This is a genomic window from Eggerthella sinensis (assembly GCF_003339815.1).
GTDB lineage: Bacteria > Actinomycetota > Coriobacteriia > Coriobacteriales > Eggerthellaceae > Eggerthella > Eggerthella sinensis.
The window spans coordinates 171,341-223,581 of sequence record NZ_PPTT01000002.1; the positions used below are offsets into that span (position 1 = coordinate 171,341).

General features: G+C 65.4%; 41 protein-coding genes. 14 read left to right on the forward strand and 27 right to left on the reverse strand.

The features are described from left to right. Nucleotides 1–101 precede the first annotated feature (101 nt). From C1876_RS01735 to C1876_RS01755, 5 genes are read right to left on the reverse strand one after another with little or no spacing between them, the layout of a single operon-like run. The gene (locus C1876_RS01735; RefSeq protein ID WP_114545004.1) at nucleotides 102–878 is read right to left on the reverse strand and encodes an ABC transporter ATP-binding protein; all 777 of its coding nucleotides are present in this window, start codon (nucleotides 876–878) and stop codon (nucleotides 102–104) included. Next, nucleotides 868–1,860 (reverse strand): FecCD family ABC transporter permease, encoded by a 993-nt coding sequence (locus C1876_RS01740; RefSeq protein ID WP_114545005.1) that lies wholly within the window; start codon nucleotides 1,858–1,860, stop codon nucleotides 868–870. Before C1876_RS01740 ends, C1876_RS01735 begins: the two co-directional genes overlap by 11 nt. After that, nucleotides 1,854–2,801 carry a heme ABC transporter substrate-binding protein IsdE gene (isdE, locus tag C1876_RS01745; RefSeq protein WP_211309482.1) on the reverse strand — a complete coding sequence of 316 codons (948 nt, stop codon included), beginning with the start codon at nucleotides 2,799–2,801 and terminating at the stop codon, nucleotides 1,854–1,856. Before isdE ends, C1876_RS01740 begins: the two co-directional genes overlap by 7 nt. Then, nucleotides 2,794–3,735: a heme-binding Shp domain-containing protein gene (locus C1876_RS01750; protein ID WP_114545006.1), complete on the reverse strand. Its 942-nt coding sequence runs from the start codon at nucleotides 3,733–3,735 to the stop codon at nucleotides 2,794–2,796. Before C1876_RS01750 ends, isdE begins: the two co-directional genes overlap by 8 nt. Before the next feature lie 21 nt (nucleotides 3,736–3,756). Next, the gene (locus tag C1876_RS01755) at nucleotides 3,757–6,498 is read right to left on the reverse strand and encodes an LPXTG cell wall anchor domain-containing protein (RefSeq protein WP_148044532.1); all 2,742 of its coding nucleotides are present in this window, start codon (nucleotides 6,496–6,498) and stop codon (nucleotides 3,757–3,759) included. 381 nt (nucleotides 6,499–6,879) lie between these two features. On the opposite strand from C1876_RS01755, the gene C1876_RS01770 reads away from it, so the two are divergent. Further along, nucleotides 6,880–7,833: a LysR family transcriptional regulator gene (locus C1876_RS01770; RefSeq protein WP_158544540.1), complete on the forward strand. Its 954-nt coding sequence runs from the start codon at nucleotides 6,880–6,882 to the stop codon at nucleotides 7,831–7,833. 6 nt (nucleotides 7,834–7,839) lie between these two features. Here the strand turns inward: C1876_RS01770 and C1876_RS01775 are convergent, their stop codons facing one another. The 6 genes from C1876_RS01775 to argF all read right to left on the reverse strand — a co-directional run bounded on the left by C1876_RS01775 (nucleotide 7,840) and on the right by argF (nucleotide 13,921). Then, nucleotides 7,840–8,025 (reverse strand): hypothetical protein, encoded by a 186-nt coding sequence (locus C1876_RS01775; protein ID WP_114545011.1) that lies wholly within the window; start codon nucleotides 8,023–8,025, stop codon nucleotides 7,840–7,842. A 110-nt stretch (nucleotides 8,026–8,135) separates the two neighbouring features. Continuing rightward, nucleotides 8,136–9,311, reverse strand: a complete 1,176-nt coding sequence (locus C1876_RS01780) for a PucR family transcriptional regulator (RefSeq protein ID WP_114545012.1) — start codon at nucleotides 9,309–9,311, stop codon at nucleotides 8,136–8,138. A 112-nt stretch (nucleotides 9,312–9,423) separates the two neighbouring features. Continuing rightward, nucleotides 9,424–10,413: a hydroxyacid dehydrogenase gene (locus C1876_RS01785; protein WP_114545013.1), complete on the reverse strand. Its 990-nt coding sequence runs from the start codon at nucleotides 10,411–10,413 to the stop codon at nucleotides 9,424–9,426. A 30-nt stretch (nucleotides 10,414–10,443) separates the two neighbouring features. Further along, nucleotides 10,444–11,307, reverse strand: coding sequence for a dimethylarginine dimethylaminohydrolase family protein (locus C1876_RS01790; RefSeq protein WP_114545014.1), 864 nt, complete (start codon nucleotides 11,305–11,307; stop codon nucleotides 10,444–10,446). Between the two features lie 51 nt (nucleotides 11,308–11,358). Then, nucleotides 11,359–12,873 (reverse strand): YfcC family protein, encoded by a 1,515-nt coding sequence (locus C1876_RS01795; protein ID WP_114545015.1) that lies wholly within the window; start codon nucleotides 12,871–12,873, stop codon nucleotides 11,359–11,361. A gap of 31 nt (nucleotides 12,874–12,904) precedes the next feature. Then, complete coding sequence (gene argF / locus C1876_RS01800) at nucleotides 12,905–13,921, reverse strand: ornithine carbamoyltransferase (RefSeq protein ID WP_114545016.1); 1,017 nt, start codon at nucleotides 13,919–13,921, stop codon at nucleotides 12,905–12,907. Between the two features lie 244 nt (nucleotides 13,922–14,165). Here argF and C1876_RS01805 point away from each other — a divergent pair, with 244 nt between their 5' ends. Then, a complete protein-coding gene (locus C1876_RS01805) occupies nucleotides 14,166–15,632 on the forward strand; it encodes a sodium:solute symporter family protein (protein WP_114545017.1) in 1,467 nt (488 codons plus the stop codon). Here the strand turns inward: C1876_RS01805 and C1876_RS01810 are convergent. Next, a complete protein-coding gene (locus tag C1876_RS01810; protein WP_170139505.1) occupies nucleotides 15,580–16,749 on the reverse strand; it encodes a helix-turn-helix domain-containing protein in 1,170 nt (389 codons plus the stop codon). The two genes, C1876_RS01805 and C1876_RS01810, sit on opposite strands and share 53 nt — an antisense overlap. A gap of 116 nt (nucleotides 16,750–16,865) precedes the next feature. Then, nucleotides 16,866–17,366 (reverse strand): hypothetical protein, encoded by a 501-nt coding sequence (locus tag C1876_RS17550; RefSeq protein ID WP_158544542.1) that lies wholly within the window; start codon nucleotides 17,364–17,366, stop codon nucleotides 16,866–16,868. Between the two features lie 342 nt (nucleotides 17,367–17,708). On the opposite strand from C1876_RS17550, the gene C1876_RS01820 reads away from it, so the two are divergent. Both C1876_RS01820 and C1876_RS01825 read left to right on the forward strand, forming a co-directional pair. Beyond that, complete coding sequence (locus tag C1876_RS01820) at nucleotides 17,709–19,391, forward strand: MFS transporter (protein ID WP_114545020.1); 1,683 nt, start codon at nucleotides 17,709–17,711, stop codon at nucleotides 19,389–19,391. 139 nt (nucleotides 19,392–19,530) lie between these two features. After that, the gene (locus tag C1876_RS01825; RefSeq protein ID WP_114545021.1) at nucleotides 19,531–21,150 is read left to right on the forward strand and encodes an amidohydrolase; all 1,620 of its coding nucleotides are present in this window, start codon (nucleotides 19,531–19,533) and stop codon (nucleotides 21,148–21,150) included. Nucleotides 21,151–21,380: 230 nt separating this feature from the next. Here C1876_RS01825 and C1876_RS01830 read toward each other — a convergent pair whose 3' ends face one another. Next, on the reverse strand, nucleotides 21,381–23,258 hold the full coding sequence (locus C1876_RS01830) for a BglG family transcription antiterminator (RefSeq protein ID WP_114545022.1): 1,878 nt from the start codon (nucleotides 23,256–23,258) through the stop codon (nucleotides 21,381–21,383). A 248-nt stretch (nucleotides 23,259–23,506) separates the two neighbouring features. Between C1876_RS01830 and C1876_RS01835 the strand changes: the two genes are divergently transcribed. Beyond that, nucleotides 23,507–25,135 (forward strand): MFS transporter, encoded by a 1,629-nt coding sequence (locus C1876_RS01835; RefSeq protein ID WP_114545023.1) that lies wholly within the window; start codon nucleotides 23,507–23,509, stop codon nucleotides 25,133–25,135. A gap of 37 nt (nucleotides 25,136–25,172) precedes the next feature. Here the strand turns inward: C1876_RS01835 and C1876_RS01840 are convergent, their stop codons facing one another. Beyond that, entirely contained in the window at nucleotides 25,173–26,840 is a 1,668-nt protein-coding gene (locus C1876_RS01840) for an FAD-dependent oxidoreductase (protein ID WP_114545024.1), read from the reverse strand. Nucleotides 26,841–27,092: 252 nt separating this feature from the next. On the opposite strand from C1876_RS01840, the gene C1876_RS01845 reads away from it, so the two are divergent. Beyond that, the gene (locus C1876_RS01845) at nucleotides 27,093–28,022 is read left to right on the forward strand and encodes a LysR family transcriptional regulator (protein ID WP_158544544.1); all 930 of its coding nucleotides are present in this window, start codon (nucleotides 27,093–27,095) and stop codon (nucleotides 28,020–28,022) included. A 10-nt stretch (nucleotides 28,023–28,032) separates the two neighbouring features. Here the strand turns inward: C1876_RS01845 and C1876_RS01850 are convergent, their stop codons facing one another. Continuing rightward, a complete protein-coding gene (locus C1876_RS01850; protein ID WP_114545026.1) occupies nucleotides 28,033–28,365 on the reverse strand; it encodes a hypothetical protein in 333 nt (110 codons plus the stop codon). 133 nt (nucleotides 28,366–28,498) lie between these two features. After that, a complete protein-coding gene (locus C1876_RS01855) occupies nucleotides 28,499–29,725 on the reverse strand; it encodes an MFS transporter (protein WP_114545027.1) in 1,227 nt (408 codons plus the stop codon). A gap of 144 nt (nucleotides 29,726–29,869) precedes the next feature. On the opposite strand from C1876_RS01855, the gene C1876_RS01860 reads away from it, so the two are divergent. Next, nucleotides 29,870–30,853, forward strand: a complete 984-nt coding sequence (locus tag C1876_RS01860) for a zinc dependent phospholipase C family protein (RefSeq protein WP_114545028.1) — start codon at nucleotides 29,870–29,872, stop codon at nucleotides 30,851–30,853. Between the two features lie 6 nt (nucleotides 30,854–30,859). After that, nucleotides 30,860–31,807, forward strand: coding sequence for a trimeric intracellular cation channel family protein (locus tag C1876_RS01865; protein ID WP_114545029.1), 948 nt, complete (start codon nucleotides 30,860–30,862; stop codon nucleotides 31,805–31,807). 50 nt (nucleotides 31,808–31,857) lie between these two features. On the opposite strand, the gene C1876_RS01870 is transcribed toward C1876_RS01865, so the two are convergent. The 3 genes from C1876_RS01870 to C1876_RS01880 are packed head-to-tail and all read right to left on the reverse strand — an operon-like array spanning nucleotide 31,858 to nucleotide 34,198. After that, nucleotides 31,858–32,487, reverse strand: coding sequence for a DUF47 domain-containing protein (locus C1876_RS01870; RefSeq protein WP_114545030.1), 630 nt, complete (start codon nucleotides 32,485–32,487; stop codon nucleotides 31,858–31,860). Nucleotides 32,488–32,505: 18 nt separating this feature from the next. Further along, the gene (locus C1876_RS01875; RefSeq protein WP_114545031.1) at nucleotides 32,506–33,135 is read right to left on the reverse strand and encodes a DUF47 domain-containing protein; all 630 of its coding nucleotides are present in this window, start codon (nucleotides 33,133–33,135) and stop codon (nucleotides 32,506–32,508) included. Between the two features lie 10 nt (nucleotides 33,136–33,145). Next, a complete protein-coding gene (locus C1876_RS01880; protein ID WP_114545032.1) occupies nucleotides 33,146–34,198 on the reverse strand; it encodes an inorganic phosphate transporter in 1,053 nt (350 codons plus the stop codon). A gap of 254 nt (nucleotides 34,199–34,452) precedes the next feature. On the opposite strand from C1876_RS01880, the gene C1876_RS01885 reads away from it, so the two are divergent. Further along, nucleotides 34,453–35,604 (forward strand): nitrate/nitrite transporter, encoded by a 1,152-nt coding sequence (locus C1876_RS01885; protein ID WP_114545033.1) that lies wholly within the window; start codon nucleotides 34,453–34,455, stop codon nucleotides 35,602–35,604. A 188-nt stretch (nucleotides 35,605–35,792) separates the two neighbouring features. Here the strand turns inward: C1876_RS01885 and C1876_RS01890 are convergent, their stop codons facing one another. From C1876_RS01890 to recJ, 3 genes are read right to left on the reverse strand one after another with little or no spacing between them, the layout of a single operon-like run. Continuing rightward, nucleotides 35,793–36,452, reverse strand: coding sequence for an MBL fold metallo-hydrolase (locus tag C1876_RS01890; RefSeq protein WP_114545034.1), 660 nt, complete (start codon nucleotides 36,450–36,452; stop codon nucleotides 35,793–35,795). After that, on the reverse strand, nucleotides 36,449–38,857 hold the full coding sequence (locus C1876_RS01895; RefSeq protein WP_114545035.1) for a RelA/SpoT family protein: 2,409 nt from the start codon (nucleotides 38,855–38,857) through the stop codon (nucleotides 36,449–36,451). The genes C1876_RS01890 and C1876_RS01895 overlap by 4 nt, the downstream gene beginning before the upstream one ends. A gap of 27 nt (nucleotides 38,858–38,884) precedes the next feature. Next, on the reverse strand, nucleotides 38,885–42,250 hold the full coding sequence (recJ, locus tag C1876_RS01900; protein ID WP_114545036.1) for a single-stranded-DNA-specific exonuclease RecJ: 3,366 nt from the start codon (nucleotides 42,248–42,250) through the stop codon (nucleotides 38,885–38,887). A gap of 392 nt (nucleotides 42,251–42,642) precedes the next feature. Between recJ and C1876_RS01905 the strand changes: the two genes are divergently transcribed. Further along, on the forward strand, nucleotides 42,643–44,220 hold the full coding sequence (locus tag C1876_RS01905) for an FAD-dependent oxidoreductase (RefSeq protein ID WP_114545037.1): 1,578 nt from the start codon (nucleotides 42,643–42,645) through the stop codon (nucleotides 44,218–44,220). Between the two features lie 55 nt (nucleotides 44,221–44,275). Here C1876_RS01905 and C1876_RS01910 read toward each other — a convergent pair whose 3' ends face one another. The 3 genes from C1876_RS01910 to C1876_RS01920 all read right to left on the reverse strand — a co-directional run bounded on the left by C1876_RS01910 (nucleotide 44,276) and on the right by C1876_RS01920 (nucleotide 47,499). After that, a complete protein-coding gene (locus tag C1876_RS01910; protein ID WP_114545038.1) occupies nucleotides 44,276–45,721 on the reverse strand; it encodes a response regulator transcription factor in 1,446 nt (481 codons plus the stop codon). 319 nt (nucleotides 45,722–46,040) lie between these two features. Then, the gene (locus C1876_RS01915) at nucleotides 46,041–46,994 is read right to left on the reverse strand and encodes a helix-turn-helix transcriptional regulator (RefSeq protein WP_114545039.1); all 954 of its coding nucleotides are present in this window, start codon (nucleotides 46,992–46,994) and stop codon (nucleotides 46,041–46,043) included. Between the two features lie 16 nt (nucleotides 46,995–47,010). Further along, nucleotides 47,011–47,499: an NYN domain-containing protein gene (locus C1876_RS01920; RefSeq protein WP_114545040.1), complete on the reverse strand. Its 489-nt coding sequence runs from the start codon at nucleotides 47,497–47,499 to the stop codon at nucleotides 47,011–47,013. A gap of 214 nt (nucleotides 47,500–47,713) precedes the next feature. Between C1876_RS01920 and C1876_RS01925 the strand changes: the two genes are divergently transcribed. Beyond that, nucleotides 47,714–48,139, forward strand: a complete 426-nt coding sequence (locus tag C1876_RS01925) for a TOBE domain-containing protein (RefSeq protein ID WP_114545041.1) — start codon at nucleotides 47,714–47,716, stop codon at nucleotides 48,137–48,139. Between the two features lie 108 nt (nucleotides 48,140–48,247). Here C1876_RS01925 and C1876_RS01930 read toward each other — a convergent pair whose 3' ends face one another. Then, nucleotides 48,248–48,880, reverse strand: coding sequence for a TetR/AcrR family transcriptional regulator (locus C1876_RS01930; protein ID WP_244909990.1), 633 nt, complete (start codon nucleotides 48,878–48,880; stop codon nucleotides 48,248–48,250). 66 nt (nucleotides 48,881–48,946) lie between these two features. Here C1876_RS01930 and C1876_RS01935 point away from each other — a divergent pair, with 66 nt between their 5' ends. From C1876_RS01935 to C1876_RS01945, 3 genes are all read left to right on the forward strand, one after another. Next, nucleotides 48,947–49,747: an EFR1 family ferrodoxin gene (locus C1876_RS01935; protein ID WP_148707935.1), complete on the forward strand. Its 801-nt coding sequence runs from the start codon at nucleotides 48,947–48,949 to the stop codon at nucleotides 49,745–49,747. 123 nt (nucleotides 49,748–49,870) lie between these two features. After that, nucleotides 49,871–50,461, forward strand: a complete 591-nt coding sequence (locus C1876_RS01940; RefSeq protein WP_114545043.1) for an RNA polymerase sigma factor — start codon at nucleotides 49,871–49,873, stop codon at nucleotides 50,459–50,461. Beyond that, a complete protein-coding gene (locus C1876_RS01945) occupies nucleotides 50,454–52,241 on the forward strand; it encodes a hypothetical protein (RefSeq protein WP_123269633.1) in 1,788 nt (595 codons plus the stop codon). Before C1876_RS01940 ends, C1876_RS01945 begins: the two co-directional genes overlap by 8 nt.

Consider the following 52,241-nt stretch of genomic DNA (forward strand, 5'->3'; position numbering starts at 1 on the left):
CGGCTGTCCACTATACCAAACGGCCGCGCACCGAACCAGAGCGACCCCCGCCACCTGCCGTTTTTTCACGGGGAAACAACAAGCACGAGCCTCAGCGACGCCTACACCTGCAACACGAACGGCCTGCCGCGCACCGTGGTCACCTCGAGCGCCACGTCGTACACCTGCTCGAGCAGCGCCGGCGTCACCACGTCGCACGGGTCGCCCTGCGCCACGACGCGCCCTCCCGCAAGTGCCACCAGGTGGTCGCTGTAGTGCAGCGCCTGGTTCACGTCGTGCAGCACCATGACCACCGTCATGCCGAACTCCCGGTTCAGCCGTTGCACGAGATGCAGGATGTCCAGCTGGTAGCGCACATCGAGGAAGGTGGTGGGCTCGTCGAGCAGCAGCACCTGCGAGCCCTGCGCCAACGCCATGGCAATCCACGCGCGCTGCGCCTGGCCGCCCGACAGCGACGAGACGGGAAGCTTGGCGAAATCCGTGAGGCCCGTGGTTTCCAGCGCCCACGCCACCATGCGCTCGTCCTCGTCGGTGTCCGCCGCGCGCCCGATGCCGCGATGCGGGAAGCGCCCGTACGCCACGAGCTTCTCCACGGCCAGGTCAACCGGCACCGTATTGCGCTGATGCACGATGGCGACGAGCTTCGCGAAATCCTTGAGGCGCAGCTGCCCCACGTCGCCGCCGCGCAAGAAGATGCTGCCCGCCTGGGCTTTCAGGTTCTTCGTCATGAGGTTGAACAGCGTGGACTTTCCCGAGCCGTTCGCGCCGATGAGCGTGGTGACCACGCCCTCGCGCAGCTCGAGGTCGAGGCCTTCGAAGATGCGCTGATCGCCGTACGCGAACGACAGCCCCTGTATCGTGAACACGTTATTCGCCATAGTTGTTGCGCGCCTTCCTCAACAGCAGGATGAACACCGGACCGCCCACAATCGACATGATGACGGCGGCGCTGATTTCGTACGGAGCCGCCACCGTGCGGCCGATGGTGTCGGCCAACAGCAGGCAGAACGCCCCCAGCACGATGGAGTACGGGATGAGCACCCGATGCGCCGTGCCCACCAGCAACCGCGCGATATGCGGCACGATAAGTCCGAGGAAGCTGATCGGCCCGATGACGGCCGTGCTGATGGACGCCAGCAGCACGGCGATGGCCGAGATGGCCAGGCGATTCTTGTTCACATCGACGCCCAGCGAACGCGCCGTCTTGTCCTCGAGCGCCAGCAGGTCGCACCGCTTCGCCGTGAACAGCGCCAACAGCAGCCCCACGGCCGCATAGCTTGCGAGCGTCCACAGGTCGTCCCAGGTCTTCATCGTGATATTCGCGTCCACGAGGCTGGCCACGCCGCTCATGGTGGAGCCCGTCCCCGAATCGAACGCCGACATGATGCCCGTGAACATGGCGCTCACGGCCACGCCCACGAGGATGATGCGCAGCGGCGACAGGCCGCCGCGCCACGACAGGCCGTACACGATGAGGAACGCCGCCATGCCGCCCGCGAACGCGAACAAGGGCGTGAACAGGAACAGCGCCGGGAAGAACGCCGTCACCAGCACGGCCACGAGCGACGCGCCCGAACTGATGCCGATGATGCCCGGGTCGGCCAGCGGGTTACGGATGGCGGCCTGCAACAGCACGCCCGACACCGCCGTGGCCGCGCCGCCCACCATGGCGATGAAGATGCGTGGGAACCGCAGGTCGTAAATCGTGGACACCGTGTCGTCGTACGCCACGAACAAGCCGTTGATCAGCTGCTCGGGGCTCACGTGCAAGCTGCCCGTGTTCACGGCCACCAAGAACAGCGCCACGAGCGCCGCCGCCGTCAGCACGAACGCCGCGATTCGTTTCAGGATGCTCACCATGAGGTCTCCGTGTCTCCTTCTTCCCACAGCACGCCCCGCACGTGCTCCAACGCTTCGGGGTAGTTGAACTGGGCGCTCATGCCGAACAGCTCGGAGGGAAGGTCGTACACGCGGCCTTCCTGCACGGCGCGGAAATGCTTCCAGATGTCGTTCGTGGCGAACTCGTTGGCGAACATGGCCATCACCTGCTCGGGCAGCGCATGGGACGTGCGCAGGATGAGGTCGGGGTCGCGCGCCTGCATGTCCTCGGTGTTCACGTTGATGAACTCCTCGGACGAATCGGCGTAGACGTTCACGCCGCCGGCCAGCTCGACGAGGCTGCCCACGTAGCTGTTCGGCGTGGCCACCACGTACGAACCGGGGACGCCCATCAGGATGAGCACCGTCGGCGCCTCCTTGTCCTCGTTCTGCGCGCGATAGGCCTCGATGAACTCCTCGTACTCGTCAACGAGCGCCTGCGCCTGCTCCGTGCGGTCGAACCTCTCGCCCAGGTAGGCCATGGAATCGTACAGGCCCTGAACGCTGCGCAGGTTCAAGAACACGGACGCCGTCATGATGGACGCGTACTTGGGCTGCAAATCGCTTTGCAGGGAGTTGGGAGACAGCACGTAGTCGGGTCGCAGCGACTTCAAAATCTCCAGGTCGGGAGCCATTGCCGTACCGATCTGGTCCACGTCGGCGTAGCGTTCGGGCAGGCCGCGCGACGTGGTGGGAACCCCCGTCAGGTCGAGGTCGAGCTTGTCGCAGAGCTCGGCGATGGCGGGAGAGGTGGCAACGATGCGCGGCTCATAGGTTCCGTCCTCGCGTTCCGCACGCTCCGGATGCTGATCGACGCAGCCCGCGAGCAGCAACGAGCAGGCGAGGCACGCCGAGAGGACGAACGCGCCCGCCCGGCGCGCCGCCCTCCCCACCGCGCCGCACGTCGATGCGCGCTCAGGCACGGCTCGCACGCTCGTCGGGCGCTGCGGCGGCAGCGGCCGCAGCGGCGGCGCTCGCCTGTCGGGCGCGCTTCGGGCGCAGGTACGCCGCGTACACCGCCACGCCGGCAACCGCGATCACCGCCACGGCAACGCCCGCGATCGTCGCGATGGTGCCGCCGTCGAGCGATGCCTCCGCCTGCTTGCCGCCCGTGACCTCGCGGCCCTCTTCGTCGAACTCCTGCACGCCCTCGTTGGCCGAAGCGCCGGTGAGGTCGTCGGCGCTCTGTGCCTGCTCGCCTTCGGCGTCTTCCGTGCCGCCGGACGCTCCCGCATCGCCGGAAGCGGTGGCCGAAGCCGCGGCTGCTGCCGCGGGAGCCGCGTCGTCGGTGCCCTCGCCCGACGTCACGCTCACCACGAACGTGCCGTCCGCATCGCCCTCCTGCAACGCCCCGAACGTGATGAAGTACACCACCGCACGGCCCATGGGAATCACGTCCATGGAGCAGCGCAGGGTTGCCGTCTCGCTGGGTATCGCAATGCGATAATCGGCCGTGGCGGTGGAGGTGGCGCTGTCGGTGCCCGTTTGCATCTGCACGACCTCGACAGGCTCGTACGATGCTCCGTCTTCGGACGCTTCAAGCGAGATGCTGCTGATCTGATCGGCCAGCTTGAAGCGCAGGCTCGCGTACATAACGCCGTCCGTATCGCGCTCGATCAGGGCGTTCTCGTACACGATGCTCGTTACCATGGACTCGGCCAGCGCGACATTGCTGCCGCCGGCCGCATCTTCGATGGCGCCCGTCGCGGGGTTTTCGTAGGTGGGGTTCGTCGAAGCCGTGTACACGGCCGAAACGGCGGCGAACGCAGACCCCGGGGAAACGGCGCTCGCCACGAGGACGAGCGCCGCTGCCAGGGCAAAGGCCGCCGCGTATGCAGATCGAATACGCGTGGTCATACTATGCCTTTCCGTCGATGCTTACTTCTGCCGGGCCATGCGACGGCGAGCCGTCAACGCAACCGCCGCACCCGCGACCAGCGCGCCGCCCGCAAGGGTCGCCACGCCCGTGGTGGCGTCGCCCGTCTGAGCCAGGTTGGACGAGGACGCCGCCACGCTGCTCTGGCCCGTGCCCCGGTCCTTCGCCTGCGAGAGGTACAGGTGCATGTCGGCAACCTGCGACTGGCCGATGCCCAGCTGCGCCATCATGGTGATGGACATGTCGATGGGAATCACCGTGTCGCTCTCGGCGGCCGGAATGGAGAACGTGAACTGGTTGCCGCTCTGCGCAATCGCGGTGCCCTGGTACGACAGCGACTTGATGTACTCCAAGCCCTGCGTCGTCGCGGCGAAGCTCACCGTGAAGGTGCCGTTCTCCTGCGGACGCACGAGCGCCGTGTCGCCGAAGTACGGCGCGGCCATGGACTTCTCGGTCACGCTCCCCTGCTTGAAGAACGCGATGGGCACCTCGTAGGTGTGGCCCACCTGGAACATGACGTTCTCGCTGGCGTTGAAGCGGTCGATGGCCTCCTTCAACGACGTGGCGGCCTCGTTCACCGCATCCTGCGAAGCGTTCGCATCGTTCAGCACCGCGCGTGCCGCCGAAAGCGTGCTCTGGAAGCTCTCCCATGCCGCATCGCTCTTCTTGCCCTGCGTCATGGCGGAAGCCTCGTCAACCAGGCCCTGGAGCGTGGACTTGTCGACGCGCACCACCGGGGTATCGCCGCTCTTGAGCGCGATGGTGGACGTGTCCACGGTCATGGCGTACGTGATGTCCATGTTCATGGTGCCGCCCACGTGCAGGGCCAGATCGATCGCGCTCTCGAGCGAGGGCACGTTGAAGGTGTACGTCTTGTTGGCGGACTGCTTGACGGCCTGGCCGTTGTAGGTGAGGTCGCCGATGGCCTCGTCGTAGCCCGTCGAGCCGCCGAAGTACACCGTCACGTCGTACGTGCCGTCCTCTCGCAGGCTCAGTTCCACCGTCGTGCCGAAGTACTTGGTCACCATCTGCTGAAGCATGGCGTCCATGCCGGCGAACGAGCCCGTGCCCGCGTAGCTCACGGAAGCCGTGTAGGTTTTACCCACCGTCATGCCGTACTGGCCCGACGGGGTTTCCTTGTCCGCGCTGTTCTTGAACGTCTCGATGGCGGCGTTCAGCTGGGCGGTCACGCCGTCGACGCCCTGCTGCGGGATGCTCTCGCTCGCAGCGGCTTTCTCGGCCGTCGTGATAGCCGCCTGCAACGCATCCCATGCCTCGTCGGTCTTGGCGCCCTGCTCGAGCGCCTTCGCGGTGGCGAGGGCCTCGTTCAGCTTGGTCTTGTCGGCCTTCGCCACGTCGTCGTCGCCGTCGTCGACAGCGGGCACGTTGCTCAGATCGAACGTGATGGTGTCGGTAATCACCATGGGCATGTTGTCGGAGCTCAGCGACACCTCGATGCTGGCGGGCAGCTCTTTGAAGGTAAGCACGAACGCGTTGTCCGTCACCGCGTACTTCGTGCCATCGTACGTGAGGGCGAACCCGGCGGCAGCCGCGCCCGTCGAGGTGACCGGCAGCTTCACCGTGTAGGTGCCGCTCCGGTAGACGACGGTCGCTTCCGACTCCATGAAACGGGATGCCATGCTGCCGTACTTCGCCCACGTGATGGCGGCCGGGTACTCCTTGCCCTCCACGATGGTATCGTCGGAGCCGCTGTCGTCGCCGGGCTCACCGGGCTCACTGGGCTCACCGGGTTCGGGCGTCGTCGCGCCTTCGGTGGCGCCCGCCGTGTCGAAGGTGGCGAAGGCGCTGTGCGTCATCTCTTGCTCTATAGCGGCCACGTAATACGTGAAGCCCACCTCGACGGCACCGTCGAGGCTGTCGAGGGTGCCCGTGAACACGTAGTTGCCGTCAGCGTCGCGCGTCGGCGTGGTGGGAGCCTTGTCGGCGCCCAGCGTGAGCGCCTTGAACTCGTAGGCGTCGCCGGCCTTCACGACGAAGGTCACGGTGTAGGAGCCTTCGTTCACCTGCACGGTTGCGTTGGGGTTGAGCATGGTGCCGGCCATGGAGGGCTTGCCGCTCGCATCGGTGAACGAGAGCGGCACCGTGTAGGTCTTGCCCACTTCCAGCTGATCGCCCGCATCCGGATCGGTGCCGGGATTGTCGGGGGTCGGATCGGGATCGGGCGTGGGCTCCGGGTCGGGCGTCGGCGTCGGGTCGGGCTCGGGTTCGACCACCGGCGGCTGCGTGGGCAAGCTGGAGGTGTCGAACGACAGCACCGTGGGCATGCTGGTACCCATGAGATTCACCTGCACCTGCAACGTGACGTTCTCAAGCGACGACAGCGCGAAGCGGTACGTCTTGACGTCTCCCACCGTCGACACCACCGTGGCCGTCGCGCCGTTGCATACGATATCGCCCACTGCCTCGGGTTGCTGCACCGTTGAAACCTCGACGGCGTACGCCCCGTTGGCGTACGTCACCGTAGCCGACGACGAGAAGTACTGCGCCATCATGGACGTGCCGCCGGTAGTCTTCAACCACGACACCGGCACCGTGTACGCCTGCCCCTCTTCCAAATAGAACCCGTCGCCCGTGGCCGCTGCGGCCACCGTCGCCGTCGCTCCGCCCGCACCGTCGCCCTGCGCGAACGCCATCGTCGGCACCATGCCCGCAGTCAACGTTGCCGCAAGCATCACCGCCGCGCCGCGCTTCGCAAACGAGAACCCCTGCCTCGATCTGATCATGCATGCTTCCTTTCGCTTTGTGGTCGCGCCCCGCGCCCCGTCCAACCGCCGTCGGCGCTTGCTCCTTTTTGTTAGTCACAGCTAACTCAAGTGCAAAACAAAGGCCCGAATCGGGGCCGCAACCAACCTTCTCTCCTAGATGATCGACCATCACTATGCGGTGAGAAGCGCGTGACGACAAGCGCGAAAACGCGAATCCCGTTCATGAATTTCGCCGGCCGTTTGCAAATTCCGAACATAGTTAGCCAAAACTAACACTATAGTGAACTGATCATGTTCGGACATTCCGAACGCCCTGCGCGGCACCGCTTGCCGCAGGGAAGCCCGTTCGGATTTCGAGAACGGCAGTCGATATCCGGGGAAGCAAGGAGCTGCGCGTCGATGAGGACCGAATATCTGGAGGAGTTCATCGCCTTTTCGCGACATCTGAGTTTCAGCGAAACCGCTGAGGAGCTGTTCATCGCGAAATCGACCTTGAGCACCCATATCGCGAACCTCGAACGCGAGCTTGGCCTGAAGCTGGTCGATCGCGACAACGACAACGCGCTCACGCAGGAGGGCGCCCTGTTTCTCGATGGTGCGAAAGCGGCTCTCGAAACGCTCGACAGCACGATCGCGCGCTGCACGCAGTTTCGGGAAGAGGCCGCCGGACGCGTGCGCATCGCCTGTCTCACGCCCACCGCGTCGCTCGCGGCGCTGCTGAGCGAGCGCCTCGACGTGCCGTTCCAGTTCGTCGACCGGGAGTTCCGCGAGCAGCCGTTCGCGCCCTTCGACGCCGACCGCGCCGATATCGCGCTGCTGTGCGATATCTCGCATTTCCCCCGCCTCGTCGACGAGGCGTCGTCGCGCGGTCTCGTCTACCGGCCGGTGCGCCCGTTCCCGGCCGTCATCGCCATGATGGCCACCCATCCCCTCGCGACGAACCGGCAGCTCTCGCGCGCCGACCTGGCAGGCGCCGCCATCATGACGGAAAGCACGGTGGCCTACGAGCGCGATCGCGTGCTGATCGATCGGATGCTGGGCGCCGACCTGCGTCTGTCGTACGCGCCCGGCAGCATGCAAAGCTTCTCGGACCTGCTCATCGCCGATTTCGGCCCGGCCCTGTACATCGCCCCCAAGGCGACGGCCAGCCTGTACTGCAACCGGCGCCGCGACGTCGTCTTGGCCGACCGGATCGACGGCGAACCGTTCGGGCTCCCGCTCGTCGTGGCATGGCGGGCCGATGCCGACCCGCGCATCGTTCAGGCGGCCGAGACGGTGCACGCCTGCCTGAAAGACCTCGAGCAGCTCGAGAACCTCGCGCCGCTCGACCGTGCCATCAAAGCCGCCAGCTAAGACGCGCTATCCAGCCTGGTAGATGGCCTCGAGCTCGCCGCTCTCGACGAGGGAGCACAGCGCTTCGCTCGCCTGATCGCTCTCGATGCCCATATGCTCGAAGCGCTTCGCCAGCTTGAGGCAGTACGACAGATCGGCGGATTCCAGGGACATCAGGGCGGACGTGGCTTGTTCGTTCAGGTTTCCAAACATGAGGTGCTCCTTTCCTTTTCGATGTACCCAGCGTACTGCGCCGAGGAAAGGAAGCTTTTGGACGAATGGAGAAGATGGGCCGCTCGTTTTGGCCGATCGGACAAGCGCGCTCAGGAGTGCAGCAGCGGGTTCGTATGGTCGAGGTACACGAGGCCCAGCAGGAACGTGAACTCGCGATCGGGAGAATCGGGCATGCCGAGCACGTCCTTCGCCTTGCGCAGGCGGTAGCGCACCGTGTTCGGATGCTGATGCAGCGCCTCGCCCGCCAGACGCACATCGCCGTAGGCGCGCGCCACCGCTTCGGCCGTCGCGGCAAGCTCGGTACCGTGAGCGTCGTCGTATTCCTCCAGCATCGCACGGTGCAGCGCGGCCGTGCGCCAGAACAGGCGGCCCTCGTACGCCGCGGCGCGGAATGCATCGTGATGCAGGTCGGCCCAGGTCACCACATCTTCGTTCTCAACCTGCGCCGTCTTCAGCGCGGCAAGCGCCTCGCGCACGCTCATGTCGCCGTCCGAAAGCGGCGTCTCCTCGCCCACGCCCAGGGACACCGACCCGGCGGTGCGCATGCGCGCCACGAGATCGCCCTCCGAGCGCGTGCGCACGCCCGCGGGCGGCTGCGCGTACGAGACGAACGTGAGCAGCGCGCCATGGTAGCGGAAGACGAACGTCGCTTCCACCACGTCCCAATCGCGCTCGAAGTCGGTCAGCACCGCGACAAGGGCATCGAAGGTGGCGTACAGCGAGCATTCGTCGAGCGACCGCGGAGCCGCGGCGATGCACTGCATGGTGGAACCCGTGGTGCCCGCAAGCTCGTACAGCGCCGCGCGCGTGGCCTGCGGGTCGTGGCCCGACAGCAGGTTGTCGAGGATGCGCCCCTTGTCGGACTCCCTCCTGTCGCGGTGGATGAGGTCGAGCGCCTGGTAGGCCACCACTTCGTGATAGGCCCCGTCGTACAGGAACAACGGCACGCCCGCTTCCTCGGCAACGGCAATCACGTGCTCGCTCACGATGGGGCGGTACACCTTCTTCAACGCGATGCCCGACACGCCGCGCGCGATGAGCACCAAAAGCGAGCGCTCGGACAGCTCCGAGTCGTCGCGCGCGAACCCCAGGTTCGTCACGATGAACTCGCCGGGGATATACGCCAGGTACCCGTTGTCCTGGTCGGGCGCACAGTCGAGGATGCCCACGTTGCGCACCTCGCGCGCACCGGCGCCGGCGCACCGCGTGATGGCCTGCACCTGCTCGAACGCCGGCAACGCCAATATGTCCGCAACCGTGATCATGGAGCCTCCTCCCGGAACCTATCGAGCCCATGATACCGCAGAAGCCGCATCGTCGCACAATCCCCCGGCCTGCCACCCCGGGCGCAGCCGCTCAGGGTGGCAAGGGACTCCCCTATACCTCGTTCACCAGCTTGAACACTTTGTCCTTCTCGCCGTTCAGGAAGTGGACGATGTTCTCGCAGCTCAAACGTTCCAAATCTTCGATGGCCGTCGTCGAGTAGAAGGCGGAGTGCGGCGTGATGATCACGTTGTCGCGCCCCACCAGCTTGTTCGTGGACAGGTCCGGCGTCTCGTCGTACAGCACGTCGGTGCCGAAGGCGCGCAGCGTGCCCGCGTCGAGCGCCGCCACGAGCGCCGCTTCGTCCACGCACCTGCCGCGCCCGAGGTTGATGAAGATGGGCTTGCGCACCATCGCGGCGAACGCGGCCTCGTCGAAGAAGTGCACGTTGTCGTCGGTCAGGCACATGTGGTTCACGATGATGTCGGCCTGTGCCAGCAGCTCGTCCTTCGTCACGCGCGTCACCGACCGCTCGGCAAACGCCACGTCGTCCACGTACGGGTCGTACGCGATCACCTTCTTCACGAGGCCCGACGCCTTCTCGGCCGTGCACTTGCCAATCTTGCCGAAGCCCACGATGCCCAGCACCTGATCTTCGAGGCGCGGCCACTGCGGCGCGGCGGCGTAATCCCACTTGTGGCGCTCGTCGATTTCCTTCTGGTAGAACTTGAAGTGCTTGTTGAGCGCGTTCATGTACGCGATGGCGCTCTCCGACACGTCCCACGTGCAGTACTCGCCGATGGGGCACACGCCAATGCCGCGTTTCGTGGCCTCTTCCAGGTCCACCTGGTCGTAGCCCGTGGAGTTGAGCGACACCACCTTGAGCCGGGGGGCGCGGTCCATCGCTTCGGCGTCCACCGTGACGAACGCCGTGAGCAGCGCGTCGGCGTCGGCCAGATGCTCGTAGAACTCGTCGCGCTTGTCTTCCTGGTACTCGTACACCTCGACCTCCACGTCGGGACCGAGACCCGCTTGCAGGGTCTCGGTTTCCAGCGTGTGGTCGGGCATCATGGAGTCAGGATGATCGCAAATCAAAACCTTCATGAGTGCCCTGCCTTTCAATCGCGCCGTGCGTTACGGACGCTCGATGGGCTGCGTGAGGCAGTGGGGGCCGCCGCCCGCATGCAGAATCTGGTCGAGCGGCACGTCGATGACGTCGATGCCCAGCGCGCGCATCTTGTCGTTGATGTGCTTGTTCTTCTCGATGGCGATGACCTTGCCGTCGCCGATGCACTGCACGTTGCAGCCGTGCTTGTACATGTCCTCGCTGGCCACAGGGATAAGCTCGAAGTTGCGGCGCTTGAGCATTTGGAGGAAGTTGTACGGCAGCTGGTCGATGCAGGCCAGCGCCACCTGCGGGGCCACGATGTTGAAGATCATGTCGAGGTGCAGGTTGTCGGGCGGGCACGGCACGCCCACCACGGTGTAGCCGAACTTCTGCAGCTGGTCGCGCAGGTTGTCCACGCCGGCCTGGTCGGTGCGGTCCACCTGGCCCCATGCCAGCGTGTGCTCGTCGATCATCCAGAAGTCGCCGCCCTCCATGCAGCCGGCGTTCACGCGGGCCACGATGGGCACGCCCATCTCCTTGAGCTTGTTCTCGTAGGCCACGGCCTCAACCTGGCGGACGGGATGGCGGAAGTGGCCGATCACGGCGCCTTCCTTGATCATGCAGCCGTAGTCGCGGGCGAAGGTCATCACCTCGAACTCGGGGCGCGCCTCCACTTCCACCACCTCGATGCCGTTGGCCTTGTAGGCGTCCACGAGCATCTGCCACTCGGCCACCATGACGTCGTTCTTCTCCTGGTCGCCCTTCTTCATCCACTCGGCGGTGATCACGTTGATGCCGTTGAACTGGTAGTACCGCGGCGAGCACATCATCACTTTCTTGAGGGGGTTCGTTGCGTTCGATACGTAGATCTTCTCTTCTGACTCAGCCATGACAGGCTCCTTTCATTGACGGATTGGTTGGAACGAACAGCGTGCGAAGGCTTACAGCATCACGGCCACGCACAGGAACACGCAGCACACGACGAAAAGGAAGCCCACGATGGGAACGGCCTTCTTCACCCAGTCGCCGTAGCTCATGTGGGCGGCCGAGGTGCAGGTCATCACCACGATCGACGTTGGCGCGATCATCTTGGCCAGCCCCAGGGCCATGCAGTAGATGGTCACCATGATGGCCACGTCCACCCCGGCGAACTGCGACAGCGAGGCCATGATGCCCATGGTGGCCGCCGCCAAGCCGGTGGAGGAAGGAATGAGGCACGCGATAAGGAAGTAGCAGATCAGCGCCACGATCACGAAGGCCACGGGAGGCAGGGACGACAGCGTGCTCTCGCACATGTGCAGGATGGTGGGCGTGATCTGCCCGCCGTCCATCACCACCTGGATGCCTCGCGCCAGCGGCACGACGAAGGCGGTGGACACGAGCCCGGCAGCGCCCTTCACCAGCGTGTCGATGATTTTGTCGGCCTTGTAGCGCATGATCACGCCGGTGAGCAGGGTCATCACCATCACCAGCATGGCGATTTCAGGGAAGTACCACGAGCCGAACGGCGTGATGTCGGCGCCCAGCACCTCGCGCAGCACCGGCGTGACACCGATCCATGCCACGAACTCTTCGAAGAACGTCCAATCGGGGTTGATGGACGTCCAGGGAACGCAGCCGACGATCATGATGGCGAACGTGAGGACGAAGATGACGAGCGCGCCCTTCTGACGTCCCGACAGCGTGAGGTCGTCGTTGGCGGAAACGGGGAACTCGGCCAGGTCCTCTTTGCGGCGGAAGAACTGCACCGACTTCTCGGGGTGCGCCTTGATCTTGTCCGCGTAGCGGTTGATGATGAGGATGACGAGCGCCGTGAACACCACGAGCATCAGCACGCGCATGCCCATGCCGTCGCCGGCCGAGATGCCCGCGATGCCCGACGCGATGCCCGTGGCGAACGGGTTCACCGTCGATGCGAGGCAGCCCGCTTGCGTGCCCAACACCACGATCATGATGGCCACCACGGTGTCGAGGCCCAGGGCCAAGATCACCGGCACGAACATGAGGAAGTACACGATGCCCTCTTCGTAGGCGCCCTCCAAGGTTCCGAGGAACGCCATGATGCACACGAGGATGGCGATGAGCAGGTGCATGTTGTTCTGGTTCTTCATGGTGATGCGCTTGAGCGCCGTCTTCACCGCACCGGTTTCCTCCATCATCTCGAGGAAGCTGCCGAACAGCAGAATGGTGAGCGAGATGGCGATGGCGCCGCTGATGGCACCCGAACCCAGCATGCCCGTGATGGGCGCCATGAACACGTCCCAGATGCCCTGCGGGTTGGATTCGACGATGTGGTACGTCCCCGAGATGGCATCGCCGTTGGCGTTCAGCTCGTACGCGCCGCCGGGAACGAACCAGCTCAGCACCGCGATAAAGCAAATGACCCCGAACAGGATGACGTAGGTGTTGGGCATCTTGAATTTCTTCTTGCCCTGGGCCGGCTCTTTGTCCGACATGAAAGCTCCTCTCCTTGGCAGATCAGATACCCTACACGCGCGGGATGTACAGGTTGCCCAGCGTAGCGGCCATGATGGCCTTGATGGTGTGCATGCGGTTCTCGGCCTGCTCGAACTGGCGGCCGTGATCGGAGTAGAACACCTCGTCGGTGACTTCCATCTCCTTGACGCCGAAGCGCTCGGCCATGTCGGCGGCGTATTCGGTCTCCGCGTTGTGGAAGGCCGGCAGGCAGTGCAGGAAGATGTAGTCGGGGTTCTTCACGTGGGACAGCAGCTCGGCGTTCACCTGGTAGGGCGACATGAGCTTCACGCGCTCGGCGAACTGGGATTCCTCGCCCATGGCGGCCCACACGTTCGTGTAGATGGCGTCGGCGTTCTCAACGGCCTCGATGGGGTCGTTCGTCACCGTGATGCGCGCGCCGCTCTCGGCGGCGAAGGACTGCGCCAGCTCGAGGATGGCCGGATCGGGCTCGAGTTCCTTCGGCGTGGCGTTGTAGTAGTTCACGCCCAGAATGGCGCTCGTGATCATGAGGGAGTTCTGCACGTTGTTGCGACCCTGCCCGCAGTAGGCCAGCGTGAGGCCCTCGAGCTTGCCGAAGTTCTCCTTCATGGTCATGAAGTCGGCCAGCATCTGCGTGGGATGCTCCTTGTCGGTGAGGCCGTTCCATACCGGCACGCCGCTGTACTTCGCGAGGTCCTCCACGTGCTCCTGCTTGAAGCCGCGGAATTCGATGCCGTCGAACATGGAGCCCAGCACGAGCGCCGTGTCGCGCACCGTTTCCTTCTTGCCCAGCTGGATGTCGTTCTTGCCCAGGTACTCGGGATGCGCGCCGAGGTCGATGCACGCCGTGGTGAAGGCGGCACGCGTGCGGGTGGACGTCTTCTCGAACAAGAGCGCGATGTTCTTGCCCGCGAGGTAGTGGTGCTCGATGTTCTGCTTCTTCATCTCCTTGAGATGCTCGGCGAACCCGATGAGATACATCAGCTCGTCTTTCGTGTAGTCCCTCGTGGAGAGGAGGCTGCGTCCCTGGAATACCGACTCGGTCATGTGATGCTCCTTTCGATGGATGCCCCTTGCGCCCTATTCCCCGACGGACGTCACGCCTGATCGGTGCGACCCCTCTTGGCAGGCCAGGTACTGCAAGCATCATACGGAACGCGTCCGGCACCCCCGTATGGACAGGTGGACAAATCCCAAGCCGCTCGCTTTGTCCACCTGAACAACGGGCGGCAAAGCTCCTCACTTTAGGATACAGGCGAGGCGGGTTCTTCCTAAGAAGTGGGGGTCGCGTATGGTTTTGTCACCGATCGACTACGTCATCATCGCGCTGTATTTCATCGTCATCGTATCCGTCGGGTTCGTTGCCATGAGGTTCACCAAGACGAAAGAGGACTACCTGGTAGCGGGCAGACGCTTATCGTTTCCCCTGTTCTTCGGCTGTATGGCCGCGCTCGCACTGGGCGGCGGCTCCACCGTGGGAAGCGCCCAGCTGGGCTACGAGTACGGGTTCGGCGGCATCTGGCTCAACCTGAGCATCGGCCTGGGGCTCATCCTGGCCGGCTTCCTCGTCACGAGCAAGCTGTCGCGCCTGCGCGCGCTCAGCGTGAACGAGGTGGTGGAAAGCAGCTACGGGCCCACGGCGCGCATCTTCAGCTCGGTGCTCACGCTCGTGTACACGCTCACGCTCAGCGTGGTGCAGGTCATCTCCATCGGCACCATCATCAACGGCGTGCTGGGGCTGAACGCCACGCTGTCCATGGTGCTGGGCGGCGGCATCGTCATCGTGTACACCATGGTGGGAGGCATGTGGTCGGTGACCATGACCGACATCGTGCAGTTCGTGGTGAAAACCATCGGCATCCTCATCCTGGCGCCCCTCTTCTGCATTTCGGCCGCGGGCGGCTGGGACGCGCTCATGGCGAAGGTGCCCGAGGCGTTTCTCTCGGCGGGCAGCATGGGCTTCGACAAGAGCTTCGCCTACGTGGTGCTGTACGTGCCGGGGCTCATCATCGGACAGGACATCTGGCAGCGCATCTTCACCGCCAAGAACGAGAAGGTGTCGAAGCGCGGCACCATCGGCGCGGGCATCTACAGCATCCTGTACGCGTTCGCCACCGTCATCATCGGCATGAGCGTGGCCGTGCTGCTGCCCCACCTCGACAATTCGCAGAACTCGTTCGTGACGGGCATCGCCACCTTCCTGCCCGTGGGCGTGCGCGGCCTCGTGTTGGCCGCGGCCATGGCGGCCACGATGTCGGTGTCGAGCGGCACCATCCTGGCGTCCTCCACCATCCTGTACAACGACCTGTTCCTGCGCTTCGTGCGCGCGCGGCCGCGCGCGACGGGAGGGACGCGCGGGTCGGGCGGCATGAGCGAGGTGAACGTCACGCGCGCGTTCGCGGCACTCATCGGCGTCGTGGTCATGGTGTGCTCGCTGTGGATCAACGACGTGCTGGTGGGCATCGACATCAGCTACGGCTACCTGTCGGGCTGCGTGTTCGTGCCGCTCGTGGCCAGCTTCGTGTTGAAGCGGTTCAGCCCGAAGGCCGGGCTGTACGCGCTCGGCGTGAGCGCCGTGGTGGTGACGGGATGCTTCCTCACGCTGGGCACCGCGAGCTCGATTCCCATCGTGGCGGGCATGGCCTCGGGCCTCGTGACGTACGCGGGCGTGAACCTGGCAAGCAAGCAGAAGGCGGCCTCGCCGTTCAGCGACGAGGAGCGTCCAGCTCCGGAAGAAACACCAGGCCGAGAAGTCTGATGAACAGCTTGTCGTCCTCGTGGGGAACGCCCAGGACGGCCTTCATCTTGCGCATGCGGTAGCGCACGGTGTTGGGGTGCTGATGCAGCTCCTCCGCGATGGACTTCACGTCGCCATGGTGGTCGACGAGGGCCTCGGCCGTGCGCAAGAGCTCGGTGCCGTGCTCTTCGTCGTAGCCGGCCAGCATGGAGCGGTACAGCGCGCTTGCGCTCATGAACAGGCGATCCGCCTGCGCCGCGCTTGCGAACGCCGACAGGTGGAGCCCCGAGAAGCGCACGAGGTGCTCGCCGTGGCGCTTCGCCGCGCCCGCGGCCGCCAACGCTTGGCGGATGCCCAGGTCGCCGTCGCTCAGCAGCACCGGCTCGCTCACGCCCGCATGCAGGCTGCCCTCCGCCGAGGCCAACGACACGCAGCGCTGCTCGGCCGCGGCGCGCTCGCTCTCGGCCACCGAGCCGTACGACACGAACGCCAGGATGTGCTCGTGGTAGCGGCAGACGCGCGCCGACTCGATGGCGGCGCAGGCCTCCTTCGCCGAAGCGAGCACCGCGGACACCGCGTCGAGCATGGCGTAGAACGAGCACGTATCGCCGGCGCGCAGGGCGAACGCGAAGCACTGCAGCGTCGAGCCCGTCACGCCCACGAGCGCGCTCAGCTTCGTGCGCATGCGGTCGCCGTCGTGCGTGGTGAGCAGCTCGTCGAGCGCCTTGCCCTTGTCCAGCTCCTCGCGGTCGCGCCGGATGAGGTCGAGCGACTGGTACGCCACCGTCTCGTGGTACGCCCCGTCGTACACGTACAGGGGCACGCCGCGCGCCGTGCTTTCGGCGCGCACGGCATCGCTGATGGGAGGCTCGTACACGGTTTTGATGGCGATGGCGGCCACGTCGCGACGCAGCATGGCCAGAAGCGACTTCTCCGCCATCCCCGGGTTGCCGAAGGCGAAGCCGAGGTTCGTCAGGATGAGCTCGCCGGACTTGTACACGCTGTACTCGTTGTAGTCGGGAGGGCAATCGAGGATGCCCACGTTGCGCACCTCGCGCCGCTCCGCCCCCTCGCACGGGGCGGCAAGCTCCACGTTCTCAAACGCCGGCAACGCGATGATGTCCGCAACAGTGACCACGGGGCCTCCTCCACTATCCTCTAAGAAGATGCGACGCGTGCCATGATACCGCATCGAGGAAGCCCGCAGGGCGAGGCGCGGGCGCAGAGCGAGCGCAGACGGACGTGCGCAGCCGCTTAGCCGCGCACCACGTACGAGATGGTGAGGAACCCGGAGCACGCGCCGATGACCGCGCACACGCAGCCCTTGAGCGCCATCATGGGAATGAAGGGAAGGGGCAGCGGCAGCACAAGTCCCACGACGAGCGCGAGCGCCGCGCCCACCGCAACGGCGAGCACCGCCGCTATCACGCCGAGCACGAGCATGCCGCCCACGTACGAGCGCGGCATGAGGCGCGCCACCGACGGCAGCGTCGCGGGAGGCGCGAACCGGTTCGCCTTCAAGTCGTTGCGCGTCAGCGGCACCACGCAGGCGAACAGGATGATGCCCAGGATGAGCCCCGTGAGCGCCAAATCGAAGAGGATGTCGGGCAAACCGAACACCACCTCGGGCGATCCGGCGTGCATGGCGGCGAACACGCCTGCGTTGACAATGCCGTTGATCAGGCCGTATCCGATGATGCACTTGTTCGCGGCGTACGACGAAAACGTTTTCTGAGCCATTGCGGAAACCTCCATGGAAGCACCCTCCTCTTCGTGGTGAACGCACCGCATTATAGGAAGCGCATACGGGGTCCCGCAGATGAACCCTTGCCGGAGATCCGGCACCACCAGCGGTAACGCTTCGGCGCACCGGGCGTGCGCACCGAGGTGCCGCCGCGCACGCAAGCCTATCAACCGCCTCCCCACCTGGCACGATGCCGCTGCGTTTCGCGCGGCCGCAGCGCTGCCTTCCGCACGCTCCGCGTTCCGGAGCTCCGTCGTTTTGCCGTTGCTCCGGTAGCGATTCTGCCAAGCCCGTGACACCGCGTCATTACAATGAGCGCCAGCAGACCCACTGCACGCAGACAAGGAGGAAGCATGAAACAGAACAACCCCGCAGCACCAGCGGAGAAGGGCGTCGAGAAGTTCCTCGTCCTTCCCATCCTCGTGCTCATCATGGCTCAGATGGGGACGTCGGGAGACAACGGCGCGCTCGGCCTGGCCAACACCGAGCTCGTCACCATCCTGGGGGCCACCACCCCCGACATCCAGTTGGCGAACATGGTGTACTCGCTCATGGCCGGCGCCTTCATGATTGCCGGCGGCCTTATGGGCACCATCATCGGCTGGAAGAAGAACTTCCGCATGGGCGCTGCCCTGTGCGCCGCAGGCGAGCTGGTCATGGCGCTGTCGCCGAACATGACGGTCTTCATTTGGGGAGGCCGCATCCTCGTCGGATTCGGAGCCAGCTTCATGATCCCCTCGGTGCTGGGACTCATCCCCCACATCTACCACGGCAAGAACCGCATGCTCGCGTTCGGCTGCATCGGCGCCGCGTCGGGCCTGTCGGCGTTTCTGCCGCTGTTCCTGGGCATCGTCATGCAGGTGGGCGGCTTCCGCGTCACCTACACCGTGCTGGCCGTGTACTTCGTGCTCGTACTGGTCATGTCGCTGAAGATCCCGGCTATCGAAAAGTCGCATGAGAAGCTCAAGTTCGACGGCCTGGGCACGGGTCTGGCCGCCATCGGCCTGTTCCTGTTCCTCATCGGCCTGTCCCGCATCTCGGCCTGGGGCCTCATCGAGCCCTTCGCCGACGCGCCCTTCACCATCTTCGGCATTTCGCCGGCGCTGCCCATGGCGGCCCTCGGCCTCATCGTGCTCGTCGTGCTCGTGTTCGTGGAGAAGCGCGTTGAGGCGAAGAACGGCATCGCCCTGCTGCCGCAGTCGTTCCTCAAGACCCCGCAGGTACGCGCCGGCCTCATCGCCTCGGCCATCACGTTCTTCTTCATGGGCCTGCAGGCCATTCTGCTGTCGCCCTACCTGCAGCTCGTCGCCGGATGGTCGCCCGTGCTCATGGGCGTGTCGGCCCTGGCCGTGGGCATTCCCACGTTCCTGTTCTCGATGGGCATTCCCAAGTTCATCCCGAACGCCAACCCGCGCCGCGTCATCCAAATCGGCTACTGCGTCATGGCGCTGGCCTTCATTCCCATGGGCCTGTCGCTGCAGGGCAGCACGGTCACCCCGCTCATGTGGGTGGGCCTGGCCGTGGCCGGCGCCGGTGCCGGCATCGTGAGCTCGCACACGAACAACATCGTGGCGCTGGCCGTGAACGAGCGCGACGCCTCGCAGTCGGGCGGCATCCAAACCACCATGCGCAACGTGGGCCAGGCCATCGGCGTGGCGGCCGTGGGCGCCGTGCTGCTGTTCGGTATCACCTCGAACATCAACGCCGCCATGGACGCCAACCCCACCATCACCCCCGCGGTGCGCCAGGCCGTGTCGGAGCGCAACCTCACGCTCATGGGCGACACGCAGTTCGAGCAGGCCATCGCCGACATCCCCATGACCGACACCGAGAAGAGCGAGCTTGTGGCCATCAACTCCCAGGCGCGCGTCAACTCCACCATCACGGGCTACGGCGTGTCCGCCGTGGTCATCCTCGCCGGCCTCATCACCACGCGCTGGATCACCGTCTTCCGCAAGGAAGAGGAGACCGAAGCCGTGCCCGCCGCCGCACCTTCCGCCATCGACGACGAGGACTTCGCTCCTACGCCCGCCTGATGCCCCACCCCGCGGGCGCCCTTTCCCCGGGGGCGCCCGCCCTCGAAAACAGCACCATAATCGCAACGTTTGCGGGTGGGATGACACCCCACCCGTTTCTTTTGCCCTACCCTGGTACCCAACTGCGTGAGGAGACCCCATGACCAAGCTCTTGCACAACGCGACGTTCTACTCCATGACCGCCGAGGGCGATTGCGCCGAAGCGCTCGTCGTCGCCGACGACGGCACCATCTCCTTCATCGGATCGCTTGAAGACGCCCGCACCGCCGCCCCCGACGCCGAAGCGGTGGACCTCGAGGGCGCCACCGTGCTGCCCGGCTTCATCGACCCGCACGGCCACTTCACCGGCGCCATGCAGTACGCCCTGTACGCCGACTTGTCCGCCTGCACGTCGTTCGCCGACATCGAGCAGCGCATGCGGGAGTTCATGGAAGCGCGCCGCATCGGCCCCGACGGCGTGGTCATGGCCACCGGCTACGATCAGAACGCGCTGGCCGAAGGGCGCCACCCCGACAAGAGCGTGCTCGACGCCGTGTCCACCGACGTGCCGCTCATCGCCATTCACGCCTCGAACCACATGGCCGTGGCGAACAGCGCGCTGCTCAAGCTGGCCGGCATCGACGCCTCCACCCCCGACCCCGAGGGCGGCCGCTTCGGCCGCGTCGAAGGCACGAACGAGCCCGACGGGTACGCCGAGGAACCCGCCGCCATCAACCGCCTGTTCGTCGTCACGCAGCCGCGCATGAACCTCGATTTGGCCTCCATCGCCGACGACATGCAGCTCGTGTACCTCGAGCACGGCATCACCACCTGCCAGGACGGGGCTACGCCGGCCTCCATGGCCGACGAGCTGTGCAAGCTTGCCGACAGCGGCAAGCTCAAGCTCGACGTGGTGGCCTACCCCATGCACGGCGAAGACGTGGACGCCATGCTGGAGCGGCACGCCGATTTCGACAGCCCGAACTACCGCGGCCACCTGCGTTTCGGCGGCCTCAAGATGTTCCTGGACGGCTCGCCGCAGGGGCTCACCGCCTGGATGACCGAGCCCTACGTGCGCGGCCCCGAGGGCGAGGACGACTGGGTGGCCTACGGCACCATGACCGACGAGGACGCGCTCGCCTTCGCGCGCAAGGCCGTGGACAGCTCGCACCAGCTGCTGTGCCACGCGAACGGCGATGCGGCCTCCGACCAGCTGCTGCGCGTGTACGCCGCCGCGGTGGAGGCGTCCGACAACCCGCGCAAGCACGAGCTGCGACCGGTGATGATCCACTGCCAGACGGCGCGCGCCGACCAGTACGAGCGCATGGCCGAGCTGGGCATGATCCCGTCCATCTTCTCGTCGCACATCTGGTATTGGGGCGACATCCACCTGCGCAACTTCGGCCCCGAGCGCGGCGGCCGCATCAGCGCCTGCGGCGACGCCGCCCGGTGCGGCCTGCCCTTCACGCTGCACACCGACACCCCCGTGCTGCGCCCCAACCTGCTCGAAGCCGCCTGGTGCGCCGTGAACCGCGTAACGAAGAAGGGCGCGCAGCTCGACGAGGACCAGAAGGTCACCGTGTACGAGGCCCTCTGCGCCATCACGAAGAACGGCGCCTACCAATACGGCGAAGAGGCCCGCAAAGGCACCCTCGAAGTCGGCAAGCTGGCCGACTTGGCAATACTCGATCGCGACCCGTTCAAGGAAGAGCCCGAGAACCTGCGAGAAGTGCGCGTAGCAGCAACGCTAAAGGAAGGAAACGAGGTGTACAGGGGGTAGAGCGAGAGGGGGAGGAAGGGGAAAGGCGGAGGGGGGCTGCGAGCCCCCCTCCGCCTTTCCCCTTCCTCCTGGCGCGCCTGACGGCGCGCATAGTCGGCGACGCTTCGCGCGCCGACCAGCAATCCCGCAGGTCACCCCGCGGCGCGCACGCCCCGCACAACCCGCACGCACCCCGGCGCGCCAATAGGGAAGAGAATCCCCCCATGCAAAAACGCGAGGAACCCCTCCCCCTACTCCGGGAAATTCCCGAAGAAATCGTCGTCGTCCACGGTGTCGGCTATGTCGGCGTGGGCTTCGAGGACGCGCTTGAAGCGTTCGGTGGCGGGGGTGAGGTCGCCGCGGTCGCTCAGGGGGACCAGCAGCACGGCGGCCATGGAGCAGTGCTTCCCGAACGCCTGCGCGTCGCCCTCCATCTGGTACAACACGGCACGGGTGCGCCGCACGCCGCTGCAGCACAGGGGCAGCACGAGCGTGCGCCCCTTCACGAACCACAGCGTTTCGAACAGCCACACGAACCGCTCGTACGTCAGGTCGATTTCCCCGTCCTCCACCAGGCCGTCGTACAGGCTGCGCACCACGCTCACGCCCTTCAGGCCGCGCTTGAGCTTGCGATGCACCCACGGCAGCCCCGTCTCGTGCCCGCTCTTCCACAGCGGGATGGCCGCCACGATGCGCTCGATGTCGCGCTCGTCAACCGTGCTCGACACCACCACCGAAGGGAAGTCCACCGCCAGCGGCTCGAACGAGATGAGGAAGTCGAAGCGGTCGAACAGCCCGCTGCTCGACTTCGTGCACGCCATCTGCACCTCGTCCTCGGTGACGATATCGGCCACGCGCACCTTCGACACCAGCTTCTCAATGCGGCGCTTGCCGTACAGCGCCAGGTCGATGCCGCAGTTCACCACCAGGCCGGCACGGTACCGGCGCTGATAATCCACCTGCTCCAGGTACTCGAGCAGCACGAGCACGATGCGGGCGTAATCCGATCCGTGCAAGCTCGCCTCGCGCACCGGCGCCACATCCACGAGCACCGACGACAGCAGGCAGAAGCTGTCCATGGTGTCGTACTTCACCGCCAGCTCGTTGGGATTGCTGATGGTGAACCCGCACGCACGGCGCGTCAACCCGCTTTCCACGAGAATGCCCAGCGGCTTCACGTACGACGCCGACACCTCGCTTTGGAAGCTGTCGGCCAGCGCCCGCACAATCTCGCGCGCGATGTCGAGCGCATGCTCGTCGGGCACGTACTGCTCCATGAGCTTCGAGCTCCATTGCCAGGTGCAGCAGTCGGCCATGTCTTGCAGCAGATGCATTTCGGCCAGCGACACCGTGATGCCGAAGTGCCGCTCGAGCCGCGTGCGCATGTCCGCGAAGCACGGCGACAGCACGCGATGGCTCGTGTGCGTCATGATGGTGTACCCCAGGCGAATGCGCGCGACCGCTATTTTCAGGTACACGGTGAGCTGCCACTGCGCATTGCTCGAGAAGCGGAAGCCGAGCGACTCCTGCGCCTCGTCGATGCAGCGCTCGTAGAAGGTTTGATCGTACTCGCTCACGCCCTCCCCCGTCAGCGACGGTTCGATGCGCTGTTTGATGGCGCGCGCCGAAAACGAGAACAGCACCGACATGACGAAGCCGCGCACCACCCATTCGGCCCCTTCGAGCGTGATGCTGCGCCCGGTGGTCAGCGCGATGCCGTAGGGCGAAAGCGTGCGCTGCCACCACCGCAGATCGGCCTGGATCTGCTGCTTGTTGGTGTACAGCCTGCGCGCGAGCGACTCGGCCGTATGCGTGCCCGGCGAGCAGGCGAACACGATCATCTCCTGGCACAGGCGCTCGAAGCGCGGCTGCATGGAGAACTCGCTCTCCTCGAGCACGCGCGCCAGGCGGTTGTCCTCGCCCTGCACGAGCACGAGCCGCAACCCGGCGCCGCGCTTGCCCACAATATGCGAGGTGAAACCCTCGTGCCGCAGAAACGTGGAAATCACCTTCGCGTCGTTGCGCACCGTCTTTTCGGAGCAGCCAAGCCGACTGGCGAAGTGATCGCACGTCTGGAACTCGCTTGCCTCAAGCAGTTCCCGCAGCAACGCTCCCTGCCTTACGTTCATCGCAAACCCCCTGCGTTCACCTCGGCGGATATGAAGCTTTGCACCTCATATTTTACGGTACGAGGTTCGCGCCGCTCCGCTCGCACAAGGTGCATCCGTTCCGGAGCAGCGGTAAACCACGCGGGCCGATCCGGCACAATTGCCGTTTCTCCGGCAATTGTCGAAGGCGGCCGTTTCGCTGCGCCGCCTACAATAAGCGAAAACACCGGATTCGCAGCTGGGGCTGCATCTCGGCTGGAGGGGTTTTCATGTCATCTCGCTCCCACATGCGCACCGCCACCGCACCCGCGAAGAGTTCGCCATCGTACGCGCCGCTCGTCGCCCTCATCCTGGCGCAAATCGGCACCACAAGCGACAACGCGGCCATGAACATCGCCGTGGCGCAACTCTCGACGGAGCTGGGCGCCTCGCTCGGCGACATCCAAGTGGCAACCACCGTGTACGCCCTCGTAGCAGGTGCCTTCATGATTGCCGGCGGCATGCTGGGCGTCGCCTGGGGTTGGCGACGCACGCTGCGCATCGGCCTCGTGCTTGCCGTCGCCGGCGAGGCGTTCGCCGCGTGCGCACCCGACATGTTGACGTTCACCTGGGGCGGGCGACTCGTCATGGGCCTGGGAGCCAGTCTCGTCACGCCCGCCGTCCTGGGATTCGTGCCCGGGCTGTTCCAGGGCCGCCGGCGCGCCATCGCGTTCGGCGCCATCGCGGGAGCGGCCGCTATCTCCACGCTCTCGCCGCTTGCGCTCGGTGCGCTCATGGACGGCACCGGATTCCGCATCACGTTCGGCGTGTTGGGCGTCTACTTCGTGCTCGTGCTGCTGAGCACCGTCCTGCTGCCGGCACTGCATGCGGAGGGCCGCAGTGCGCGGCTCGACGGCGTGGGCACGGCGCTTGCCGCGCTGGGCTTGGGCCTGTTCCTGTTCGGCGTGTCGCGCATTCCCGCCTGGGGCGTGGTGGCACCCACCACGGGCTGCCCCTTCACCTTGGCCGGCATCTCGCCCGCCCTGCCGCTGGCCGCCTGCGGTTTGGTGCTGCTCGTCGTGCTCATCCCGGTCGAGCGGCGCGTCGAGCGCGTGCACGGCAGCGCGCTCATACCGCGCGCATTCATCGAGAGCCGCCCCGTGCGCGCGGGCCTCGTCGCCGTGGCGCTGCCCTTCTTCTACATGGGCGCGCAGGGCATGGTGATCACCCCGCATCTGCAGCTCATCGCCGGGTTCACAGCGTTTCAAACCGGCATCTTCTCGCTGCTGTCGGCGCTGCCGATGTTCGTGCTGGCCACCTTCCTGCCGAAGCTCGCGCCCCACCTGTCGTCCCGCCTGCTCATCCGCGGCGGGTTCGCGACTATGGCCGCCGCGTGCGCGCTCATCGCCGCAGGCGTGACGAACGGCGGCGTGGGACCCACGCTGTACGCGGGCGTGTGCTTGGGAGGGCTTGGCGTGGGCGCGGTGAACTCGCAGGCGAACAACGCTGTGGCCTCGGCCGTGTCGGGACGCGACGCGCAGCAGTCGGGCGGCGTGCAGGGTGCGGCCCGCAACGTGGGCATGGCGCTGGGAACGGCCGCCGCGGGCACGTCGCTCTTGCTGGCGCTGTCCTTCGGCATGGCCTCCGCGCTTCCGTCCGACGCGGTGGACCCGGCCACGCGCCCGCTGTTCATCGAGCAGAGCGCCACCTTCGCAAGCGACGAGTCGTTCCTCGCCCTCATCGAGCCCTACCAGCTGCCCGCGCAGGAGGCCGACGAGCTCGTCGCCTCCCACGCCAACGTGCAAACCGAGGCCACGCAAATCACGTTCATCCTGCTCGGCCTCGTCGTGCTCGTCGGCCTCCTGGGAACGCGCCACCTCGTAGAAACCGCCGTCCCCCGCGAGCCGAGGGAAGGATAGGCCGGCTCGCGGGGGAATCGGGGTTTTGCAGGGCCGCTTACTTGCCCAGGATCGTATCGACGGCGATGCGCGAGAAGTTCACGCACTCGCTCAAGTTGCCGCCGCCCTGGTACATGTTGCACCACACCGAGCCGAACTCGCCCGACGAGTACAGGTTCGGGATGGGCTCGCCTTCCCGGTCGAGAATCTGCGCCTTCGCATTGCGCACGGGGCCGCCATCCGTGTTGATGAACTCGGGCTCGCAGCGAATCGCGTAGAAGGGCGGCTCTGCAACGGGATACTGCCAGTCGGGCGAGCGGTAGAACTGGTAGTCCACGCCCTTGTCGCAGCAATCGTTCCACACCGCGACGGTTTGCACGAGCTCGTCGGCGGGCACGTCGATGAGCGCGGCCAGCTCTTCGATGGTGTCGGCCTTCACGGCCCACCCGTCCTCCACCGGGTCGTTCTCCGTCAGCACGCCCACGCCGCCGCGCACCGCGTTCTCCATGTTGGCCTGATCGAACACGAACCAGCTGGTTGCCGGCAGCACCACGTGGGGCCACTCGCCGCCGAAGTTGTAGTGGCCGTGACGGCAGCTCGTGGTGGTGGCGATGTCAGCCTCGCCTTGAGCGTAGTCGTACCAGCTCTGCGACACGACGTAATCCACGTCCATGTAGTAGCGCCGTCCGTGCACGCCCACGGTGATGCCGTATTGCCGGCCGAGCGTGAACCACGGAGCATGCGCCGAACCGTCGAACTTCATGGCGCCGTTCCACGTGCCGGCCATCGAGTTCATGTGCCAGAAGTCGGCCCCGATGTCGGCGCATATCTTGAACCCGTCGCCCGTGTCGCAGTCGCCCGCCAGATGGTGCGCCGAAGAAATGGACAGGTAGTCCTGCAGCATTGCGGGATTGCGCTCGAAACCGCCCAGGCACATGATGACGCCCTTGTTCGCCTTCACGGCAACGGGCTTCCCGCCGTCGTCGTACACGGCGCCCAGGATGGCCTTCGTCTCGGGGTCTTGCACGAGCTGCGTGAGCGCCGCACCCGTCTTCATGGTGATGACGTCGTCGTGGCTTTGCACCGCGGACAGCATGAAGATGGACACCGTCTTCATCTCCGCACCCGAGAAGATCAAACGTCCGACGCTCGTGGACGTCTCGAACTCGGGGTACTCGGGCCAGCACGAGATGATGCTGTTGCCGCTGTATTCCGCGTCGCTGCCGCCCTCGTTCAGCAGATGAGCCTTGCCCGGCTCGAACAGGGTGAAGTCCTCCTCTTTCGCGCCGGCCTGCTTCATGAAGTCCACCGTGCTGGCCATGTAGTCGACGAAGGTCTCAAGCACGTCGTCCGGCGTGGTGGTGAACGATCCGCGCAGGTCCTTCCAGTATTTCAGGCACCCGTCCTTGTGCTCGGGGTCCGTGTAGATGACGCTGCCGCCGCTGAACGGGCTGTTGCCGCTTCCAAGGGGGCTCGTGCCCTTCTCGATGAGCAGGCAGGTTTCGCCGCTGCCCTCAAGGGCAAGCGCCACCGCAGCGCTGGCGCCCGCCAAGCCGGCACCCACCACCACGACATCGAATTCTTCGTCCCACGTCACGGTTTCGGCCGCGGCCTGCGGCGCGTCCTTCGCGCCTGCGGCGGAGCATCCCGCCAAGCCGGCCAGTGCGCCCGTTCCCGCAACGAGTGCCGCGCCCCTCAAGAAATTCCTTCTGGTAAGCTCTGACATCTCTGCCTCCTTCTCGCCGCCGCTCGGGCGGCTCCCTTGGGTTTTCCCCTGGTCAAAGCATACCGACCGCGCGCGGTGTCGGAGAAATAATGCTTTGGAGACAAGGGAGCGCGCGCCGTTTGGAGGTCATGCGCATTCGTTATGGCCCCCACAGCCCTGCGGCGCGTTTTCCCGAAGGAGGTTGGCGAAAGCCGCTCGCGACCTCGTGGTATACTGCACGCGAGGGAGCGATGCGTACGGGGAGGGAGCCGCGTGAACATCGAGCATCTGTGTGAATTCATCGAGCTGTCGAGGCAGCTGAACTTCACATCGACGGCAAAAACGCTGCACATGACCCAGCCGGCGCTGTCCAACCACGTCCGCGCGCTCGAGCGCGAAACGGGCGTGCTGCTCATCGAGCGTGCCGCGAACGACCGCACGCGCCTGACGCCCGCCGGCCAATGCTTCCTCGACACCGCCCTGGAAATCGTTGCGCTGCACGACGACCTGCTGCCGCGGCTGCAAACCCTCCAGCAGAACGCCGAGGGCAAGATTGTCATCCGGTCGCCGCGCCACGAGTACAGCGCACCGTTGCTCAACTACATCTACGAGTTTCAGAAGATCCACGCCCATATCGACGTGGTCATCTGCCCATGGGCAGACATCGACGGCATCGAGGACGTCGCATCGGGCAAGGTGGATTGCGCCTACCTGGGATACGCCGACTACGAGGACGAGGAGCTGCAAAGGAAGCACCAGGTGGAGCTCGTCCCCTACACCGAGACGGAGCTGCTGCTGTGGGTGGACAAGTCCCATCCGCTTGCCGCCATCCCGCACCCCTGCATCGACGACCTCAACGGGCACACGCTGCTCATACCCGCCAACATGAAGCACGATTCCTGGAACGCCTGCATCACCGGCACGGTGAAGCGCAACAACCTGCGCTGCGCCATCAACGAGCGCTACTGCGACTCGCTCGAAGACCTCGCGCTCAACAAGGCGCTTCCCGAAGACGTGCTGCTGTGCGATGCGAGCCTGCTCACCTTTCCACCGTTCCAGCTGCGGGACGATCGCGTCACGCTGCACTTCTCTCCCCGCGTGTTCGGGCCCGTGTCCATCTGCCACAAGCTCGACGAGGACAATCCCGCCATGGTGCTGTTCGCCGATTTCCTCAGCCGCAAGTATCAACCCGCAGAGCGGTAAGAGCCCGTTCCTACAAGTAGCCTGCTTGCAGCAGCTTCTTGCAGAGGGTGACCGACAGGCCGTGCCACGAGGTGGGCGTGGCGTCAGGGTCGGACGCCACCAGCATCGACGCGAGCGACGACAGCACGGGGACCTTCGTTCCCCAGGGCACGAACGCCTGCTCCTCGGCCGCCGGCACCTCGGCAACCACGGTCACGTCCACGGTGGTGGCCGCCGCGTGCGGCGGCGCCATCAGGCGCCCGGTCACCATGCAGCACGCGCCCAGCATCAAGGTCGCCACCAGCACGATGCACAGCACGCCGCGCGTTGAGTGGATGAAGTCCTGGAAGATGACGTTGTGCATGATATACCTCCGATGCCGTTATACTATGCTTCACATAGTATATGAGGTCGCAGAGTATTGCAAGCATAAAAAAAGCCGGCACGCGAGGTGCCGGCGCTGCAAAACGAAACCGCGGGACGCAGAGCCAGCCGCCCTACCCCTTCTTGTCGGGCATCCGCAGCAGCAGCACGAAGCCCAGCACGAACAGCACGGCGATGCTCAGCACGCCCAGCGACGAATTCCCCGTGATCTGCGTGAAAATGCTCACCAAAAACGTGCCCATGACGGCGGCGTACTTCCCGAAGATGTCGAAGAAGCCGTAGTACTCGTTCGCGTGCTCCTTCGGAATGAGCTTGCCGAACTCCGAGCGCGACAGCGCCTGGATGCCGCCCTGGAACAGCCCCACGCAAATCGCGAGAATCCAGAACTCCACGGCCTCGCGCAGGAAGAACGCCGCGAACAGCGTGATGCAGAAGTACGCGCCGATGGCCACGAGCAGCATGCGCTTCGTGCCGAACTTCGTGGACAGGCGCCCATAGGCGATGGCCGAGGGGAACGCCACGAACTGCGTCACCAGCAGCGCCAGCACCAGCTGCGTCGCGTCGATGCCGAGGTCGGTGCCGTAGCTCGTCGACATCTTGATGATGGTGTGCACGCCGTCGATGTAGCAGAAGAACGCCAGCATGAACAAGCGCAGGCGGCGGTCCTTCCAGATGCGTTTGAGCGTGCGCCACAAACCCGAGAACGTGTCGCGCAGCAGGTGCGTCGCGCGTTCCTTGTAGTGCGTCTGATGCACGTCGCGGATGAGCGGGATGCTGAACGCCACCCACCACACGGCCGTGATGAGGAAGGCGATTTTCATGCCGATGTCCATGGGAATGCCGACGGACGGCCCGAGCAGCACCACCACGAGGCACAGGATGAACGGCACGCACGAGCCGATGTAGCCCCAGGCGTACCCCTGCGACGACACTTCGTCGTAGCGCTCGTCGGTGGTGGCGTCCACGAGGAACGCGTCGTAGAACACCATCGAGCCGTTCAGCATGATGGACGCAACGACGTAGATGATGAGGAACGCGAGCGCCGTCGTGGGAATGCCCAACGCGGCCAGCGCGATGGCGCCTGTGCCCACGGTGCCCACGAAGAACTTCTTCTTGTTGCCCTTGAGGTCGGCCAGGCTGCCCAGCACGGGCATGAGCAGCGCCAGCAGCAGCGAGGCCACCGTCTCGGCGTAGCCCCATGCCACCACCACCGACGAACCGGGCTCGGCCAGCGTCTTGAAGTACACGGGAATGAGCGCGGTAGCAAGGAGCACGAACGCCGAATTGCCCACATCGTAGAGAATCCAGCTTCGCTCTTTCTTGGTCAGCTTGCCTACCATGGTCGCGCCTCTCGTCTCGATTACGTCAACTTGGGAAACCTTCTTCACAAGTGCGAAACCGAAGGTTAACAAGTCCCCGCTCATTGTATATGATAGCGCGTAGCGTCACCGGTAAAATTCAAGTCAGAACGGAGCGTCACCTCCATGCCCGCACTCATAACTCACGATTTCTTCGGGCGCGACGTCTACGACCGCCTGTACACCTTCATCGGGGGCTCGCGCGATGAAGCCGAGGCCTTCCTCCTGGGCAACCAGGGCCCCGACCCTCTGTTCTACACGGTGCTCAGCCCTCAGCTGCGCGAACACAACCGCCTGGGCTCCACCATGCACAACAAGAAGCCGAGCGAGCTGCTGGCCGCCCTCAAGAACTCCCTGAGCATCCTGGGCAGCGCCGAGCAGGAAGTGGGCCGTGCCTACGCGCTGGGATTCCTGTGCCATTACACGCTGGACTCCACCATGCACCCGTTCGTGTTCTTCCACGAATACCAGGTGTGCGACGCCGGCGAACCCGGCCTGTCGCGCGCCGATGGCAGCGAGGTGCACGGCGTCATCGAGAGCGAGCTCGACGAGCTCGTGCTGTTCGAGAAGCGTGCCGAAACCGTGGCCACGTTCAACCCGTCCGCCGAAATCCTCAACGCGAGCGACTTCGTGCTGCGCATCATCTCCAAGATGTACGCCTACGTGGCCCTCACCGTGTACGGCGAGATCATCCCCGCCACCATGTTCGAGACGGCCGTCAAAGACTTCCGCATCGCGCAGCGCCTGTTCTACTCCCCCTCGGGCCGCAAGCGCGCCATCATCGGCCGCGTCGAAGAACTGCTGCGCCCCTACTCGTTCTACCGCTCCATGAGCCACCGCCCCGTCGCGCTCACGACGAGCCAGTTCGACAACCGCGCTCACGAGGCGTGGGAGAACCCGTTCACGGGCGAGGTGCGCACGGTGGGCTTCTGGGACCTGTTCGACGAGGCGCTTGAGAAGGCGCAGGACAACCTGTTCGCGTTCGACGAGGACACCTTCGACCTCGCGGCCGCTCGAGAGATCACGCACGAGCTGGACTTCTCGGGTGAGCCCGTGGTGGCCCTCGTCGTGTCGGTGGAGGACGGCGCCCGCGTCGCCGACGAAGCTTAGCGCCCCATGCTGGACGTTGCCCTCACCATCCCCTTCTGGCTGGAAATGGCCGCTGCGTTGACCGGCGGCCTGTCCGGCGCCATGAGCGCCGTGCGCGGGCGCTTCGACATATTCGGCGTGGTGTGCATCGCCATCATCACCGGATTGGCCGGCGGCATCCTGCGCGACATCCTGTTGCAGAACTACGGCATTTACGCGTTTCAGAAGCCCACGCTCATCATCGCCTGCGCCATCGCGGGCGTGGTGGTGTTCTACTTCGGCAAGCTGGCCACCTACCTCGACCCCATCGTCGATTTGCTGGACAACCTCTCGGTTGCCCTGTGGGCCGTCATCAGCGTGAGCAAGAGCCTGTCGGCGGGGCTCGACATCATCCCGTCCATCATCCTGGGCACCATCACCGCTGTGGGCGGCGGCATCCTGCGCGACATCATGATGAACCGCGAGCCCGAGGCGTTCCAAGCCGGCGCGCTGTACGGCAGCGCGGCGCTCATCGGCTGCATCGCCTACGCGCTCATGAGCCAGAACCACATCCTGGACAACTATGCGGCCCTCACCTGCGTCGTGCTCGTGCTGGGGCTGCGCTACGCGTCGCTGTTCTTCGGATGGCGTACAAGCCCGCCCCGCGACTACTCCGACGTGGTCACGCGCGTGGTGTCGCGCCCGGTGAAGTCGGTGGCCCGCCGCGTACGCCCGCCGAAGGGCAAGGTGGAGCGCGACAAAGAGCGTCACGGCTACGAGAAGCTGCGCATATTCTGGGCGCGCCTCAACGGCGAGCACGTGCCGAAGAGGAACCTGGAAGGCAATGCCCCCGCCAACGCCACCACCTCGGTGGACGTCCCCGGCATCGACGTGGTGGACCCGAGCGACCGCATCGTCGTGAACCGCGAGGAATTCCGCCGCATCACCGGCGCCGGAGAAGACGAGCCCTCCGACCCCTTCGAGCCGCGCAGCTAGAATGCGGCGCGGCATCGGCATGCTCCTTCGGCCGGTTGGCCGAAGGAGCATCACGCGTTCTTCAGCAAGATCCCGCCCATGGTGTCGGCAACGTGTTCGCAGGCGTCGCAGCACTTCTCCATGCGGTCGAAAATGCGCCACCACATCACCGTGGTCAGGGGGTCGACCCCCTTTTCCTCGCTCAGACAGCGATTCACCTTGATGTACAGGCGGTCGCCCCGCTCTTCGTACGTGTTCACGTCGATGATGAGCTCGCGGAACGTCTTGGACTTCTTGAAGTTGCGGAAGTCGTTCATCGCCTTCTCGAGCGCCTTGCAACTCTTCTTGATGAGCTTCGCGAACTCGCGGGCGTGCTCGTGCATATCGAGCACCGGGTACATGTGGAAGCACAGCACGACGTCTTCGATGTAGTCGATGAGGTTGTCGAGGGCCTGCGTCAACTCGATGATGTCGTCGCGCTCGATGGGCGTGATGAAGTCGTGCGCAAGGCGCTGGTAGACGGCGTGGGCGTACTTGTCGCTCTCGTTCTCCAGCGTATGGGCGCGCTCCATCGCGTCGGCAACCGCATCCTTCGAACCGTAGTTGTCGATGACCTCAAGCAGCAGCTCGGCTTCGAGCACGGCGGCGGCCGCTTGCTTCTCGAACAGATCGAAGTAGCTGAACTTCTCCTTCTTGCCCATGAGGCCCCCTTCGGCTTTCTACACGTTCTTCAGCAGAATGGAGTTCATCGTATCGGCGGCGTGCTCGCAGGAATCGCAGCACTTCTCCATGCGGTCGAAAATCTGCGACCACACCAGCACGCGCATGGGGTTCTCGCGGTCGTGCGTGTGCAGCTTGCGGATGACCTGCATGTACAGCTGGTCGGCCTCTTCCTCGTACGTATTCACGTCCACGATGAGCTGCTTGAACATTTTGGACTTCTTGAAGTTGCGGAAATCCTCCATGGCCTTTTCGAGCGCCACGCAGCTCTTCTTGATGAGGTGGGCGAACTCGAGCGCGTCATGATGGATGAAGTGCACGTCGTACATGTAGAAACGCTGCATGACGTCTTCGATGTAGTCGATGATGTTGTCGAGGTACTGCGACATGTTGAGGATGTCTTCGCGCTCGATGGGCGTGATGAAGTCGGTTGCCACCGTCTTGAAGATGGCATGGTTGATCTCATCGCCCTTGTGCTCGAGAGCGTGCGCGCGCTCCATGACCGCTTTGAGATCCTCGGCCTCGGTGAATCCCTCGATGGCCTCGATCAGCAGATCGGCCTCCTCGACGGCAACTTGCGTCTGCTTCTCGAACGCGTCGAAATAATCGAACTTCGTCTTCTTGCTCACAGGTCCTCCTCTACGAGAACATTAGGAACAGGCGGGCGAACACGAACCCGAGCAAACCGCACCCCGGGAAGGTGAGCACCCACGTTTTCACCATGTCGATTGCAATTCCCCACTTCACCGCACTCTTTCGTTTCGCTGCACCCACGCCCATGATAGCGGTTGTGTTCGTGTGGGTGGTGGAAACCGGCAAGCCGGCGAACGTGGAAAGCATAAGGCAGAAGAACGTCGCGAAGCTGGCGGCGAACCCCTGGAAGGGCTCGAGCTTCACCATGTCGACGCCGACGCTCTTGATGATGCGCTCGCCGCCCACGGCGGTGCCGATGCCCATGTTGAGCGCGCAGAAGAACATGAGCCACACGGGCAGGATCATCTGATCGGCCTGCCCCACGCCGGTTGCCAGCGTGATGGCCAGGATGAAGATGCTCATGAACTTCTGGCCGTCCTGCGCACCGTGCATGAACGCGACGCCCGCGCCCGACACGATTTGCGCCCAACGGAAGAAACGCGACGTGCGCTTGCGGTCCATGTTGCGACAGAACCGCCCGAGGAATTTGGAGTTGAGCCAGCCCAGGAAGAACCCGAGCAGCGTCGAAAGCAGAATGCCGTACACCACCTTGATCCACTCCGCGCCGTTGATGGCGTCGAAGCTGCCCTGCAGCGCGATGGCCGCGCCCGTCAAGCCGGCGATGAGCGAGTGGCTTTGGCTGGTGGGAATGCCGAAGTACCAGGCCACGGTGCCCCACACGATGATAGCCACCATAGCGGCCATGAGCGCGATGAGCGCCTGCTGGGAATTGCCTCCGAAGTCCACCATGTTGAAGATGGTGTGCGCGACGGCGGCGGTGAACAGGGACAGAACGAGCAAGCCCAGGAAGTTGCAGATAGCCGCCATGACGATGGCGTATTTCGGCTTCATGGCACGCGTCGATACGACGGTGGCAATCGCGTTAGGTGCGTCCGTCGCCCCATTCACGACAATGACGCCGATGTTCAACAGGGTCACAACCACCAAGATCGGGTTGGACGCGAGCTCGGCAATGAACGAAGCCCACTCTATGGTCACGAATTCCCTCTCGACAAAACAGCAAAAAGGCCCAGCGTTCCTCAGTTTAACGCAAAACTAACAATCCGAAAGGGGTTCGCCCCTCTTTTTACGTCGGATTACGACCGATTCAGCAAAATCCCCGTAAAGTCCTCAACGAAGCAGGAGGAGGCTCTCTCAGGGTAAACCCCTTGAAAACGGGTGATTTTACCCTGAGCGTAATGATGCGTGTTACAGTTAACGTATTACGAGAGGGTTTCCAGGGGGAGGAACTCATGACGATACGTCGAGCACAGCTGCCGTTGCAGACCGCGGATTTGATCGCAGGGTTCATGGTGTGGGTCATCCTGTCGTCGCTGCTGCCCTACATCAAGCAGGATATCTTCATTCCTCCCGATCAGATTGCCCTTGTCACCGCTATTCCGGTCGTGCTGGGCTCCGTGCTGCGCGTGCCCTTCGGCTACTGCGCGAACCTGTTCGGCGCGCGTTCCGTATTCTTGGCAAGCTTCGCCGTGCTCGTGCTGCCCGTATGGTTTCTGAGCGAGACCACCACGTACCAGGGGCTGCTCATCGGCGGCGTGTTCCTCGGCATCGCCGGCGCGGTGTTCTCCGTGGGCGTGACGTCGCTGCCGAAGTACTACCCGAAGGAGCGGCACGGCTTCGTGAACGGGGTGTACGGGTTCGGCAACATGGGCACGGCGCTTACCACCTGGCTCGCACCCGTGGCGGCCGTGGCCTTCGGCTGGAGAACAGCCGTGAAGCTGTACCTCGTGCTGCTGGCCGTGTTCATCGTGCTGAACTTCGTGCTGGGCGATCGCAACGAGCCGCGGGTGAAAACGCCCATCCGCGAGCAGATGCGCGCCATCGGGAGCGATGCGCGGCTGTGGTTCCTGTCGCTGTTCTACTTCGTGACGTTCGGCGCCTTCGTGGCGCTCACCGTGTACCTGCCGAACTTCCTCACGTCGCACTACGGGATGAACGGCGTGTCGGCGGGCATTGCCACCTCGGTGTTCATCGTGGCGGCTGCGGCCATCCGCGTGGTGGGCGGCTGGCTGGGCGACCGCTTCGACTGCTACAAGCTGCTGGCGGGCGTGTTCGCCGGCATCGCCGTCGGCGCCGTGGTGCTGGCCGTGGCGCCCGACCTGCCCGTGTACCTGGCCGGCATCTACCTTGTGAGCCTCGCGTGCGGCATCGGCAACGGCGTGGTGTTCAAGCTGGTGCCCACGTACTTCACGAAGCAAGCGGGCCTCGCGAACGGCATCGTGGCCATGATGGGCGGCCTCGGCGGCTTCTTCCCGCCGCTCGTGCTGAGCGCTTCGATGCTGATGTTCGGAACGAACGTCCCCGGCCTGGCCGCCTTTGGCGCTTTCGCGCTGGCATGCCTGGCGATTGCCCTGGGTATGAGACGAACCACCGGGGGCGTCTGAGTGCGGGCTTGCTGGGTGCGGCGCTGCGCGCCGATGAGGTGACCTGCGGGTTGAGGCGTCGGCGCGCGGGGGCGCGACGAACCCGTAAGACATCGGGCGCGCCATAGAAAAAAAGGGCGCGCCATGGGAAGAGGGGGAAGAGGGCGCGCCGTGGGAAAGCGGAGGTGGCGCGCCCTTGGTCTTCTGGCTTATGCGTAGTAGGCGAATACGCGCTTGCGTTCGTTGCCTATCTTGGTGGTGCTGTTGTGGCCGGGCAGCACGACGGTTTCGTCGGGCAGCACGGCGAGTCGCTTGAGAGACTTGCGCATGGCGTTCATGTCGCCGCCCTGGAAGTCCACGCGGCCGATGGAGCCGCAGAACAGCGTGTCGCCCGAGATGAGCACCGGAGCGCCCTCGGGGTTCGTGCCGAAGCGGGGGTCGAGGAACAGGCAGATGCCGCCCTCGGTGTGCCCCGGCGTGAGGATGACCTTCCACGGCATGTTCCCGATCTTCAGGATGTCGCCGTCGTTCACCACATGGTCGACCGGGCACGGCGTGAAGCGCATGTCGTCGCGCGGCAGCTTCTTCTCGCCCGTGATGATGGGCGCGTCGATGGCCGAGGCAATCACCATGGCGCCGGTCTTGTCGCGCAGCTCCTTCGCGGCGCCCACATGGTCGGAATGGCGATGCGTCAGGATGATGGCGTCCACCGTGCGGTTGCCCACGGCCTTGAGAATCTCGTCGGCCTTGCACGACGGGTCCACCACGATGGTGGCCGCGCCGTCGGAGATGATGTACACGTTGTTCTCAATCATGCCGAGCACGAGGTACTCGACGGGCACGCACGTGCCCTTCACCTTGTTGGTCATGCGTCGCTCCTAGTCTTTTTCTTTCCGCCGCCGGCCTTCGGCACCATGCGGCGCGCGTCGAACACTCCTTCAATGCCGCGCAGTTTGCTCAGCACGATATCGATATGATTGATGTCGGATACCTGGAACAGGAACCGCATCTCCACCATGCCGTCGCGGTGCGAGGTGGTGGAACTCGACAGCACGTTCGCGCCCTGCTCCGACAGGATGACGGCCACGTCGCGCAGCAGGTTCATGCGGTCGAGCGCGTCGAGGAACACCTCCACCTTGAACGACGTGTTCTTCGGCAAATCGTTCTCCCAGGCCACATCGATGATGCGCTCGGGGGTTTGCTTGAGGTCCTGCGCGTTCGGGCAGTCGGCGCGGTGCACTGACACGCCGCGGCCGCGCGTGACGAACCCGAGGATGTCGTCGCCCGGCACGGGGTTGCAGCAGCGCGACAGGCGCACCAGCACGTCGTCGACGCCCTTCACCACCACGCCGTTCGACGTGTGCGCCTCGTGCTTCTTTGGTGCCTTCACGCTGGTCAGCATGGGGGGCAGCTTGCCGGTGGACATGTCGCCGGCCACGTAGTCCATGGCGGTTTCCGCTTCGCGGCCCTTGTCCACGAGAATCTTGAGCAAGCGGTTCGCCACATGCTGGGCGCTTTCCTTGCCCGTGCCGATGTGCACGAGCATGTCGTCGGCGTCGTTGTAGCCCATGTGGTCGGCCACCGATTTCAGCGCGCGCATCGACTGGGCGCTGGAAATGCCCAGGCCGTGCTTGCGCATCTCGCGCGTCAGCTTGTCGCGGCCGTTCTGCAAATCGTCGCTGCGGCTCACCTTGCTGAAGTACGAACGAATCTTGCTGCGCGCGCTCGGCGTTTTCACGAGGCCCAGCCAGTCGCGCGAGGGGCTTGCGCTCTTCTGCGTGAGGATGTCCACGCGGTCGCCCAGTTGCAGCTCGTACGTAAGCGGCACGATGGCGCCGTTCACCTTCGCGCCCACGCAGTGGTTGCCCACCTCGGTGTGAATGGCGTAGGCGAAGTCGACGGGCGTCGACCCGGCGCGCAAGCTCATGACCTCGCCCTTCGGCGTGAACACGAACACTTCGGTGGGTGCGAGGTCAACCTTCAGATCCTTGAGGAACTCGCGCGAGTCCTGCGACTCGTCTTGCCAGTCCACCATCTGGCGCAGCCACGCCAACTGCTGATCGAGCTCGTCGCCGCTCTTGCCGCCCTTCTCCTTGTAGCGCCAGTGCGCCGCCACGCCGTACTCGCTTTGTCGGTGCATGTCCTCGGTGCGAATCTGCACCTCGAGCGGGCGGCCGGCCGGTCCGATGACCGTGGTGTGCAGGCTCTGGTACATGTTGAACTTCGGCATGGCGATGTAGTCTTTGAAACGGCCGGGCATCGGGTGCCACAGCGTGTGCACCGCGCCGAGAGCCGAGTAGCAATCCTTCACCGACTTCACGATGACGCGCACCGCGATGAGGTCGTAGATTTCGGAGAAACCCTTGCCCTTCTTCGTCATCTTCTGATAGATGGAGTAGAGGTGCTTCGGGCGGCCCATGATCTGCGCCTGGATGCTCACCTTGCCCATCTCGTCGTGCAGGATGGAGATGATCTGGTCGAGGTAGCCCTCGCGCTCGGAGCGACTTTCGGTCACCATGCGCGAGACCTGCTTGAACTTGTTGGGTTCCAGGTAGTAGAACGACAGGTCCTCAAGCTCCCACTTGATATTGTTGATGCCCAGGCGGTGCGCGATGGGCGCGTAGATTTCCAGCGTCTCGCGCGCCTTGAAGATGCGGCGGTCCTCGCGCAGGGCGCCGAGGGTGCGCATGTTGTGCAGGCGGTCGGCCAGCTTGATGACGATGACGCGGATGTCCTTGCTCATGGCCACGAACATCTTGCGGATGGTGGCAGCCTGCTCGTCGGTGAGGCTTTCCACCTCGATGCGCGTGATCTTCGTCACGCCCTCCACCAGCTGCGCCACCTGCGCGTTGAACTCCTGTTCAACCTGGTCGCGCGTCACGCTCGTGTCCTCCACGGTGTCGTGCAAGAGCGCGGCGCACAGCGTTTCCACGTCCATGCGCAAGTCGGCCAGGATGATGGCCACCTCCACCGGGTGCGCCACGAACGGCTCACCGCTCTTGCGGCATTGCCCCTCGTGCGCCTCGCTCGCGAAGCTGAACGCCTTCGCCAGCATGGCCTCGTCGTCTTCGGAGAGGTATACCGAGGTCAGACGTTGCAACTCGGCAAAACGCTCCTCGGGCGTATGGGGGCTGAGCGCGTCCTTCTTGGCCTCGGGCGCGAACGATTTCTCGGCCGCGTACGGCCGACCAAGCAGATTGTCCTCCACGGTCTGCTTGTTCGACGTCGCCTCAGGCGCGCCGCCCAACAGCTCTTCGTGGTTGTTCTTGCTCATGCTCGCTCCTCCCTTCCAACCTGCGCGTTAGCACGCGTCGCTTGCCGCGTCGCCCGGCAAAATGGGGCGCGACACGCGTACATGGAGGGTAGCAGAATCGCTCTTCATCGCCCAGTCCCGGAATGCGTGGAATATCTCGCGCTCCCCCAAACCCTCACGGTAGCGTACGCTGTCCGTCAGCTCCACCTTGCTCTGCGTGTCCACGACGTGAATGGAGCGCGCCATGCCGTCGGCGCCGAAGGCCGTATGCGTCTCGATGAGCCCCAGCTCGCGGAACACGGCCACGCCGCACGCCGCCGAAGCCGGGCTCACGGGGAAGGCGTCGGTGGTGGCCGCCGCAGCCAGATCGGCGTTGCCCATGGAGAAGAACTCGTCGGCGCTGTCGCGCTGCAGGCTGCGCAGGCGGCGGTACACCTGCGCCAGGCAATCGTGGTCGGGCGTCATGTCGCGCAGGATGCGCTCGTTCAGCGAGCAGTCGCCGCGGTTGAACAGCAGATGGATGCCCGCAGGCTGCCCGTCGCGCCCCGCGCGGCCGCTCATCTGGTTGAATTCGATCTCGTTGAACGGCAGATGGTACAGCACCACGTGACGGATGTTGGGGATGTCCACGCCCTCGCCGAAGGCCGACGTGGCCACGAGCACCGACAGCGCGTCGGTGCGGAACAGCTCTTCGATGCGCTTGCGCTCGGCGCGCGCAAGGCCCGCGTTGTAGAAGCCGATGAGCGGCGCCAGCTGCGGAACGCGCTTGCGCAGGGCGCGCGCGACGGAGATGGACTGCTCGCGCGAGTTGACGAAGATAACCGTCTTGTCGCCCGACGCGATGAGGTTCGCCAGGTAGTCGTCGCGGTTCTTGAGGTTGCGCTGGTCGTCCACCTCGAGGTTGGAGCGCTCGGACGAGTCGAACACGCACGCGTCCACCGGCAGCTCGCGCCTGATGGCGGCGGCCACGTCGTCGTCGGCCGTGGCCGTGAGGGCGAGCACGGTGGGTGCCGCGCCGCCGTCGGGCCCGCTCAGCTTCGCAATGGCCGCGCCGATGGTGGCGTAGGCCACGCGCTGCCCGGCTTTCGCCAGCCCCACGTGGTGCGCCTCGTCCACCACGACGAACTTCACGCGGCCCGTGCCGGCGAACTCGTCGGCGTGCCACGCGAGGAACTCCGGCGTGGTGAGCGCGATGTCGTAGGTGCCGTCGGCCAGGCCGGCGAAGCCCTGCCGACGCTCGTCGGGCGTGCTTTCGCCCGTGAGCGTGATGACGCCGATACCGAACGCGTCGAGCGCCTCGCGCAGGTGGAAGGCCTGGTCGGCGATGAGCGCGCGCAGCGGGTACACGAACAGGCTGGCCTCGTGGTGGGCAAGCGCGCGCTCGGCGGCGTGCACCTGGAACGTGAGCGACTTGCCGCGGCCCGTGGCCATGACGCCCAGCACCGAGCGGCCGGCGCGCAGGTGGTCGAGGATGTCGCGCTGCGCGTCGTGCAGCGGACGGTCGCCGATGATGGCGTGCACGATTGCGCGCTCGAGCCCTTCGGGATCGTCCACGGCCTTACGCTCCCAACAGGCACGATTGGCCGCGCGAGCCGCTTCGTACGCCTCGACGTCCTCGGGGCGGTGCGGCGCGTTCGCGCACAGCTCGGCGTCGCTCGTAGCGTACAGGTCGGCGAAGAAGCTGAGGTTCTCGGGATTGAGGCACGCCTCCAACGCGCCGCAGGTGCGCGCAGGGGCCAGCGATTGCAGCATGGCCTTCACCGACTTGCGGCCGCGCCATTCGTCGATTTGCACCTCGAACGCGGCGTTCACCACGCTGTCGGTGCGCATGAGCGACTCGATGTCGGAGCAGTGGAACATGATGCCCGACACGGTGGCGCGCCCGTCCGAGAGCGTGCACGAGAAGTGGTTCTTCTCGGCGCCCACGGCGCGGCAGTTCGCCAGCATCACGTCGCGCGCGAGGTACACGGGCACGGGATGTTCCTGGCCGAACGGCGCCAGCTTGTCGAGCTGCGCCACGTTGTCCAGCGTGAGCTCGTCGAGGCTCACGCACGCGTCGATGTTCACGAGCGGGTGGAACGCGCCTTCGGGAAGCGCGTCCATGTAGGCGCACAGGCGCCGTTCGAACTCGGGCAGGTTGGCGGTGGGCAGCGTGACGCCCACGGCGGCCTCGTGGCCGCCGAAGCGCGTGAGCAGGTCCGATGCGGCTTCCACGGCCTTGAACAGGTTCACTTGGCCCACGCTGCGGCCGCTGCCGCGCGCTTCATCGCCCGTGATGGTGAACAGCAGGCTGGGCACGCCGTAGGTGTTCACGAGGCGGCTGGCCACGATGCCCTTCACGCCTTCGTGCCACCCGTCGCCCGACACCACGAGGGCGCGCTGACCGTGGTACACCTCGACGGCCTGGGCCTTCGCGATTTCAGACAGCTCGGCCTCGATGGCGCGGCGCTGATCGTTCACCGATTCCAGCTGCGAGGCCAGGCGGTTCGCCTCTTCGAAGTCGTCGGTCATGAGCAGGTCGAGCGCCAGCTGCGCGTCGCCCATGCGGCCGGCGGCGTTGAGGCGCGGGATGACGGAGAAGCTGAGGTTCGTGGCGCTGACGGGCTTGTCGGCGGCACCGCTCGTTGCCAGCAGCGCGGCGATGCACGGGCGCGGAGCCTCGTTCATACGCGCGATGCCGTCGGCCACGAGGGCGCGGTTCTCGTCGCGCATGGGCATGAGGTCGGCCACCGTGCCCAGCGTGGCGAAATCGGTGAAGTCGCGCCACAGGTGCGGCTGGCCCAGGCGGCCGCCCAGCACCTGCACGAGCTTGAGGGCCACGCCCACGCCCGCCAGGATGGAGCTCGGGCAGGCCGGGTCGCACTTCGGGTCGGCCACGGGCACGCCCTCAGGCACGAGGTCCACCGGCTCGTGGTGGTCGGTGATGGCCAGGCCGAGGCCCGCCTCCACCACGGCCGCGGCTTCCACCTTGCAGGCGATGCCGCAGTCCACCGTGACGATGAAGTCCGGGCCGTACGAGCACGCACGCGTGATGGCGGCCTCGGACAGCGCGTAGCCTTCGTCGAAGCGCAGCGGGATGAACGGCGTAGCCTGCGCGCCGAAGGCACGCAACCCGCGCGTGAGCACGGTGGTGGCCGAGATGCCGTCGAGGTCGAAGTCGCCGAAGACGAGGATGTGGTCGCCGCGCTTGATGGCGGCTTCCAGCGCGTCGGCGACGTCGGACAGCCCCGGGATGATGTACGGGTCGAGCCAGTCGCGCTCGAGCGACGGTTCGAGGAAGCGGTGAACCGCTGCAGGCTGATCGATGCCGCGCGCGACGAGCGTCGCGGCGATGAAGCGGGGCAGACCGAGTTCGCGTTCCAGGCGCACCACGGACGCGGGGTCGGCCGCTTTAATGTTGAACTGGGCAGACATGGGCGCTCATACCTCACATGCGAGAATTCGAATAGTTCGCTTCATATTGTCCCACATTCGAGGGGCACTGTCACCGAAGATTGCGCAGGCGGCAAAGGGCCGACACCGCACGTCCACGCCTTCGCCCCACCGGCAATCCCCCTCTTCCCCGCGCCGTTCTTCGCCGGCAAACCTCCTCTTCTCCGCGCCGTTCTTCACCGGCAACCCTCCTCTTCCCTGCATCCCTTTCACCAGGGGAAACGCGAAATTCATACGATTCGTGCGACAGGGGACGACCCTTTCGTGCGATACCGGCCGTCGGCGATGGCGCATAGTGCGACCCATCGGCGACGATCGGGGAGATCGCGCCACCATCGAAAGACAGCAAGCAGGGAACGGGAAGGGTGAGGAACATGACGAAATCCATCGCACAGGAAAGCGGCCTCTCGAGGCGGAACTTCTTGAAGAGCGCCGGCATCGGCGCTGCGGGGCTGCTGGGCGCCACCGCGCTGAGCGCATGCGCAGGGGGCGCGTCGGCGAAGACGGCCGAGGGCGCGGGCTCGTGGGATCAGGAAACCGACATCGTCGTGGTGGGCACGGGCGCCGCGGGCGTGGCATCGGCCATGACGGCGCTCGAGGCGGGCTCCGAGATCATCATGATCGAGAAGGAGAAAACCACGGGCGGCATCACGGGCGTGTGCGAGCAGTACTGCGCCTTCGACTCGTCGCTGCACCTTCCGCAGAACTTCGACGACGTCACCGACAGCGCCGAGCTCATGCTGGAAGATGCCATGCGCGTGTCGAACGGCACCGCCGACGAGGCGCTGGCGAAGATCTACTGCGACGATTCCGCGAACAGCTTGAACTGGATGATCGACCACGGCTGCGAGTTCAAGGACGCGCTGCGCGTGTCCGACGGCCGTCACGGCCAGGGCAAGTACATCTCGGCCACCGCGGGCGAGCTCACGCAGAAGCTTTTGCCCGCCATCGAAAGCGCAGGCGGCACCGTGCTCACCGAGACGCCCCTCGCCGAGCTCGTGCGCGACGAAAACGGTCGCGTGGTGGGCGTGGCGTGCTCCGACAAGAAGAACACGCGCATCAAGGCGCGCAAGGGCGTCATCATGTGCACCGGCCCCTGGTCCGACGACGAGGTGCTCATCCCCCGCCACATGCAGGCCGTGCCCGAACTCGTGCAGCAGTGCGCCGAGACGCTGTCGGCGTTCGGCATGCCGTACGGCCCCTATACCGGCGAGGCCATCCGCATCGCGCAGAAGTCCGGCGCGGCGGTGCGCCACATGGAGTACATCATGTTCGACCCGTACTACTCGGTGCCCGAGGCCATGTCGAACAAGATCGCGCCCGCCGGCCTCACGCGTGCGGTGAATCAGATTCTCATCGCGCCTGATGGCAAGCGCTTCACCGACGAGGGCGCGTCGCGCGGCGCCATCGCGCTCGATATCATCGATCTGCCGGGCAACACGTACTACCCCGTCATCGACGCCCGTCACCTGCCCGACCCCACCGGTTCCACCAAGTTCCCCGTGGAGAAGCTCGACGAGTTCGTGGCGGCCGGCTACATGGCGAAGTCCGACACCATCGAGGGCCTCGCCGCCGAGATGGAGAAGACGTTCGGCGTGCCGCAGGACGCGACGCTCGCCACCATCGAGCGCTACAACGGCTTCTGCGCGAGCGGCGTCGACGAGGATTTCGGCAAGGACCCGCACCACATGACGCCCATCGATCAGGCTCCCTTCTACGCCGGCCCGGCCGAGACGTGCCGCGACATGTACACGCACGGCGGCCTTGAGACCGACGCCGAAGCGCGCGTGGTGGACTTCGACGGCGCGGTGATTCCCGGCCTGTACGCCGCGGGCATGTGCACGGGCGGCCCGCTGGGCGAGATCACCATCTCGGGCAACTGGCAGATGAGCTCCATCGTGTTCGGCCGCATTGCCGGCAGATGCGCCGCCGCCGAGAACGCGAGCGCGTAAGCCGCATCCCCTCCCTCACGTGTGCCGTCGGACTCGTCCGGCGGCACACGTTTCGCTATCGCCGCTGGTGGACGGCCGTTTCCATGCGGTCGATGAGGTTGAGCAGCTCCTGGCGCGAATGGATGTCGAGCTTCGCATAGGCGCGGCGCAGGTGCGTTTTCACCGTGTGCTCCGACAGCATGAGGTAGTCGGCGATGTAGCGCGCGCTGCGGCCCGACGAGAACTCGCCCACCACCTGGAATTCGCGCGCGGACAGGTCGTAGGTGTCGCGCAGCAGCTCGAGCGCGGCGGCGTTGAGCGACGCGATGGACGCCGCGGGCTCGGTGGTCTCGTCGGGCGCGTCCACGTACCCGCTCCCCTTGCTTTTCGTGAACAACCACAGATAGCTGACGAACATGAGCGTCACCGCCACGCCCAACAGCCAGATGAGCGCCGTCAGCGTGATGCCGAACTGGGACGATGCGAGGGCGCCGAGGTCCGTCAGGGCCAGTGCGCGGCCGCCGGCGATGCTCAGCTGCGATGCGCCCACGGCCAAGCCCAGCAGGAAGAACGCGGGCAGCTTGCGCTCGTACGCCTCGCTCGTAAAGGCGATCCAAATGAAGCAGAAGAACGTGATGAGCAGCACCACCATGAGCGGTCCCGACCACGTGGTGTCGCCGGGGTTCACGCTGCGGAACATGAGCACCGACATGAGCGCGGCGGCCGACACGGGATAGGCGAGGTCGATGCTGGTTTTCTTCGGCCTGATCAGCACGAGGCCCAGGCATAAGGTGAACGACACCACCACGCCGAGGATGGACGTGACCGCCGTTTGGGCGTAGTGCACCCCGCCCGCGAGGTCGAGCTGCACGACAAATCCGCACGACGCGGAGAACACGACGGCGCCCACCACGGCGCGCTTCGTGCGCGCGGCCAGCTCGGCCATGGAGGTGGAGGGCGCGTCGTGCGGCATCATCACCTTCGCCACCGCCTGATGCTGACGCATGCACACGCCCAGCGCGACGAGCGAGAGGACGAGCGCCACCACAAACACGACGCTGCGATTATCGGGGAACAGCGCAGTGGTCAGCGGCACGAGCAGCGTGTCAACCACGTAGCCCGCCGTGATCATCGGCGCCGCCCAACTGGGACGATAGCTGGCGAACACCTGCATCCAGCACAGGATGACGAGCGCCCACCCCACGCCGCCGGCAAGCTGCCCCACGAAGGGCACGATGCCGTACGAGTCGGGGCTTGCCGCCAGCACCACGCGCGCCGCAAGCGCGCAGCACCCTCCCACGAACAAGGGCAACGAGCGGTCGAGCCGCCCCAGATACGACAGGACGGCCACGCTCAGGTACGTGCAGCCTCCCACCGCGATGCCCACGATGGCGTACGGCTCCGGCGAGTACGGCCCCGTCCCCAAGTCGAGCAGCCGCGCACCCTGCAGCAGTCCGAACCCCACGACGGCCACCGCCACAAGCGCCCACGTCCGCCGATCCACCCCACGCTGTCCGCCCATACCGCCCTTCCCCACGCCTCGAGTAGCACGCAGTATATCGCCTGAAGAAAGCACCGTCGACAAGCTGACGAGAGAGGTAGGAGATGGGGGGGGCGTTTAACATGCGCCGCCGTGTAACATGCACCGCGCGGGCCCTGTTCCCATGCGCTGCGCTCCCCTGTTTCCTTGCGCCGCGGGAATGATCATGGGTCTGCCCTTCTTGCGCGCGGCGCAACCAGGAGGTCTCCCTATTGCGCCGCAGCAGCTCGCTCAGCTCCCCAATCCTCCGCGAGGCGCATAGAGGAGGGAGAAGCCCCCCCCCCCGAAACGGCACAAGCGCTTACCCCTCGTACACCACTTCTCCCATGTTTCTTGGGTCGTATCCTACGATCGACCCGATCTCTTCCCGAAACGGCCTGGTTCTTGTGAGCTTCGTGATCGCTTCGACGGCACGTTCGTTGCCGGGGCGCTTCGCCAGCACGATGTCGAGCCATTCGTCTTGCAGCGGCAGGAAGTCAACGCCTTCCACCTGGCGGAACACGCGCTCGGCACCGATGCCCACATCCGCGGCTCCGCGCGCCACGAACGACGCCATCGACAGCGCCGAGTTCGCCTCGCGCTCGTAGCCCTCAAGAGCCAAGCGATCGGCGCCGAGACGCGACAGCTGTTCGTCGAGCAGGATGCGCGAGCCGCAGCCACGCTCGCGGTTGACGAGGCGCACGCCCGGCTTCAGCATATCTTCCCAGGTGCGCAGGTTCTTCGGGTTCCCCTTCGCCACGATGAGCCCCTGACGGCGACGCACGAGCCGCACCACGCGCACGGGCGTGCCGGGCAGCAGGCGCTTCACCGCCGCCACGTTGTACGAGTCGGTTTCGCCGTCGTACATATGGGAGAGCGCCGCCTGCGCCACGCCGTGATACACGTCCACCAACGCGTTGTAGCTGCCTTCGTAGATGCGGTCCACCGCGGTGTTCGTCGCGCCCAGGTAGTTCGCCAGGATGTCGCCCACCACATCGTTGCCCGCCAGCACGAACGTTGCGGCAGCGGGACGCGCAACCGCGGCGCTCACCCGCGGGGCGGCAACCGCAGCCGCCGCCGCGACCGCCGCCGGGGCGGCCTTCGCACGCTTCGAGCGCGCGATGTAGTTCTCCACGTCGCCCATGGTGAAGCGCATCTTGCGGCCGACATGGTACGATGCCAGCTCGTCGGCCTTCACCAACTTGTAGACGGTGCTCTTGCTCACCTGCAGCAGGCCGGCCACCTCATCGGCCGTCAACGCGTCGTCGTTGCGCATGGACGAACCCCTTCCGTCAGTCTTCGGAACCCCACAGCTCTTTCAACTCGCGCGTTATCGCGTGCGCGTTCGCCGGAAGGCCCACGTCACGCGGCATCGGCGCACGCTTTCCGCCCTTTGCGCCTCCGGATCGCTTCGCGCTCTCGGCAAACAGGCGCTCGGCCGGCAGCACGTCAACCCCGCACGATGCGGCCGAGCGACATCGATGCGCCAATTCCCGATCGGACGTCACCACCCCGATGCGCTCCTTCGCCGACCGAACCTTGCTCACAATCGCGTCGTCGGCCGTCGGCATCCGCGTGAACTCCACCGGAGCATCCAGCCGATGCGTCGATCCAGCTCCGTGCGACGCGTCCCATACAATGGTGTAGCTCCCCGCGCCCAGCACGTCCCGCGCCGCCACGCGCAGGCGACGCTCGAGGGTATCGCGCTGTTCCTCAAGCGACAGGTCGCGCGTCGCAGGATCCCGCTTCGTCACGTTGTACCCATCGATCAGGTAGCGCATGCAAGAACCACCGCTCTTTCCGCGTCAAGCAAGAATATACTCAGGCAAGTATAGCGCGAACGCGACACGAAAGTGAACGAAACGATACGAGAGCGTACGAACTCGGTACACTTTGCGCGCGGCCCTTCCCCCGCCGCCCCGCAGCAGCGATACTGCACTCATACCGAACGGGCCGCCGGAAAAGCCGGAGCCCCTCAACCAGAAGGAGCAGCACATGAAGATTTCCGCTCGCAACCAGCTCAAAGGTACCGTTTCCGCCGTCGCCGAAGGCGCCGTGAACGGCGTGGTATCCATCGACCTCGGCTCCACCACCGTCAAGGCCGACATCACCATGGAAGCCATCAACGACCTCGGCCTCAAAGAGGGCACCGACGCCGTGGCCATCATCAAGGCCAGCAACGTGATGTTCGCCGCCGGCTCCGAGCGCATCCAGGGCATCTCCGCCCGCAACCAGATTGCCGGCACCATCGTGTCCGTGAAGAAGGGCGCCGTGAACGGCCATGTGGCCATCGAGACCGCCGAAGGCGCGCGCATCATGGGCTCCATCACGAACGAGGCCATCGAGGACCTCGGCCTGACCGAGGGCGCCGCCGCCCTGGCCATCGTGAAGTCCACCGACGTCATCGTGGGCGTCGAATAACGCCGACGCACCAAGCACCAAGCCCCACCAAAGCCGCCCGTCAAACGACGAGCGGCTTTTTTCATGCCGCTCAGTAGCGCAGCCGCCCGACGCACGGCCCCGCCGCGCCTACACCCCTGCGAGCAAATGGTGGAGGTAGGCGTGGGCTTGGGGTTTGGAGCAGCGGCGGTCGCCGAGCAGGCTCCATTCCAGCACGAGGAACAGGGTGTTGCCGAAGTGGTCGGCAATCAGCTCGTAAGGGATGGGGGCCACGACGCGCTCGGGACAGGTGCGCAGCATCGCGCGAATCTCAACCTGCATGATGGCGCGCAGGTGGTTGAGCAGGTAGCCCGAGGCGGCGTTGTGCACGAGCGTGCGCTTGATGGCGTCGAGGTGCTCGACACACAGGTCGTACGTGCGGTCGAAGTACACGCGCAGGCCCTCTTCCGCGTCCATCGTCGCGGCCTCATCCAACCGCAGATGGGCGCCGATGCGCCGCCATCCGTAGTCGAGCAGATCGTACTTGTCGTCGAAGTAGTTGTAGAACGTCGCCCGCGGGTACCCCGCGCGCTCGCACAGCTCGTTCACCGTGATGCGTTCGAACGACCGCTCGGCAAGCAGCGACAGCAGCGCATGCGAAAACGCGTCGAGCGTACGCTGCGCTCCCTTTGTGGGCTTCTTCGTCACATCGTACTTCACGCCGTCCTCGCTTTCCTCCCGCACGGTTTTGCACGAAGCCGGATGTTGTCCAACCTTGGGCACGACGGGCAAAGCCGTCCCTTGTTTCATCGCGCGGCCCATTCTATGGTGGATGATGGAAATTGACAAGTGTCCAGAACTAGACAGGTGCAGGAGCAACCGATGATTCTCTACTACTCCGCCACGGGCAACACCCGCCACGTGGCGCATCGCCTCGCAGAAGCCTTCGACGACCAGGCGGTTTCGATCCTCGACGCCCAAAGCGACGGGCGCCGCTCGTTCGAGCTTGCGGCGGGCGAAACGCTGGGCATCGTGACGCCCACGTACTTCATGGGGCTTCCCACCCTCATGTCCGACTTCCTCGACACGCTCGAGCTGCACACCGCCGACGACACCCCGTACGCCTACCTCATCATCACCTTCGGCAACTTCAGCGGCACGGTGCGCTCGTCGACGGCCGCCGCGCTACGCGCGAAGGGCATCCCGCTCGCGGCCGCGTTCGGCGTGCGCATGGTGGACACGTGGACGCCTGTCTTCGACGTCTCCAACCAGGAGCGCAATGAGCGCGTCACGCGCGCGGCGGACACGGCCGTCGACGACATCGTCGCCGCCGTGCGCACGCGCGCAACCGGCAGCCACCGCGTTCGCACCGGCCCTCCCCTCGTGGGCAGCCTCATGCATGCGAGCTGGAAGAGCAAGCGCTCCACCAGGCCGTTCTTCGTGGAATCGACGTGCATCGGCTGCGGTCTCTGCGCGAAGACGTGTCCCGTGAGCGCTATCCGCATGGAAGACGGCATGCCCACATGGGTGGCAGATACGTGCGCGCAGTGCCTCTCGTGCCTGCATCGCTGCCCCGTGTTCGCCATTCAGCACGGCCCGAAGACGAAGGGCCACGGGCAATGGGTGCACCCCGACGAGGCTTCTGCATAGACCGCGCGGCTCCTCGAAGGCCGTCCCGCGCGGCCGGCCGGTCGCCCCGCTCCAGCAAAAAGTTCACATTCGTTGAAACAATTGCACCCCCTGGCTCGTATGCTTGAGCAAGGGGGTGAATCGATGTCTGCAGCACACGACGCGCAATCGCGCCGCACGGAGGAGTTCATAGCGCACGCCATGGCCGATTGGGGCGACGCCGTGTACCGTCTGGCGCTCGGCCAAACGCGGTCGAAGGCCGACGCCGAAGACGTCTACCAGGACGTGTTCATGCGCCTGTACAGCGACGCCACCGTGTTCACCAGCGACGAGCACCTCAAGGCGTGGCTGCTGCGGGTCGCCATCAACCGCTGTCGCGACCTGGCGAAATCGAACTGGAACCGCCGCACCGTGGCGTTCGACCCCATCCGCGACGACGTGGCCGAGCTCGTGCGCGACCCCGCCGACGCCGACGTGTGGGACGCGGTGGGCCAGCTGCCCGACAACCTGCGCTCATCCGTTCACCTTCACTACGTGGAAGGCTACACCACCGAAGAAATAGCCCGCATGCTGAACAGCCAACCCGCCACCGTGCGCACCTGGCTGTCGCGCGCACGGGCTCGCGTGAAAGACCTGCTGTTGGGTCGGAAGGCACGCGAAGGCATGCATGCGACGAGCATTCCGCTCGTCGTCGCCAACCCCTGCGATTCCCGAAAGGAGGTGCCCCATGACTGACGATCCCCTGCACCGCTACGCAGCCCTGATCAACCGAGCCCACGCGCCGCGCGACCTGTCGCGCGCCGTGCTCGACCGCATCGACCGCGAGCAACACGAACCAGCGCGGCCATCCGGCCCACGCCACCAAGCACGAAGAAGCGGACCCGCGCCCTTCGCGGTCAAGCGACACCGGTTCCGGGGCTTCGCGTTGGCGGCATGCATCGTAATGTTGGCGGTGATCGTAGGAGTTTCGCTGGTCATACCCCGCATCGGCAAGCACGTCGACCCGCTGGGGTTCGCCATCACCGCCTACGGCGCGTCGGGCAACACGCTGCTGGCCATGGGCGACGCCGGCCGCATTCTGTTCGAGGCCGACATCCTGTTCCGCGTTCCGCCCGCCGATCGCTACGCGGAGGAAGGCGTCTACACCGGCTGCATGTTCCGCATCGAAGGCAGCGACATCGTACGGGTGCAGGCGCACATCGACAAGGGCGAGCTGTACCGCTACACCAACGAGGAGTTCTCCACGTCGGACGACCCCGACCGTTGGGCCGAGGCGCAGGCGTGGAACACGACGCTCATCGGGCAGGGCGAGCACTACGCGCAGTACGACCTCGTGCAGCCCGTCAACGGGATGAGCTTCGACGGCGAAGCTCCCACCGTGGAAACCGTTGGCGTGAAGTGCTACCAGCGTCTGGGCAGCACCATCGACCTGCCGGTGAACGACACGGACGGCTCGCGCCTGTCCGACTACTGTTTCGGGCTGTGGACGAACGAGGACTCGGGCGTGGTGACCGGGTATCAAGACTACATCGACACGCTTGACGGGGCCACGCTCACCGTCACCATCGAGAAGGCGGACGGCAGCCACGCGACGCGCTCCATCACGCTGACGGCGGCCGACGTGAAGGCGAAGCTCGTGCATTCGAAGAACGAAACCACGCCCGGCATCGAACTGATTCCCCAGATCGTAGACCCCTTCGCCGAAGATGTGCAGCAGAAGCTGGACAACCGGCAAGCCGGGTTCACGTGGATCCACACGCTGTACGGCACGGTTGAGGAAGAGAACTGCAATCCCTTCCCGTTCGGCGACGAAACGCCTGCGAACCTCGATCGCCCGCTCACCGAGCCCGCGCCGGAGCGTTCGAGCGAAGACGCGCCCGAGCAGACCGACGAGAACGTGACGCCCGAGGACACGTGGGTGGTGAGCAAGAATCCACTGCGGCCGGGCGAGATCATGGACGTGCGGTTCCCGCAGAATGCGGTGACCAATGCGGCAAGCGGATCGGCGGCCGGGCTGCTGACGTGCACGAACGCGAAGGTGAGCGAGCAGCTGCCCGAAGGCGTGACCGTCGACGATCTGGCGTTGCCCATGTGGGACGACTCTTACTTCGAGAGAAGCGGGTTCACCATCGCGGAGGACGGCACGCTCTCCGAAGGGTTCGCGTACGCCACTATCGACGTCACGGTGAAGAACACGTCGGAGGACCCGCTGTACGCCGATCCGACGGAAGGCGGGTTCGGCACCCTCAAGGAGCTGGGCGGCGAGCAGTACTTCGCGCGCAGCTCGTCGTCGTGGGCCCTGTGGATCAGCGGCCTGCACTACTCGCTGGATAATTTGAACGCCGGATCGCAGTACGCGCTCGTCGAGCCGGGCGAAACGAAAACGTTCACCGTGCTGCACGTCGTGCCGCTCAGCGACATCGCCGACCCCACGTTCTCGTTCTACTACGACAACACCTCCTTCGGTGGCCGCACCACCGCCACCTACCACCTCGGCACCCTCCAGCTGCCGTAG

What these genes read in the sequence shown, in the direction of transcription:
- C1876_RS01885 (WP_114545033.1), top strand. Translation starts at nt 34,453, where the DNA reads ATGACGATACGTCGAGCACAGCTGCCGTTGCAGACCGCGGATTTGATC.
- C1876_RS01895 (WP_114545035.1), bottom strand. Translation starts at nt 38,857, where the DNA reads ATGAGCAAGAACAACCACGAAGAGCTGTTGGGCGGCGCGCCTGAGGCG.
- argF (WP_114545016.1), bottom strand. Translation starts at nt 13,921, where the DNA reads ATGACCGAGTCGGTATTCCAGGGACGCAGCCTCCTCTCCACGAGGGAC.
- C1876_RS01840 (WP_114545024.1), bottom strand. Translation starts at nt 26,840, where the DNA reads ATGTCAGAGCTTACCAGAAGGAATTTCTTGAGGGGCGCGGCACTCGTT.
- C1876_RS01905 (WP_114545037.1), top strand. Translation starts at nt 42,643, where the DNA reads ATGACGAAATCCATCGCACAGGAAAGCGGCCTCTCGAGGCGGAACTTC.
- C1876_RS01795 (WP_114545015.1), bottom strand. Translation starts at nt 12,873, where the DNA reads ATGTCGGACAAAGAGCCGGCCCAGGGCAAGAAGAAATTCAAGATGCCC.
- C1876_RS01890 (WP_114545034.1), bottom strand. Translation starts at nt 36,452, where the DNA reads ATGACCAACAAGGTGAAGGGCACGTGCGTGCCCGTCGAGTACCTCGTG.
- C1876_RS01870 (WP_114545030.1), bottom strand. Translation starts at nt 32,487, where the DNA reads ATGGGCAAGAAGGAGAAGTTCAGCTACTTCGATCTGTTCGAGAAGCAA.
- C1876_RS01790 (WP_114545014.1), bottom strand. Translation starts at nt 11,307, where the DNA reads ATGGCTGAGTCAGAAGAGAAGATCTACGTATCGAACGCAACGAACCCC.
- C1876_RS01830 (WP_114545022.1), bottom strand. Translation starts at nt 23,258, where the DNA reads ATGAACGTAAGGCAGGGAGCGTTGCTGCGGGAACTGCTTGAGGCAAGC.
- C1876_RS01740 (WP_114545005.1), bottom strand. Translation starts at nt 1,860, where the DNA reads ATGGTGAGCATCCTGAAACGAATCGCGGCGTTCGTGCTGACGGCGGCG.
- C1876_RS01770 (WP_158544540.1), top strand. Translation starts at nt 6,880, where the DNA reads ATGAGGACCGAATATCTGGAGGAGTTCATCGCCTTTTCGCGACATCTG.
- C1876_RS01925 (WP_114545041.1), top strand. Translation starts at nt 47,714, where the DNA reads ATGAAGATTTCCGCTCGCAACCAGCTCAAAGGTACCGTTTCCGCCGTC.
- C1876_RS01940 (WP_114545043.1), top strand. Translation starts at nt 49,871, where the DNA reads ATGTCTGCAGCACACGACGCGCAATCGCGCCGCACGGAGGAGTTCATA.
- C1876_RS01850 (WP_114545026.1), bottom strand. Translation starts at nt 28,365, where the DNA reads ATGCACAACGTCATCTTCCAGGACTTCATCCACTCAACGCGCGGCGTG.
- C1876_RS01835 (WP_114545023.1), top strand. Translation starts at nt 23,507, where the DNA reads ATGTCATCTCGCTCCCACATGCGCACCGCCACCGCACCCGCGAAGAGT.
- C1876_RS01805 (WP_114545017.1), top strand. Translation starts at nt 14,166, where the DNA reads ATGGTTTTGTCACCGATCGACTACGTCATCATCGCGCTGTATTTCATC.
- C1876_RS01750 (WP_114545006.1), bottom strand. Translation starts at nt 3,735, where the DNA reads ATGACCACGCGTATTCGATCTGCATACGCGGCGGCCTTTGCCCTGGCA.
- C1876_RS01915 (WP_114545039.1), bottom strand. Translation starts at nt 46,994, where the DNA reads ATGCGCAACGACGACGCGTTGACGGCCGATGAGGTGGCCGGCCTGCTG.
- C1876_RS01855 (WP_114545027.1), bottom strand. Translation starts at nt 29,725, where the DNA reads ATGGTAGGCAAGCTGACCAAGAAAGAGCGAAGCTGGATTCTCTACGAT.
- C1876_RS01860 (WP_114545028.1), top strand. Translation starts at nt 29,870, where the DNA reads ATGCCCGCACTCATAACTCACGATTTCTTCGGGCGCGACGTCTACGAC.
- C1876_RS01775 (WP_114545011.1), bottom strand. Translation starts at nt 8,025, where the DNA reads ATGTTTGGAAACCTGAACGAACAAGCCACGTCCGCCCTGATGTCCCTG.
- C1876_RS01920 (WP_114545040.1), bottom strand. Translation starts at nt 47,499, where the DNA reads ATGCGCTACCTGATCGATGGGTACAACGTGACGAAGCGGGATCCTGCG.
- C1876_RS01780 (WP_114545012.1), bottom strand. Translation starts at nt 9,311, where the DNA reads ATGATCACGGTTGCGGACATATTGGCGTTGCCGGCGTTCGAGCAGGTG.
- recJ (WP_114545036.1), bottom strand. Translation starts at nt 42,250, where the DNA reads ATGTCTGCCCAGTTCAACATTAAAGCGGCCGACCCCGCGTCCGTGGTG.
- C1876_RS01825 (WP_114545021.1), top strand. Translation starts at nt 19,531, where the DNA reads ATGACCAAGCTCTTGCACAACGCGACGTTCTACTCCATGACCGCCGAG.
- C1876_RS01820 (WP_114545020.1), top strand. Translation starts at nt 17,709, where the DNA reads ATGAAACAGAACAACCCCGCAGCACCAGCGGAGAAGGGCGTCGAGAAG.
- C1876_RS01735 (WP_114545004.1), bottom strand. Translation starts at nt 878, where the DNA reads ATGGCGAATAACGTGTTCACGATACAGGGGCTGTCGTTCGCGTACGGC.
- C1876_RS01945 (WP_123269633.1), top strand. Translation starts at nt 50,454, where the DNA reads ATGACTGACGATCCCCTGCACCGCTACGCAGCCCTGATCAACCGAGCC.
- C1876_RS01785 (WP_114545013.1), bottom strand. Translation starts at nt 10,413, where the DNA reads ATGAAGGTTTTGATTTGCGATCATCCTGACTCCATGATGCCCGACCAC.
- C1876_RS01910 (WP_114545038.1), bottom strand. Translation starts at nt 45,721, where the DNA reads ATGGGCGGACAGCGTGGGGTGGATCGGCGGACGTGGGCGCTTGTGGCG.
- C1876_RS01865 (WP_114545029.1), top strand. Translation starts at nt 30,860, where the DNA reads ATGCTGGACGTTGCCCTCACCATCCCCTTCTGGCTGGAAATGGCCGCT.
- C1876_RS17550 (WP_158544542.1), bottom strand. Translation starts at nt 17,366, where the DNA reads ATGGAGGTTTCCGCAATGGCTCAGAAAACGTTTTCGTCGTACGCCGCG.
- C1876_RS01755 (WP_148044532.1), bottom strand. Translation starts at nt 6,498, where the DNA reads ATGATCAGATCGAGGCAGGGGTTCTCGTTTGCGAAGCGCGGCGCGGCG.